Here is a 57,671-nt window from a genome sequence, read left to right on the forward strand (position 1 = left end):
GCGACGACGTCCTCGCCGAGCGCCATGGTCAGCACCGGGTGCGGTGACGCTTCGATGAACGTCCCGAAACCTTCGCTCTTCAGGCGCTCGATTGCCGTGTCGAGGCGGACGGTGCTGCGGAGGTTGGTGTACCAGTACTCGGCATCGACGTGTTCGTTCCACTCGCCGGTCACCGTCGAGATGAAGGCGGTTTCGCCCGGGCGGGGTGTGATCGGGGCCAGGACGTCGAGGAGTTCGTCGCGCAGCTGTTCGACCTGGGCGGAGTGGGAGGCGTAGTCCACCGGCACCCGCTTCGCGCGGATCCCGTCGGCTTCGCAGAACTTGATCAGCTCGTCGAGCGCAGCCGGCGCCCCGGAGACGACGACGGCAGTGGGGCCGTTCACCGCCGCGATCGACAGTCCGTCGCCCAGCCTCGCCGCCACGTCGTCGAGCGGTGCGGCCACCGAGACCATTCCGCCGCGGCCGGCCAGGGCGAGGATCGCCCTGCTGCGCAGGGTCACCACGCGTGCCCCGTCCTCAAGAGACAGTGCACCTGAGACGACCGCAGCGGCGATCTCCCCTTGGGAGTGGCCGACGACGGCGTCCGGGACCACGCCGAACGACCGCCACAGCTCCGCCAGCGACACCATGACCGCGAACAAGGCAGGCTGTACCACGTCGACCCGGCTCAACGCCTCCGCATCGGCCAGCACGTCACGAAGTCGCCAGTCCACAAAGGATTCCAACGCGGTCGCGCACTCGTCCAGCCGGGCGGCGAACACCGGTGCGGACTCCGCGAGTTCGAGCGCCATCCCGGTCCACTGGGAGCCCTGGCCGGGGAACACCAGCGCGACCTTGCCCGGCGCCTCGGCCACGCCGGTGACGACGTTGGCCGCCGGGGTGCCCTCGGCCAGCGCGGACAGGCCCGCAGCGACGTCGCCGATCACGACCGCGCGGTGCGGGAGCGAAGCCCGGGTGGTCGCCAAGGAAAAGCCGATGTCGGCCGGAGACGCGCCGACCTGCGCGAGCAGAGCCTGCGCTTGCCCGCGCAACGCGTCGGCCGACCGCGCCGACAGCACCCACGGCACTGGCCCCGCCTCAGGACTGGGCGCGGTTTCGGCCTGCGGGAAGGCTTCCAGGACCGTGTGCGCGTTGGTGCCGCTCATGCCGAACGACGACACCGCGGCCCGCAGCGGACGGTCGGCCGTCCACTCGCGCGACTCGGTCAGCAGTTCGACCGCACCCGACGTCCAGTCCACATGGGACGAAGGCGTGTCCACGTGCAACGTCCGCGGCAGCACGCCGTGCCGCATCGCCATCACCATCTTGATCACACCCGCGACACCCGCCGCCGCCTGGGTGTGGCCGATGTTCGACTTCACCGAGCCCAGCCACAGCGGCGCCTCACGCGACTGGCCGTAGGTGGCCAGCAACGCCTGGGCTTCGATCGGGTCGCCGAGGGTCGTTCCGGTGCCGTGTGCTTCGACAGCGTCTACGTCCGAAGTGGACAGTCCGGCGTCGGCCAGTGCCGCGCGGATGACGCGCTGCTGGGCCGGGCCGTTCGGCGCGGTCAGGCCGTTCGACGCGCCGTCGGAGTTGACCGCCGAGCCGCGGACCACGGCCAGGATCCGGTGGCCGTGGCGCTGCGCGTCCGACAGCCGCTCCAGCAGCAGCAGGCCGGCGCCTTCACCCCAGGCCGTGCCGTCCGCGGCGTCGGCGAAGGCCTTGCAACGGCCGTCGGCGGCGAGGCCGCGCTGGCGGCTGAACTCGACGAACGTGCCCGGCGTGGCCATCACCGTCACCCCGCCGGCCAGGGCCATCGTGCACTCGCCGAGCCGCAGCGACTGGACCGCCAGGTGCAGCGCGACCAGCGACGACGAACACGCCGTGTCCACCGAGACGGCCGGGCCTTCCAGCCCGAAGGTGTAGGCCAGCCGGCCCGAGGCGACGCTCGCCGCGTTGCCGGTGGCCAAGTGGCCTTCGAGGACGTCGGCCGAGCCGAGGAGCAGGGTCATGTAGTCGTGGCTGTTCGTGCCCGCGAAGACGCCGGTCCGGCTGCCCCGCAGGGTCGCCGGGTCGAGGCCCGCGCGCTCGAAGGCCTCCCACGCGAGCTCCAGCAGGAGCCGTTGCTGCGGGTCCATCGCAAGGGCTTCACGCGGCGAGATGCCGAAGAACCCGGCGTCGAACGCGCCCGCAGCGTCGAGGAACGCGCCTTCGGTGACCGTCACCGAGCCGAGCCGCGCGGGGTCGGCGTCGTAGAGGTTCTCCAGGTCCCAGCCGCGGTCGGCGGGGAAGCCCGACACCGCGTCCGCACCCTCGGACACCAGGCGCCACAGGTCTTCCGGCGAGGCGACGCCGCCCGCGTACCGGCAGCTCATCGCGACGATCGCGATCGGCTCGTCGGCGGCCGCGGACACCGTCGTGGGGGCTACGGCGACCGCGTCCCCCAGGACGCCGGCCCGCAGGTGCCCGGCGAGCGCCGCCGGTGTCGGCCAGTCGTAGACGAGCGTCGCGGGCAGCGCGAGGCCGGTTTCCGTGCGCAGGGCGTCCCGCAGTTCGATCGCGGTCAGGGAGTCGAAGCCGAGGTCCTGGAACGCCCGGTCCGGGGCGACGGCGGCCGCGCTGGGGTGGCCGAGCACCGCGGCGGCCTGGTCGCGGACCAGCTGCAGCAGCACGTCGCCGGCGGCGGCCGGGGACAGGCCGCGCAGCCGAGTGACGAGACCGCCGGGTTCGGCCACCGGTTCTTCGAGGACGGCTTCGGGGATCGTGCTCAGCAGCGTGCTCGGCCGCCGGGAGGTGAAGGCGGCGGTGAACCGGGGCCAGTCGACGTCGGCAACGGTCACGTTCGTGTCGCCGCCCGCGGCGTGCAGCAGAGCCGAGACGGCCGCGTCCGGGTTCAGCGCGCGCAGGCCGCGGCGGAGCAGGTAGTCCTCGGCGTCGTTGTCGGCGGCCATCCCGCCGTCCGCCCACGGGCCCCAGGCCACCGCGGTGGCGGCCAGGCCGCGGGCGCGGCGGGCTTCGGCGAGCGCGTCGAGATAGGCGTTGGCGGCGCCGTAGCCGCCCTGCTGCCCGCTGCCCCAGACGCCGGCGATCGAGGAGAAGAGGACGAACGCGTCGAGGTCGGTGTCGGCGAGGAGTTCGTCGAGGTGGCGGGCGCCGGCTGCCTTGGCCGCCCAGTGGTCCGCGAAGTCGTCCACTTCGGACAGGGGGGCGGATCGGACGACGCCGGCCGTGTGCACGACGGCGGTGAGCCCGGGGCTGACCCGCTCCAGGAGGTCGGCCACGAAGTCCCGGTCCGCGACGTCGCCGGCGGCGAACGTCACCCGGGTGCCCAGCTCGGCGAGTTCCGCGCCCAGTTCGGTGGCACCCGGCGCGTCGGCGCCCCGGCGCGAGACGAGCACGAGGTGATCGGCGCCTTCGCGGGCGAGACGGCGGGCGACGTGCGAGCCGAGCGCTCCGGTGCCGCCGGTGACGAGCACAGTGCCGCGCGGAGTCCACTTCGGACCCGTCGGATGCGCGTGCTCGAGCCGACGACCGAAGATCCCTTCCGCGCGGAGGGCGATCTGGTCCTCGCCACCGCCGAGCAACGCCTGGAAATTCTTCGGGTCCACAGTGGACGAAACGTCGATCAGGCCGCCCCAGCGGTCCGGGTGTTCGAGCGCGGCGACGCGGCCGAGGCCCCAGACGGCGGCCTGGTCCGGATCCGGTGCGGGGTCCGCGTCGGTGACCCGGACGGCGCCCGACGTGACGCACCACAGCGGCGCGTCGATCCCGGCGTCGCCGAGGGCCCGGAGGAGGCCGATGGCCGGTTCCGGTCCGGCGCCGCTGAGCACGACGACCGGGTCGATGCCCCGCAGGTCCTCGGCGGTGACCGGGCCGTCGAGGCGCACCACGCGGCCGTCCCACCCGGCCAGGGCGGCTTCGAGCTGCGGGGACGGGTCGACGACGAGGCAGTCGCCGGCGAGGGCACGCGTCCCGGTGGGCGCCAAAGGAGTCCAGGCGATCCGGTACCGGTCGAGCTCGACGTGGTGCCGTGCGGGGCGCGGCCAGAACCGTTCGCGCTGGAACGGGTACGGGGGCAGGTCGGCCCGCGGTCCGGCGGGCAGGTGGGCCGCCCAGTCGACGGTGCCGCCGCGGACCCACATCCCGGCCAGGGCGGTCAGCAGGGTGCGTTCCTCGTCGCGGTCCCGCCGCAGCGCGGGGAAGGCCGCCCCCGGCACCATCGCGCTGAGGACGCCGTCGGGGCCGAGTTCGAGGAAGGTGCCGACACCTTCGGCTTCGAGTGCCGCGACACCGTCGGCGAACCGGACCGGTTCCCGGACGTGCCGGACCCAGTAGTCCGCCGTGAACGACGAAGCGAGAGCACCGCTCACATTCGAGAGCACCGGTATCTCGGCCGGGTGGTACTGGAGTTGTTCGACGACCGCGCGGAACTCGTCGAGCATCGGGTCCATCAACGGCGAGTGGAACGCGTGGCTCACCGACAGGCGCTTGGTCTTGGGGAACTGCGCCGCGACTTCGAGGACCGCGGACTCCTCGCCGGAGATGACCACCGACTCGGGGCCGTTCACCGCCGCGATCGAGACGCCCTCGATCAAGGTGACGGCCGGCTCCGGCGCGGCGATCGAGACCATCGCCCCGCCCGGCGGCAGCGCCTGCATCAAGGAGGCTCGGGCCGAGACCAGCGTGCACGCATCGGACAGGGACAGCACCCCGGCCACGTGCGCGGCCGCGATCTCCCCGATCGAATGCCCGGCGACGAAGTCCGGGCGTACGCCGAACGACTCGACCAGGCGGAACAAAGCGACTTCGAGAGCGAACAACGCCGGCTGGGTGAACTCCGTGCGCTCCAGGCGCTCGGCGTCGTCGAAGGCCTCGCGCAGCTCCGGCCGGAAGTGCGCGCACACTTCGTCGAACGCCGACGCGTAGACCGGGAACCGCTGGTACAGCTCACGGCCCATCCCGATCCGCTGGGCGCCCTGGCCGGTGAACAACACCGCCAGCCGGGTGTCCTCCCGGGCTTCCCCGGTGACCACCTTGCCGTCGAGGACGACCGCGCGGTGGCCGAGGGCGGTCCGGGTGGTCAGCGTCCGGGCGATGGCCGCGGGGTCGGCCGGCACCTCGGCGAGGCGGGAAAGCTGCTCCTGCACCGCTTCCGGCGTCTTCGCCGACAGCGGCCACGGCGTCAGCGTGCCCACCGGCGCCTCCGCGGGCACGGGCTCGGCGGGCGGGACGGACTCGAGGATGGTGTGCGCGTTGGTGCCGCTGACGCCGAACGACGACACCGCGGCCCGCAGCGGCCGGTCGGCCGTCCACTCGCGCGGCTCGGTCAGCAGCTCCACCGCACCGGCCGACCAGTCCACATGGGACGAAGGACGGTCGACGTGCAACGTCTTCGGGAGGACGCCATGGCGCATGGCCATGACCATCTTGATCACCCCGGCGACACCGGCCGCCGCCTGGGTGTGGCCGATGTTCGACTTCACCGAACCCAGCCACAACGGCGTTTCCCGGTCCTGGCCGTAGGTCGCCAGGAGCGCCTGGGCTTCGATCGGGTCACCCAGAGTGGTGCCGGTGCCGTGGGCTTCGACGACGTCGACGTCCGAAGTGGACAGCCGAGCGCTGTCCAGAGCCGCCCGGATCACCCGTTGCTGGGCCGGTCCGTTGGGCGCGGTGAGACCGTTGGACGCGCCGTCCTGGTTGACCGCCGAGCCGCGCACCACGGCGAGGACGTCGTGGCCGTGGCGCCGGGCGTCCGACAGCCGCTCGACCAGCAGCACGCCGGCGCCTTCGCCCCAGCCGGTGCCGTCGGCCGCCTCGGCGAACGCCTTGACCCGGCCGTCCGGGGCGAGCCCGCGCTGGCGGCTGAACTCGACGAACGTCCCCGGCGTCGCCATCACGGTGACGCCGCCGGCCAGCGCCAGGTCGCATTCGCCCTGGCGCAGCGCTTGCGCGGCGAGGTGCAGCGCGACCAGCGACGACGAGCACGCCGTGTCGACGGTCAGCGCCGAACCCTCGAACCCGAACAGGTACGCCAGCCGGCCGGAGACGACGCTCGCCGCGTTGCCGGTGCCGAGGTAGCCCTCGACGTCCTCGGCCGAGGAGCGCAGCAGGGTCAGGTAGTCCTGGCCGTTGGAGCCGACGAACACGCCGGTCCGGCTGCCGCGCAGGGCCGCCGGGTCGATCCCGGCGCGTTCGAAGACCTCCCACGAGGTCTCCAGCAGCAGCCGCTGCTGGGGGTCCATGGCCAGGGCCTCCCGCGGCGAGATCCCGAAGAACCCGGCGTCGAAGAGGTCGGCGTCGTGCAGGAAGGCGCCTTCGCGGGCGTAGGTCGTGCCCGGGCGATCGGCGTCGTCGAACAGCGTCGCGGTGTCCCAGCCGCGGTTGGCGGGGAACGCCGAGACGGCGTCCCCGCCACGGACCACCAGGTCCCACAGCCCTTCCGGCGAGCGCACGCCGCCGGGGAACCGGCAGGCCATCGCGACGATGGCGATCGGCTCGGTCGCGGCCTCGACGAGCTGCCGGTTCTGCCGCCGCAGCCGCTCCGCCTCCTTGACGGAGGCGCGCAGCGCGTCGAGCACCTTCTCGGGCGTGGCCATGGTTCAGCTCCAGGAGTGGGTCATCGGGAATCGGTACCGTCGAGGGCCAGCCGCACCAGCGCTTCGGCGTCGAGGTCGTCGACGGTGCCGGTGCCGGTCTCGCCGTCGTCGAGGCCGGCCAGCTCCAGCAGGGCGGACATCAGCCCGGCGTCGCGGAAGCGGGCCAGCGGCACGGTGGCGAGGGCCTCCCGGATGCGGGCTTCCTCGGGATCGGCCGCGCGGTCGGGCCGCAGGACGCCGAGGAGGTGCCGGGCGAGCGCCGCCGGGGTCGGGTGGTCGAAGACGACCGTCGCGGGCAGGGGCACGCCGGCCGCTGCGGCGAGGCGGTTGCGGAACTCGACCGACGTCAGGGAGTCGAAGCCCAGCTCGGTGAACGGGCGCGCGGCGGGGACGGCGTCGGCCCCGCGGTGCCCCAGCGCGGCCGCGGCCTCGGTGCGGACCAGGGTGAGCAGCGTCCGTTCGGCGTCCGGTCCGGTGAGCTGCTCGCGCAGGTCGGTGGCGGGGATCTCGGCTTCCCGGACCGTGCGCGCTGCCGGTACGCCGAGCAGCAGGGCGCTCGGGCGGGCGGAGGTGAAGGCGGGCACGAACCGCGTCCAGTCGACGTCGGCGAGGGTCAGCGTGGTCTCCCCGCGGCCGACCGCACCGGCCATGGCCCGCACGGCGAGGGCGGGCTGCAGGGGTGCCAGGCCGCGGCGGCGGAGGTAGTCCTCGGCGTCGTGGTCGGCGGCCATGCCGCCGTCGGCCCACGGGCCCCAGGCGAGCGCGGTCGCGGCCAGCCCGCGGCGACGGCGGTGTTCGGCGAGCGCGTCGAGGTGGGCGTTGGCCGCGGCGTAGGCGGCTTGCCGGCCGCTGCCCCAGACGCCGGCGATCGACGAGAACAGGACGAAGGCATCGAGTTCGGTGTCGCCGAGCAGTGTGTCGAGGTTGTCGGCGCCGGCGACCTTGGCTTCCAGGATTTCCGCGAAGGCTGCGAGGTCCGGGTCGTCGAGGGGCGTCGCTCCCCCGGCGCCGGCGGCGTGGACGACGGCGGTCAGGTCATCGCGCAGGTCGTCGAGCAGGGTGGCGAGCGCGGCGCGGTCGGCGACGTCGCAAGCGGCGATGGTGACTTCGGCGCCCAGGCCGGTGAGCTCGGTCGCGAGGTCTTCCGCGCCGGGCGCTTGGGCGCCGCGGCGGCTGGTGAGGACGATCCGGTCGGCGCCCGCGGTGGCGAGCCAGCGGGCGACGTGCGCGCCGAGGGCACCGGTGCCGCCGGTGACGAGCACCGTGCCGCGGGGTCGCCACGGCTGTCCGGTGAGTGCGCCGGTGACGGGGACGAGACGGCGGGCGAACCGGCCGTCCGCACGGAGGGCGACCTGGTCTTCGGCGGGGTCGGCGAGGGCCTGGATCAGGAGTTCGCCGAGACCGTCGGTGACGGCTTCGGGCAGGTCGATCAAGCCGCCCCACGTGTGGGGGCGGTCGAGGGCTGCGGTCCGGCCGAGCCCCCAGACCTGGGCCTGCACGGCGTCCGGCGCCTGATCGCCGATGGACACCGCGCCGCGGGTGACCGTCCACACCGGAACGTCCGGCACCGCGCGGAGCAGCTCGAGCGTGGCCGCCACTCCGGGCGGGATGACCGCGTCCGGGCCGGAAGTCAGCGCCAGCAGGGACAAGACCGCGTCCGCGGTCCGGGCCGCCTCGGCGAGTTCACCGGGAGTCGGGTTGTCGAGCCGCGTGCATGCGACGTCGTGCGCGGTGAGGGCTGCGGCGACCGCGTCACCCAGGAGGGCTTCGCCCGCCGGGACGACCAGGAGCCAGTGGCCCGGAAGCGTCGCGGCCGTGGAGCGGGCCGGTTCCCAGGACACCCGGTAGCGCCATCCGTCCACAACGGACCGCTCGCCGCTCTGCCGCCGCCAGGAGGACAACGCCGGGAGCAGCGCCGTCAGGGACGCACGCTGGTCCTCGTCGATCGCCAGCGCTCCCGCCAGCTCGCCGACGTCCTCGCGCTCGACCGCCGACCAGAACGCCGTGTCCGCCGCGGGCGCCGCCGGCTCCAGCCAGTAGTGCTCGTGCTGGAAGGCGTACGTCGGCAGGTCCACGCGTCCGGCGGGACCGAAGACCGCGCCCAGGTCGGCCGGCGCACCGTTGGCGAACAGCGTCGACAACGCCGTCAGCGCCGCCTCGCCGTCCGGCCGGTCGCGCCGCAGGGACGGGACCACCACGGCGTCCGGCACGCTGTCACGCACCATCGAGCTGAGGACGCCGTCCGGGCCCAGCTCCAGGAAGACGTCCACCCCGTAACTGTCCAAAGTGGAGACTCCATCGGCGAAGCGGACCGCTTCGCGGACGTGGCGGACCCAGTAGTCCGCCGTGAACGGCTCGGCGAGAGCACCGCTCACATTCGAGAGCACCGGTATCTCCGCCGGGTGGTACGTGATCTTGTCGGCGGCCGCGCGGAACTCGTCGAGCATCGGGTCCAGGTGCGGCGAGTGGAACGCGTGGCTGACGCTGAGCCGCTTGGTCCGGACCCCCCGGTCCGCGAACACCGCGGCGACGGCCAGGACGTCCGGTTCGTCGCCCGAGACGACCACCGAGGCCGGGCCGTTGACGGCGGCGATCGCCACCCGGCCGGTCAGCAGCGGACGGACGTCGGACTCCGGCGCCGCGATCGACACCATCGCGCCACCCTTCGGCAGCGCCTGCATCAGCGCCGCGCGGGCCGACACGAGCAGGCACGCGTCTTCCAGCGAGAACACCCCGGCGACGTGCGCCGCGGCCAGCTCGCCGATCGAGTGCCCGGCGACGAACGACGGCCGGACGCCCCACGATTCGAACAGCCGGTACAGCGCGACCTCGACGGCGAACAGCGCGGGCTGGGTGAACCCGGTTTCGTCCAGGCCCGGCGCGTCCCCGAACACGACGTCCCGCACCGGCACGGCGAACTCGGCGCAGATCTCGTCGAACGCCTCCGCGTACACCGGGTACCGGTCGTACAGCTCGCGGCCCATGCCGACCCGCTGCGCACCTTGGCCGGTGAACAGCACCGCCAGCTTGCCCGGCGACGCCGTACCGCGGACGACCCCGGGCGCCGCTTCCCCGGCGGCCAGCGCGTCCAGCCCGGCGAGCAACTCGGCTCGATTGCGGCCGAGCACGACCGCGCGCTCGTCGAGCCGAGCGCGGGTGAGCAGTGCTCCGGCGACCGCCGCCGGAGCGGCGTCCACCGCGGCCAGCTTGCGGGCCTGGGCTCGCAGCGCCGGTTCGCCCTTCGCCGACAACGCCCAGGCGACCACGGGCGGCTCCGGCGGCGCCACCGCGGCCGGAGCCGGTTCGGCGGGCAGTTCGAGGATGGCGTGCGCGTTGGTGCCGGAGATGCCGAACGCCGAGACGCCGGCCCGGCGCGGGCGATCCACCGACGGCCACGGACGCTGCTCGGTGAGCAGCTCGACCGCTCCCGACGCCCAGTCCACCCGGGTCGACGGCGCGTCGACGTGCAGCGTCTTCGGCAGCACGCCGTAGCGCATGGCCAGCACCATCTTGATCACCCCGGCCACGCCCGCGGCCGACTGCGTGTGCCCGAGGTTCGACTTCAGCGAGCCGAGCCACAGCGGCGTCGACCGGTCCTGGCCGTAGGTCGCCAGCACCGCCTGCGCCTCGATCGGATCACCCAGGGTGGTGCCGGTGCCGTGGGCCTCGACGACGTCCACATCGGACGGTGTGAGGCCCGCGTTCGCCAGCGCCGCGCGGATCACGCGCTGCTGCGACGGCCCATTCGGCGCGGTCAGGCCGTTCGACGCGCCGTCGGAGTTGACCGCCGAGCCGCGCAGGAGCGCCAGGACTTCGTGGCCGTTGCGCCGCGCGTCCGACAGCCGTTCGAGGACGACCATGCCGGCGCCTTCGCTCCAGCCGGTGCCGTCGGCGGCGTCGGCGAAGGCCTTGCAGCGGCCGTCCGCGGACAGGCCGCGCTGACGGCTGAACTCGACGAAGATGTCGGGCGTGCCGAGGATCGCGACGCCGCCGGCCAGCGCCAGGTCGCATTCGCCCGCCCGCAGCGCCTGCCCGGCCAGGTGCAGCGCGACCAGCGACGACGAGCACGCCGTGTCCACGGTGACCGCGGACCCCTCCAGCCCCAGGTGGTAGGCGACCCGGCCGGACAGCACGCTGCCCGCGTTGCCGGTGAGCAGGTGCCCCTCGACGCCGTCCGCGGCCGGCGCTCCGGCCGCGTACCCGGAGTGGGCGGCGCCGATGAACACGCCGGTGTTGCTGCCGCGCAGCGTGCCCGGGTCGACGCCCGCTCGTTCGATGGCCTCCCACGAGACTTCCAGGAGCAGCCGCTGCTGCGGGTCCATGGCCAGGGCTTCGCGCGGCGAGATGCCGAAGAACGCGGCGTCGAACTGGGCGGCGCCGGGCAGGAAGCCGCCGCCGGTGGCGTAGAACGTGCCCGGGTGCGCCGGGTCCGGGTGGTAGAGCTCGTCGACGGGCCAGCCGCGGTCGGCCGGGAAGCCGCCGATGGCGTCGCGGCCCTCGGCGACCAGCCGCCACAGGGCGTCGGCCGAATCGACGTCACCGGGGAAGCGGCAGCTCATCGCGACGATGGCGATCGGGTCGTCGTCCGGGACGCGGGCCGCGGGCAGCACCGGAGTCGCCGCGGGTTCGGTGCCCGCCAGCAGGAATTCGGCCAGCGCCGCGGGGTTCGGGTAGTCGAAGACGAGGGTCGCAGGCAGCGTGCGGCCGGTCGCGGTGGCGAGCCGGTTGCGCAGCTCGACCGCGGTCAGCGAGTCGAAGCCGGCGTCCTTGAACGCCCTCGCCGGGTCGACTGTGTCGGGGCTCGCGTGCCCGAGCACGGCCGCGACGTGCTTGCGGACCAGGTCCAGGAGCTTCCCGCGGGCTTCTTCGGGGTTGTCCCAGCTGTCGCCGGCGACGGCCGCGCGGCGGACCGGCGCGCGCACGAGGCCGCGCCACAGCGGGGCGAGGTCGTCGGCCGCGCGGAGGGCCGCGAAGTCGAGGCGCATCGGCACGGCGACCGGCCGGCCGAGCCCGATGGCGGCGTCCAGTGCGGCGAGTGCGTCCTCGGTGGACAGTGGCCGGATGCCGGCGCGCCCGATGCGGTCGCGGTCGCGCTCGCCGAGCCGGCCGGTCATCGCGCTGCCGAGCGCCCACTGGCCCCAGGCGAGGGAAACCGCGGGCAGGCCTTGGGACCGCCGCTGCACGGCGAAGGCGTCCAGGGCGCTGTTCGCGGCGGCGTACCCGCTTTGGCCGGCCGCGCCGACGAGGCCGGCGACCGAGGAGAACAGGACGAACCAGGCCAGGTCGTGGTCCCGGGTCAGCCTGCCGAGCGCCGACGCGCCGTCCACTTTGGCGCGAAGCACCGAGGCCACCCGGGCCGGTGTCTGCGCTTCGAGCACGCCGTCGTCGAGGATCCCGGCGGCGTGCACCACCCCGATCAGCGGCGTCTCGGCGGGGATCCCCCGCAGCACGTCCGCCGCGAAGCCGGGCTCGGCCACGTCGCCGGCGACCACGATCGCCTCGGCGCCGAGCGCGGTCAGTTCTTCGCACAGCCCGGCGGCGCCGGGCGCGTCCGGTCCCCGCCGGCTCACCAGCACCAGCCGCCGGACACCCGGGCGGCGGGCGAGGTGCCGGGCCACGGCGGCGCCGAGCGTGCCGGTGCCGCCGGTGACGAGCACGGTGCCGGCCGGTTCCGGACGCGGCAGCGTGAGCACGTTCTTGCCGACGTGCTTGGCCTGGCTGACGAACCGGAAGGCGTCGGCCGCCCGGTCGAGCTCCCAGGCCCGCAGCGGCAACGGCGTCAGCTCGCCGCGGCCGAAGGCGGCCAGAAGGTCGGCGAGGATGGCCGCGATCCGGTCCGGGCCGGGATCGCCGAGGTCGAAGGTGTGGTGCCCCTCGCGGATGTCCGTCTTGCCCAGTTCGACGAACTGGCCGCCGGGGGCGAGCAGTTCGCGGGAGGCGTCGATGAACGGACCGGTCAGGGAGTTCAGGACGACGTCGACGCTCGGGAACCGGTCGCGGAAGTCCAGGGTGCGGGAGCTGGCCAGGTGGGTGTCGTCGAGGCCGAGTCCGCGCAGCACGGCGTGCTTGCCTTCGCTCGCCGTCGCGAAGACTTCGGCGCCCTTCCAGCGGGCGAGCTGCACGGCGGCCATGCCGACGCCGCCCGCGGCCGCGTGGATGAGCACCGACTGGCCCGATTGCAGTTCGCCGAGGTCGAAGAGGCCGTAGTAGGCGGTGACGAAGGCGACCGGGACGGTGGCCGCTTCGGGGAACGTCCACCCGGCAGGGATCGGCGCCAGCCGGCGGGCGTCGGCGACGGCGCGCGGGGCGAAGGCGTCGTCGACCAGGCCGAACACGCGATCGCCCGGGGTGAGGTGGGTGACTCCGGCGCCCACCTCGACGACCACGCCCGCCGCTTCGGAGCCGAGGCGGGCTTCGAGGTCGGGGTACATGCCGAGGGAGATGAGGACGTCGCGGAAGTTCAGGCCGGCCGCGCGGACCTCGATGCGGACGTCGTTTTCACCCAGGGGGGCTTCGGGAGCTTGGGTGAGGACAAGGCCGTCGGTGGTGCCGGTGCCGGTGGTGGTCAGCCGCCAGTGGTCGCCCGCGGGGGTCAGCGGCAGGCCGGTCGCGCGGACCAGCCGGGGCGCCTTCGCGGTGCCTTCCCTCAGCGCCAGCTGAGGCTCACCGTAGGCGTCCACTGTGGACAGCAGGGTTTGGGAGCGCGGGTCGTCGTCGACGTCGACGAGCAGGAACCGGCCGGGGTGTTCGGACTGCGCGGACCGGACCAGGCCCCCGGCTGCCGCGGCCGCGAGGTCGCCGTCGGCCGCGCCCCGGGTGACGACGACGAGCCGGCCCGGCCGGTTTTCGGCGAGCCAGGCCTGGAGGGTTTCCAGGACGTGGGCGGTGGTCTCGTGGACGTCACCGCCGGTGACCGGAGCGAAGACGAGGTCCTCGCGCGGCGCGGCGGGATCGGCGGCGACCTCGGTCCAGGTCGGTTCGAAGAGCGTGTCGGGGACGCTCGCGGCCGCGGGGGCGACCGGCCGCAGGAGCAGCTCGCCGACCGTGACGACGGGCGCACCGGTGGCGTCCCAGGCGGTGAGGGTGACGGCGTTCTCCCCTGCCGGGGCCAGCCGGACGCGCAGTTCGGTGGCGCCGGTGGCGTGGACGGCGGCCCGGGTGAAGGAGAAGGGGACGCGGGGGGTGCCGTCGTCGGGGGTGACGACGCCGAGGCCGAGCGGATGCAGGGCGGCGTCGAGCAGGGCGGGGTGGAGAGCGAAGCCGGCGGGCTCGAAGGGTTCGGGGAGAGCGACTTCGGCGAAGAGTGCGGTGCCGTCGCGCCAGACGCGGGTCAGGCCGCCGAAGGCTTCGCCGTAGTCGAAGCCCATCGCGGCGAGCCGCGGGTAGAGCGGGTCGAGGTCGACCGCCTCGGCACCGGCGGGCGGCCACTGCGGGAGGCACACGCCGGCCTCGCCCGGCTCGGCGACTCCTGCCCGGGGCAGCGCCGCGCGGCTGACACTGCCGGTCGCGTGGCGGGTCCACTCCGCGTCCGCACCGGCCGGGCGGGAGGACACCGTGATCGGGCGGCGGCCGGCCGGGTCTTCGTGACCGGCCGTGACCTGGACCGTCACCGCGCCCTGGGCGGGCAGCACCAAGGGTGCCGCGAACGTCAGTTCGTCCACCACGTCGCAACCCACCTGGTCGCCCGCCTGGATCGCCAGTTCGAGGAGCGCCGTGCCGGGGAGCAGGACCGTTCCGGACAGCGCGTGCCCGGCCAGCCACGGGTGCGTCTCCAAGGACAGCCGTCCACTGAGGACCGTCCCCTCGTCACCCGCCAGCTCGACCGCCGCGGCCAGGAGCGGGTGCTCGAGCGATCCCACACCCGCCGCGCCGAGGTCGCCTCGGGCGGCGCCCGGGCGGGGCCAGTAGCGTTCGCGCTGGAACGGGTACGTCGGGAGGTCGATGCGGCGGCCGCCCGGGAAGAACGCGGCCCACTCAACGTCGACACCGTGGACGTGAGCAGTGCTCACCGCCGAGAGCAGCGCTCTCTCTTCGGAGCGGTTGCGTCGGAGGGCCGGGACGGCGGTGCCGTCGATCAGGGCGCTGAGGACGCCGTCGGGACCCAGTTCGAGGAAGACGCCGACACCGGCGGCCTGCAGGGTCGCGACACCGTCGGCGAAGCGGACCGCCTCCCGGGCGTGGCGCACCCAGTACTCCGCCGAGAACGCCGAAGCGAGAGCACCGCTCACATTCGAGAGCACCGGTATTTCCGCGGGGTGGTACGTCAGGGTTTCGGCGACCGCGCGGAACGCGGACAGCATCGGGTCCATCAGCGGTGAGTGGAACGCGTGGCTCACGGCGAGCCGGCGCGTCTTGACGCCGTCCGCGGCGAACCCCGCGGCGATGTCGAGCACCACGGCGGCCACCCCGGAGATCACCACCGACGAGGGGCCGTTCACCGCCGCGATGGCGACGCCGTCGCAACCGTCCACTGCGGACAGGACGTCGGCTTCGGACGCCGCGATCGCCACCATCGCGCCGCCGCCGGGCAGGGCCTGCATCAGCGAGGCCCGGGCGGCGACCAGGCGGCAGGCGTCCTCGAGCGAGAGCACCCCGGCGACGTGGGCGGCCGAAATTTCGCCGATCGAGTGGCCGGCCACGAAATCCGGCCGCACCCCCCACGATGAGACCAGCCGGAACAACGCGACCTCGATCGCGAACAACGCGGGCTGGGTGTGTTCCGTCCGGTCGAGCAGGTTCTGGTCCTCGAAGGCCTCACGCAGCTCCGGACCGAAGTGCGCGAGCACCGCGTCGAACGCCGCCGCGAAGACCGGGAACCGCTCGTACAGCTCGCGGCCCATGCCGGCCCGCTGGGCACCCTGGCCGGTGAACAGCACGGCCAGCAAAGCGTCCGGATCGGCCTTGCCGGTGACGACGTCGTCGCCGAGCAGCACCGCACGGTGGTCGAGCCGCCCCCGGGTGGTGGCCAGCGAATACCCGACGTCCACCGGGTTCGCGTCCAGCGAGCGGACCTGCGCGGTCAACGCGGCGAGGGCCGCCGGATCGTGGGCGGACAGCGCCCACGGCAGCAACGCCTCGGTCGGCGCAGGAGAAGGCTCCGGTGCAACGGCCGGAGCCTGTTCCAGGATCGCGTGCACGTTGGTGCCACTGACGCCGAACGCCGAGACGCCGGCCCGGCGCGGGCGATCGACCGCAGGCCAGTCGCGCGCCTCGGTGAGCAGCGAGACCGCGCCCGTCGTCCAGTCCACTTGGGACGATGGCGTGTCGACGTGCAACGTGCGCGGCAGGAGGCCGTGCCGCAGGGCGAGAACCGTCTTGATCACGCCGGCCATTCCGGCCGCGGCCTGCGTGTGGCCCAGGTTCGACTTCACCGAGCCGAGCCACAGCGGCGTGGCACGATCCTGCCCGTAGGTGGCCAGCAGCGCCTGGGCCTCGATCGGGTCGCCCAGCCGCGTTCCGGTGCCGTGTGCCTCGACGGCGTCGACGTCCGAAGTGGACAGACCGGCGTTGGCCAGCGCGGCCCGGATCACCCGCTGCTGCGAGGGGCCGTTCGGTGCGCTCAGGCCGTTCGACGCGCCGTCCTGGTTGACCGCCGAACCGCGGACCACGGCGAGCACCGGGTGGCCGTTGCGCTGGGCGTCCGACAGCCGTTCCAGCAGGATGAGGCCGGCGCCTTCGCCCCAGCCGGTGCCGTCGGCGGCGTCGGCGAACGCCTTGACCCGGCCGTCCGCGGCCAGGCCGCGCTGGCGCGCGAACTCCAGGAACGCCATCGGCTTGGCCATGATCGCCACGCCGCCGGCCAGCGCCAGCGTGCATTCGCCCTGCCGCAGCGACTGCGCGGCCAGGTGCATGGCGACCAGCGCCGACGAGCACGCCGTGTCGACCGTGACCGCCGGGCCTTCCAGCCCGAAGGTGTAGGACAGCCGCCCGGACATCACGCTGGGTGCCTCGCCGGTGAGCAGATAGCCCTCCGAGCCGGACTCGAGGTCGGCGCCGTAGCCCGAGGTGCTGGCCCCGACGAAGACGCCGGTGCGGCTGCCGCGCAGGCCGGCCGGGTCGAGCCCGGCGCGTTCGAAAACCTCCCACGACGTCTCCAGCAGCACCCGTTGCTGCGGGTCCATCGCCAGGGCTTCGCGCGGCGAGATGCCGAAGAAGCCCGCGTCGAAGTCCGCCGCGCCGGCCACGAACCCGCCGACACCGGCGAGGTCCGCGTCGCCGAACGACGCCAGGTCCCAGCCGCGGTCGAGGGGGAACTCCGTCAGCGCGTCGACGCCGTCGGCGACCAGCCGCCACAGGTCTTCCGGCGAGCGCACGCCGCCGGGGAACCGGCAGCCCATCGCGACGATCGCGATCGGCTCGTCGACGGCCGCCGCCGAGGTCACCTCCGTGGTTTCGGTGCGGCCCAGCAGCAGCCGGTGCAGCTCGCCGGCGAGCGCGGCCGGGTTCGGGTGGTCGAACACCAGCGTCGCGGGCAGGGTCAGGCCGGTGGCCGCGTTGATCCGGTTGCGGACCTCGACCGCGGTCAGCGAGTCGAAGCCCAGTTCGCGGAACGCGCGTCCGGCCGGGACCGCCGCCGGCGAGTCGTGACCGAGGACCGAGGCGGCCTGGCCGCGCACGAGGTCCAGCAGCAGCCGCCGGGCTTCGGGTTCCCCCAGGCCGGCGATCCGCTGGGCCAGGGCCGGCCGCGCCACCTCCGGCTCTTCGGCCGGCAGCGCCTGGACCTCGGGGATGTCCTCGATCAGCGGACGCCGCCGCGAAAGCGTGAAGCCGGGCGCGAACCGGGCCCAGTCGACGTCGGCGACGGCCAGGAAGACCTCCCGCGCGTCGAGGGCCTGGCAGAGCGCCTCGACCGCGGCTTCCGGCGCCATCTCGCGGAGGCCGCGGCGGCGCAGCTGGTCCTCCAGCTCGACGTCGCCCGCCATGCCGCCGCCGCCCCAGAAGCCCCAGGCGACCGAGGTCGCGGCGGCTCCACGGGCGCGACGCTGCTCGGCGAGGGCGTCGAGGTAGGCGTTGCCCGCGCCGTAGGCACCCTGGCCACCGCTGCCCCACACCCCGGCGTTCGAGGAGAAGAGGACGAAGGCGTCGAGGTCGTCGCCGAGGAGTTCGTCGAGGTGGCGGGCGCCGGCGACCTTGCCTTCGGTCACGGCGGCGAACTCGGCCGCGGTGGTGTCGAGCACCGGGGTGGCCTGCGGGAGCCCGGCGGCGTGGAAGACCGCGCGGACCGGCTCGTCCAGACCGGCCAGCAGTGCGGCGAGGGCGGCGCGGTCGGCGACGTCGCAGGCGGCGATCGTCACCCGCGTGCCCAGCGCGGCGAGCTCGGCTTCGAGGTCGGCCGCGCCGGGGGCGTCCGGGCCGCGGCGGCTGGTCAGCACGAGGTGCTCGGCACCGTCGGCGGCGAGGCGGCGGGCGACGTGGCCGCCCAGCGCGCCGGTGCCGCCGGTGATCAGGACCGTGCCGCGCGGCTTCCACCGCTGCGCCGGCGGGGTGAGGGGCGCGCGGACCAGGCGGCGGGCCAGCAGCCCGGACGGCCGGATCGCGAGCTGGTCCTCGGCGTCCACTCCGGACAGAGCGGCGGCGAGCAGCGACGCGGTCGCCGCGTCCGGCTCGGCGGGCAGATCGAGCAGCCCACCCCAGATGCCGGGCAGTTCCAGGCCGATCACCCGGCCCAGGCCCCACGTCATCGCCTGGGCGGGCGAGATCCCGTCGCTTGTCACGCCGCCGCGGGTCAGCAGCCACAACGGCGTATCGCTCCCGGCCATCGCCTGGGCCAAGGCGAGGTTCGCGGTGGCGCCGCCGGTTTCGTCGAGGGCCAGCAGCGAAACGACCCCGGCGTACCCTTCGGCGCCGGCGAATGCGGAGGTCACGACCGGCTCGGCGCCGTGCGCGGCCAGGGCGGCCGGGACACCGGCGTCGTCGCCGTCCGGGACGACGACCAGCCAGCGCCCGGACAGCTCGGGCGCGGCCGGCGTGGCGACGGGCTTCCACTCGATGCGGTAGCGCCAGGAGTCCACTTCGGACGCGGTGCGGGCCCGGTCGCGCCACCGGGTCAGCGCGGGCAGGACTTCGGCGAGGGTGCTGCCGGGTGCGATGTCGAGGGTGCCCGCGACGGCGTCGAGGTCGAGACCGTCGACGGCGGCCCAGAACGCGGCGTCCACCGGGTCGGCGGCCGCGGTACCCGCGTCGAGCCAGTAACGACGGCGCTGGAACGCGTAGGTCGGCAGCTCGACGCGGTGCGCGCCGGGGAACGCGGGCGTCCAGTCCACCGCGACCCCGCGCACGTGCGCCTCGCCGAGCGACCGGAGGAACCGCTCGTAACCGCCGTCGTCGCGGCGCAGCGACCCGAACGCTTCGACACCGTCGGTCTCGCCGATCGCCGTGGTCAGCACGGGGTGCGGGGAGGCTTCGACGAACGTGGCGAAGCCCTCCGCGGCGAGCGTGCGCACCGCGACATCGAGCCGGACGGTCTCCCGGAGGTTCGTGTACCAGTATCCGGCGTCCAGCTCGGCGCCGTCGAGCCAGGTTCCGGTGACGGTCGAGAAGAACGGGATGCCGCCGGTCCGCGGCCGGATCGGGGCGAGGACGTCCAGGAGTTCGGCGCGGAGCTGCTCGACCTGCGCCGAGTGTGATGCGTAGTCGACGGGGATCCGCTTCGCGCGCAGGCCGTCCGCCTCGCACGCGGCGATCAGCGCGGCCAACGCGCCGGGTTCGCCGGAGACGACGACGGCGGCCGGGCCGTTCACCGCGGCGATCGACAGCCCGTCGGTCAGCCGCGCCTCGACCGCTTCCCGTGATGCCGCGACGGAGACCATGCCGCCACCCCCGGCCAACGCCAGGATGGCTTTACTGCGCAAGGCGACCACCCGAGCACCGTCCTCAAGGGACAGTGCGCCCGAGACCACGGCGGCGGCGATCTCACCCTGCGAATGACCCACCACCGCTTCCGGCGCAACGCCGAACGAGCGCCACAGCTCCGCCAGCGACACCATCACGGCCCACAACGCGGGCTGGACGACGTCGACACGGGCCAGCGCCTCGGCGTCGGCCAGGACGACGCGCAACGACCAGTCCACAAAGGATGACAAAGCGACAGCGCACTCGTCGAGCCGCGCCGCGAACGCCGGCGACGACTCCGCCAGCTCCAGAGCCATGCCCGCCCACTGCGATCCCTGGCCGGGGAACACCAGCGCGGTCCGGCCCGGAACGGCCGTCCCGGTGACCACATTCGGCGCCGGAAGCCCCTCGGCCAGCGCGGAAAGCCCGCTGAGCAACGTCGTCCGGTCACCGGTGACGACCGCGCGGTGCGGGAAGCCGGTGCGCGAAGCGACCAGGGAGAATGCGACGTCGGCGATGCTGCCCCCGACCTCCCGGAGGGCGACGGCCTGCGCCTGCAAGGCCTCGGGCGTCTTCGCGGACAGCACCCACGGCACCACCGCGGGCTCGGGCGTGGGCGCGGGGCCGGCGTCTCCCTGCTCCAGGATGACGTGGGCGTTCGTGCCGGAGATGCCGAACGACGAGACCGCCGCCCGGCGTGGCTGCGATCGTTCCCACGGACGCGGCGAATCGAGCAGCCGTACCGCGCCGCTTTCCCAGTCCACATGGGACGTCGGCGTCTCCGCGTGCAGCGTTCGTGGCAGCACGCCGTGCCGGAGCGCCTGCACGGTCTTGATCACCCCGGCGACGCCCGCCGCCGCCTGGGTGTGGCCGATGTTCGACTTGAGGGAGCCCAGCCACAGCGGTGCCGGCCGGTCCTGGCCGTAGGTGGCCAGGAGGGCCTGCGCCTCGATCGGGTCGCCCAGTGCCGTGCCGGTGCCGTGCGCTTCGACCAGGTCGACGTCCGTTGTGGACAGTCCGGCGTCGGCGAGGGCCGCCCGGATGACGCGCTGCTGGGCCGGTCCGCTGGGGGCGCTGAGGCCGTTGGAGGCGCCGTCCTGGTTCAGGGCGCTGCCGCGCAGCACGGCGAGCACCGGGTGGCCGAGGCGCCGCGCGTCGGACAGCCGCTCGACCAGCACCAGACCGGCGCCCTCGGCCATGCCCATGCCGTCGGCTCCGGCGCCGAACGCCTTGCAGCGCCCGTCGGCGGCCAGCCCGCGCTGGCGGCTGAAGGCGGTGAGCGACGACGGCGTCAGCATCACCGCGACCCCGCCGGCGAGGGCCAAGGAACACTCGCCGCGGCGCAGGGCCTGCGCGGCCAGGTGCAACGCCACCAGCGACGACGAGCAAGCCGCGTCGATGGTCAGCGCCGGTCCCTCCAGCCCGAGCGTGTAGGCGACCCGGCCGGACAGCACGCTGGACACGCTGCCGGTGAGCAGGTGCCCTTCGAGGCCGTCGGGGATCTCCCGCATCCGGGCGTGGTAGTCCTGGTAGTTGGCGCCGACGAAGACGCCCGCGGGCTCGCCGCGCAGCGTGGCCGGGTCGATGCCGGCGTGCTCGATGGTCTCCCACGCGATCTCCAGCAGCAGCCGCTGCTGCGGGTCCATGGCGAGGGCCTCGCGCGGGGAAATCCCGAAGAAGCCGGCGTCGAAGTCGGCGACGTCGTGCAGGAAGCCGCCCTCGCGGACGGTCGACGTGCCCTGCTCGTCGGCGCCGCCGAACAGTTTCGCCAGGTCCCAGCCGCGGTCGGCAGGGAATCCGGAGATGGCGTCACGGCCTTCGGCGACGAGGGTCCACAGGTCGTCCGCCGACCGGACGCCGCCGGGATAGCGGCAGCCCATGCCGATGATGGCGATCGGGTCGTCGGCGGCCGCGGCCCGGGTCACGGCGACCGGCTCGGTGCGGGTGCCGAGCGCCAGGTCACGCAGGTGGACCGCCAGCCGGAGCGGGGTCGGGTGGTCGAAGACGAGCGTCGCGGGCAACCGCAGGCCGGTCGCGGCAGCGATCCGGTTGCGGACGTCGAGCGCGGTCAGGGAGTCGAAGCCGAGGTCGGTGAACGGCCGGTCCGGTTCGACGGCGTCGCCGCTCGCGTGCCCGAGCACCGCGGCGGCCTGCGCGCGGACCACGTCCAGGAGCACCCGGTCGACGTCGCCGCCGGACAGCCCGGCGAGCTGCTGCGCCAACGGCGTGGCCTCCGGAGCCGGAGCTTCCGGCACCTGGCGCACCTGGGGCAGGTCGTCGAACAGTGGCCGGGCGCGGCCGGCCGTGAAGACCGGCAGGAACCGAACCCAGTCGACGTCGGCGAGCACGGTGAACGTCTCGTCGTGGCCGAGGGTTTCGTGCAGTGCGGTGATCGCCGTGGCCGGGTCCATCAGCGGCAGCCCGCGGCGGGCGAGCTGGCCGGAGTCGACGCCCTCGGACATCCCGCCCTGGCCTTCGATGTCCGTCGGGGCCCAGACGCCCCACGCGATCGACGTCGCGGTCGCGCCGCGGGCCCGGCGCTGCTCGGCCAAGGTGTCGAGGAAGGTGTTGGCGGCGGAGTAGGCCGCGTGGTCGCCGCTGCCCCAGACGCCGGCGATCGAGGAGAACAGCACGAACCGGTCGAGGTCGTCGCCGAGCAGGGCGTCGAGGTGCCGGGCCCCGGCGACCTTCGCCCGGACGACCTCGGCGAACCCCGGCAGGGTCGTCTCGGTCACCGGCAGCAGCTCGACCGTGCCCGCGGCGTGGAAGACCGAACGGACCGGCTCGTCGAGGCCGGTCAGCAGCGCGGCGAGGGCCTCGCGGTCGGCGACGTCGCAGCGCACCAGGGTGACGCGGGTGCCGAGCGCCTCCAGTTCGGCGGCGAGCTCGCGGGCGCCGGGCGCGTCCGGGCCGCGGCGGCCGGTCAGGACCAGGTGCGGGGCACCTTCCGCGGCGAGCCAGCGGGCGACGTGCGTGCCGAGCGCGCCGGTGCCGCCGGTGACCAGCACCGTGCCTTCGGGCCGCCACGGACGCGGCCGGTCGCTTCGGCCGGCAGGGCGCAGGCGCCGGACGCGGAGGCCGCCCGGACGCACGGCGAGCTGGTCTTCGGCACCGCGGGCGGCGAGGATCCGGCCCAGCCGGTCGAGTTCGGCCGCGCCGGGTTCCGGGGTGAGGTCGATCAGACCACCCCAGCGGTCGGCGTGTTCCAGCGCGAGGACGCGGCCGAGGCCCCAGAGCAGCGACTGTTCGAGGCCGGGCAGCTCATCGGCGGGCCCGGTCCGGACCGCGCCGCGGGTCAGCACCCACAGCGGCGCGGTGACCCCGGCGTCGCCCAGCGCCTGGGCCAGGACGAGGGTCAGGATCAGCCCGGCCGGGCTTTCCGGGAACCCCGGGTGCGGGCGTTCGTCGGCGGCGAGCAGTGACAGCACGCCGTCGTACGGCCCGGAGAGCCGCTCGGCCAGCGCGGCGCGGTCGTCGGCCGAGCTCAGGACGAGGGTCTCGACGTCGGCGGTGCGGGCGAGGGTGTCCACGACGTCCTGGCCGCCGGTGCCGTCGGCGCGGACGACCAGCCAGCGTCCGGACGGCGACGCGGCGGGCAGGTCCGCGGCCGGCCAGGTGATCCCGTACCGCCAGGAGTCCACAGTGGATTCGGTGGCCCGGCGGCGGCGCCACGCGGCCAGCGCCGGGAGCACCTCGTCCAGGGGCGCGTCGGCGGCGACGCCGAGGGTGCCCGCGAGGTCGTCGCGGTCCACCAGGTCCCAGAATCCCCCGTCGGCGGGCGCTTCGCGTTCGGTGCGCAGCCAGAAGCTTTCCCGCTGGAAGGGGTAGGTGGGCAGGTCCACGCGGTGCGCGCCGGGGAACGCCGGGGTCCAGTCGACCGGGACGCCCGCGCAGTGCGCCTCGCCCAGAGCCCGCTGGAACCGGGCGAGGCCGCCGTCGCCGCGGCGCAGGGTGCCGAGCGCGGTCGCCGTCTCGCCGATGGCCATCGTCAGCACCGGGTGCGGCGAGGCTTCGATGAACGTGCCGAAGCCGCGTTCGGCCAGCGTCCGGACGGCGTCGTCGAGCAGCACGGTGCTGCGGAGGTTGGTGTACCAGTACTCGGCGTCCAGCTCGGCGCCGTCGGCCCAGTCGCCGGTGACGGTGGAGAAGAACCCCGTCTCGGCGGTTCGCGGGGTGATCGGGGCGAGCACGCTCAGGAGTTCGTCACGGATCTCCTCGACCTGCGCGGAGTGCGACGCGTAGTCCACCGGGATCCGCTTGGCACGGATGCCGTCGGCCTCGCACGCCTTGATCAGCTCGGCGAGAGCGTCCGGCGGGCCCGAGACCACCACCGCAGCCGGGCCGTTCACCGCCGCGACCGAGAGGCCTTCGGTCAGCCGCGCCTCGACGGCGTCGAGAGAGGCAGCCACCGAGACCATGCCACCGCGTCCGGCCAAGGCGAGGATCGCCTTGCTGCGCAGGGCGACCACACGTGCACCATCCTCAAGGGACAGTGCGCCCGCGACGGCGGCCGCCGCGATCTCGCCCTGCGAGTGCCCGACCACCGCGTCGGGCACGACACCGTAGGAGCGCCACAGTTCGGCCAGCGACACCATCACGGCAAACAGCGCGGGCTGCACGACGTCGACCCGGGTCAGCGCGTCGGCGTCGGCCAGGACGTCCCGGAGCGACCAGTCCACCAAGGAATCCAACGCCGCCGCGCACTCGTCCAGACGGGCCGCGAACACCGGTGAGGACGAAGCCAGCTCCAGGGCCATCCCCGCCCACTGCGAACCCTGGCCGGGGAACACCAGCGCGACCTTGGAGGGCTTCCCGGCCACACCGGACACGACCGCGTCGTCCGGCGTGCCCGCGGCGACGGCGGCGAGCCCGCGCAGCAGCTCGGCCCGGTCCTGGCCGACCACGACGGCCCGGTGTTCGAACCGGGCCCGCGTCACGGCGAGCGAGTACCCCACCTCGGACAGCCCCGAGTCTACATCGGACAGAAGCGCCGCCTGCGCACGCAAGGCTTCCGCCGTGCGACCCGACAGGACCCACGGGACGACCGCAGGCACCGGAGCAGCCGGGACGGGTTCGACGGGCGGGGCGGCTTCGAGGATGGCGTGCGCGTTGGTGCCGCTGATGCCGAACGACGACACGGCCGCCCGCCGCGGGTGCTCGCGTTCGGGCCACTCGACGCCGGTGTCCAGCAGCCGCAGCGTGCCTGCCGACCAGTCCACTTCGGACGTCGGACGCCCGGCGTGCTTCGACGCCGGCAGCGTCGCGTGCTGCAGCGCCAGCACCGCCTTCAGCACCCCGGCGACCCCGGCCGCGGCCTGGGTGTGCCCGATGTTGGACTTCACCGACCCCAGCCAGAGCGGCTGTTCCGGCGACCGGCCGCGGCCGTAGGTCTCCAGCAGCGCCTGGGCTTCGATCGGGTCGCCGAGCGGGGTGCCGGTGCCGTGCGCCTCCATCAGGTCGACCTGGCTCGCCGCGACCCGGGCGTTGGCGAGCGCGTCGAGGATGACCCGCTCCTGCGACGGCCCGTTCGGGGCGCTGAGGCCGTTCGACGCGCCGTCGGAGTTGACCGCCGAGCCGCGGACCACCGCGAGCACCGGGTGCCCGTGGCGCTGGGCGTCCGACAGCCGTTCCAGCACCAGCATCCCGGCGCCTTCGGCGGCCCCGAAGCCGTCGGCGTCGGCGGAGAACGGCTTGCACCGGCCGTCCGGCGACAGCGCCCGCTGCCGGCTGAGCTCGATCAGGATGCCCGGCGTCGCCATCACCGTCACCCCGCCGGCCAGCGCCAGCGAGCACTCGTCGCGGCGCAGCGCCTGCACCGCCCAGTGCAGCGCGACCAGCGACGACGAGCACGCGGTGTCGACGGTGACCGCGGGCCCTTCCAGACCGAGGACGTAGGCGATCCGGCCGGAGGCGACGCTGGTGATCGTGCCGGTGAGCAGGTGCCCCTCGACCGATTCGGGCACCTTGTGCGAGCTCGGCGCGTAGTTCTGCTGCATCGCCCCGACGAAGACGCCGGTGCGGCTGGACTTCAGCGTCCGCGGGTCGATGCCGCCGCGTTCGAGGGCCTCCCACGACGTCTCCAGCAGGAGCCGCTGCTGCGGGTCCATGGCGAGGGCTTCGCGCGGCGAGATGCCGAAGAAGCCGGCGTCGAACCGGTCGGCGTCGTGCAGGAACGCGCCGCCGCGCATGGAGAACGTGCCGGGCCGCGCCGGGTCCGGGTCGTAGAGCGACGCCCAGTCCCGGTTGGCGGGCAGGTCCCCGATGACGTCCTCACCCGCGGACACCAGGCGCCACAACGCTTCCGGCGTCTCGATGCCGCCCGGGAAGCGGCAGCCCATGCCGACGATCGCGATCGGCTCGGTCTCCCGCGCCTCGAAGTCCCGCAACCGCTGCTTGGCCTGGCGCAGGTCCGCCGTGGCCAGCTTCAGGTAGTCGCGGAGCTTGTCCTCGTTCGCCATGTGCCGTCAACTCTCTGCGTTGTCCGCCTGACCCGCCTCAGGACAGGTCGAGCTCCCGATCGAGCAGTGCGAAGATTTCGTCGTCCGACGCCGTGTCGAGCGGCGGGGCACCGGAGCCGTCCGGTTCGCCCGCGCCGTCGAGCCGGAACAGCAGGTCGCGCAGCCGGACCTTGACCCGGCCGTGCAGCGGACCGCCCGGCTCGCCCAGCAGCGCCTCCTCCAGCCGGTCGAGGTCGGCCAGCACGTCGGAGCCCGCGGGGCTCAGCGCGTCCAAGAGGTGCCCGGCCAGCGCGGCTGGGGTCGGGTAGTCGAAGGCCAGGGTGGTGCGCAGCTTCAGCCCGGTCGCCTCGGCGAGCCGGTTGCGCAGCGCCACCGCGGTCAGCGACTCGAAGCCGAGCTCGGTGAAGGTGTCGTCGCCGGCGGCGGTGTCCCGGCCGAGCACCGCGGCGGTGTGCTCGAGGACGAGGTCCAGCAGTAGTTCGGCGCGGGCGGGCCCGGGCAGCGCGGCGACTTTCGCGGCGAACCCGCCGTCGTGCGCGCCACGGCCGGCTGGTTCGGCGTGCGGGGCCCGGACGTACGCCTGCGGCAGCGCACCCAGCACGACGTTCTCGGCGGAGAACACCGGCCGTCCCACCAGGTCGGTGGCCGAAACCGAGACCGAGTCGGGGCCGGTGGCGCGCACCCGGACCCGCAACGCCGGGGCGCCGGCCGTGTGCAGGGCCAGCCCGCTCCAGGAGGACGCGAGCCAGCCGTCGGACTCCGCCGCGGCGGGGAACAGCGCGACCGCCTGCAGCGCCGAGTCCAGCAGGGCGGGGTGGATGCCGTAACCCGCACCGCTGCCGGCCGGCGCCGGCAGCACGACGTCGGCGAACAGCTCGCCGTCGAGCGACCAGGCGCCGGTCAGGCCGCCGAACTCGGGGCCTAGCTCGATGCCGTGCGCGCGCAGGCGGTCCCGGGCGGTGCCGGCGTCCTCGGCGACCGCCCCGGACGGCGGCCAGTCCCGGGGTTCCGGGCCGGCCGCCGAGCCCGCGGTCTCGGCCATGATCCCGGTGGCGTGCCGCGTCCACGGCCCGCCCTGGGCGGCGCCGACCGAGTCCGGCCGGGCGAACACGCCGATCCGGCGCGCCCCGGCGTCGTCGACCGGGCCGATCCGCACCTGCAGGCACAGGGCCTCTTCGGCGAAGACGACCGGCAGGTGCTGGGTGAGCTCCTCGATCCGGGCGCAGCCCAGCTCGGATCCCGCGTGCAGGACGAGTTCGACGAGCACCGACGACGGCAGCACGGTCCGGCCCAGCACGGTGTGCCCGGCCAGCCACGGGTGCTGCGCGGCCGAGAGGCGGCCGGTGAACAGCCAGCCGCCGTCTTCGGCGAGTTCGACGGCCGCGCCGAGCAGCGGGTGCCCGGCGGCCAGCAGGCCGGCGGCCGCGACCGTCGCGTCCGAGCCGGACTCCGGCAGGGCGACCGGTTCGGCCCCGCCGGGGAAGGCCGCGGTCCAGTCGACACTGGCGCCGGAGACGTAGGCCGCGGCGAGCGAGCCGAGGAACGAGCGCGGGCCGTCTTCGCGGCGGCTGATCGTGCCGAGCACGACGGCCCGGCCGTCGAGCGCGTCGACCGTGTCCTGCACCGCGACCGTGAGCACCGGGTGCGGGCTGATTTCCGCGAACACCCCGTGCCCTTCTTCGACGAGCCCGCGGGTGGCTTCGTCGAAGCGGACCGGGTTGCGCAGGTTGCGGAACCAGTAGCGGGCGTCGAGCGCGGCGGTGTCGAGGGGGCCTTCGGTCACCGTCGAGTGGAACGGGATCACGGTGGACACCGGGGTCAGCGGGGCGAGGTCGGCCAGCAGCCGGTCGCGGAGGTCGTCGATGTGCCGCGAGTGGGCCGCGAGCCCGACCGGGATGCGCCGGGCTCGGACGCCCTCGGCGGTCAGGTCGGCCAGCAGGTCCGCCACCGCGGCGGAGTCGCCCGAGACGATCACCCACGAGGGCGCGTTCACCGCGCCGATGTCCAGGCCGTCGCGGCCGGTCAGCCGGGAGCGCACCTCGGCCACCGGCAGCGGCACCGAGATCATGTCGCCGCGGCCGGACAGGGTCGCCTGCGCGCTGCTCCACCGGGCGGCCACGCGCATGCCGTCCTCACGGGACAGAGCGCCGGTCGCGCAGGCGGCGGCGACCTCGCCGAGGCTGTGCCCGACGACGGCGGCCGGTTCGACGCCGTGCGCGCGCCACAGCGCGGCCAGCGCGACCATCACCGCGAACAGCACCGGCTGCACGATGTCGGCGCCGTCGTCGAGGGTCGGCGCGCCGGGACGGCCCCGAAGGACGTCCACAATGGACCAGTCGGCGAAGGGGGCCAGGGCGGCGTCGCAGCGGGCGAGCTCCGCGGCGAACACCGGCGACCAGTCCAGCAGGTCGAGCGCCATGCCCGGCCACTGCGACCCCTGGCCGGGGAAGACGAACACGACCCGCTCGGCGCGCCGGGCGCTGCCGCGCACGACGTCGGGCGGGTTCTGGCCGGCGGCCAGCGTGTCCAGCCCGCGCCGGCCGTCGTCGCGGTCGCCGGCCAGCAGCACGGCCCGGTGCGCCCGGCCGGTGTCCTCGGCGGCGACCGAGCGCGCGAACGCCTCGAACGGCGTGTCCGGGTGGTCGGCGAGGTACCGCGCGAGGCGGTGGGCCTTCGACCGCAGTCCCGCCTTGCTGTCCGCGGAGACGATCAGCGGCACGACGTCGTGGCCACGGCCGGTGTGCTCGTGCTCGGTGGTCAGGGTCGGGGTGGCCACTCGTTACCTCCCGGGGTCGGGCTCAGGGGAGCCGCACGGAGAACGGGTTCCGGAACACGTCGCCCGGGTCCCACCGCGCCTTGACCGCTTGCAGCCGCGGGTAGTTGTGCTGGTGGTAGAGCTCGTGCCAGGCCAGCCCGGAGGCGTTCCACCGCTCGTCCTGGACGTCGAAGTCCGGGTTGTTCACGTAGGACCCGTTGGTGTGCTCGTCCGGCACCGGCACCCCGCCGGTCCCGGCGTAGACGTCGGCGTAGAACTCGCGCAGCCACGCCAGGTGCGGTTCGGCCTGCTCGGAGGCGTCCCAGTGGGTGGAGTAGACGAGCTTGAGGATGCTGTCCCGCTGGGCGATGGCCGTGTCGGTGGGCGACAACGCGTTCATCCGCCCGCCGCAGCCGACGAACATCACGCCGGCGCGGTGGTTGCCGTAGTCCTCGCGCAGCAGGTGCGCATACAGCTTCGCGGCTTGCTCGTCGGTACAGCGTTTCCGCAGGTCCGCGGCCTTGATCTTGAAGCTCAGCGTGTGGTCGCCGCTGTCGGCGATGCCGCCCCACGACGTCGCGTGCAGCCACGGCAGCTCCTGGCGGCTGCTCAGCGCCGGCGCGACGCCGAGGTCGCGGTGGACCGCGGCGACGTAGTCGTCGAGCAGGCCGGCCGCGTTCGGGGCGGCACTGTCGATCTGTGTCGACATGGCGACGAACTGGGACGCGCGTGTCCCGCACCACAGGCCGCTGTAGAGGTCTTCGTACGGGGAGCCGGGGTCGCTGTGGCGCTCGTACCACTCGCCGTGGTTGCGCAGCAGCCGCGTGAACGCGGGTTCGTCGAGCATGTCCCAGACCCAGACGTCCTGCTGCACCAGCAGCCGCGCGGGCGGGGTGGGCAGGAGTGCCGCGGGGGCGCCGGTCGCGCCGGGGATCCGCAGCCAGTAGCGCGTCACGACTCCGAAGTTGCCGCCGCCCCCGCCGGTGTGCGCCCACCAGAGGTCGTGGTTCTCGTCGCCCGGGTCGCTGGTCGCAACCACCGCGCGGGCGGTGCCGTCGGCGTCGACGACCACCACCTCGACCGCATGTAGGTGGTCGGAGACGTACCCGAACTTCCGCGACAGCGGGCCGTACCCGCCCCCCGCGATGTGCCCGCCGAGGCCGACGCTCGGGCAGGATCCGGCGGGGATCGTGACGCCCCAGCGCTTGTAGAGCGTCCGGTAGGCCTGGCCGACGGTGACACCGGGCTCGACGAAGAAGGCGTCCCGTTCCGCGTCGAAACCGATCCGGTTCAGTTCGGACAGGTCGAGGACCACCTGGACGTCCGGCGCGCCGACCATCGCCTCGACGCAGTGACCGCCGCTGCGGACCGCGATCCGCCGTCCCTCGCGCACCGCCGTGCCCACCGCGTCCACCACCTCTTCGGTGGAAGTGGGCACGCGGACGTAGTCGGGCTTGCCGACCCAGCGCTGGTTGACCCCGCGCACGAGATCGGCGTACCGGGCGTCGTCCGGCAGAACGGTCACCGCACCCATCGATCGCCCTCATTCTTCACTTCGGCCATTTCGGCGACGCCGGAAATGGGCATCCCACCCGTCGTCATCGTGGCCGAACACTACGGCGGCGCCGACGGCCACTCCAACCCCTAACCGCCCGGAACCACGGCTTGACCTGGCGTTGCTTAGGGGCGCGTTAGGGGTTACCGGCCCGATCGGCCGCTGCTAGCTTCAGACTGCGGAAATCTTTATTCTGCTCGCACCCAAAAGGCGGACAATCGTGGCCGAACTCCATTCATGGCACCCGATCGACGAGAATGCGGACGACAAGGAAGTAATCATCACGGTTGATTTCACGGTCACCGGGCGTCCGGAGGCGGGGTTCGCCGAGCTCGCGAAGCACCTCGAGACCCCGTACGGGATCTGGGAGAGCCTGCCGCCCGCCATCGGCGACGAGACCGGCATGACCGGCGACGACTACCTCGACCGGTGGACCGCCGAGCTGCGGGCGAGCGGCGCCGAGGTCAAGGCGGTGTTCGGCTACTGCGCGTCCAGCGTGTTCGCGCTCGCCATCGCCGAGCGCATCGCGACCTGGCAGGCGAAGCCGCGGGTGGTCCTGTTCGACCCGACCGCCGCGACCGGGTTCACCGTGCTGCACTACGGCTTCTTCCGCGTGGTGGACGCGCTCGCCGCGGTCCTCACCGAAGACGAGGTGCGGGACGCGCACGCCGCCGGCGAGGCCGCCCAGCGCACCCACGACGACCTCGAGACGCTCACGAAGGAGTTCGTGCGGCTCTACCGCGAGGTCGGCACCACCGCGTTCGAACGGGTCGAGCTGGACGCCGACCGCGCCGACGAGCTCGTCTCCTGGTTCAGCAGCTACCTGACCTACCTGGTGGCCGCCTCCCAGGTCACCGTCCCCGGCGACCTCGACGGCGTCGCCGTGATCCGCTCCGCCGAACTGCCCGGCGCGCTGGAGATCGGCGCCCGCGAGCTCCGGTTCGACATCGACCACTCCGGGCTGCTCAGCCAGCCGGAGGTCGCGCAGGCCGTCCGCGGCCTGCTCCCCTGACCGCCCCTTTCGGAGAGACCAAGCAGGAGAGCTGATGCCGACGTCACCGACCGGTCTGGGCACCGGCACGGAAAGCCAAGCCGAAGCCGCGCTCGCCGGGCACCCCGGTGTCGCGCGGGCCCGGGTCACCCGCGAACCCGGGACCGGGCGGCTCGTCGCCCACGTCGTGCCGCGGGACCCGGTCGCCGAAGCCGGCGACGACCGCGCGCGCGTCGAGGAGTGGCAGCTCATCTACGAGTGGGTGTACGGCGAACTCCCCGAGTCCGGTGGGCTCGGGGAGAACTTCGTGGGCTGGCACAGCACCTACACCGGGCTGCCGATCGAGCTCGCGCAGATGCGGGAGTGGCGGGACGCGACCGTCGAGCGGATCAGGTCGCTGCGGCCCCGCCGGGTGCTGGAGATCGGCGTCGGCACCGGCCTGCTGATGGCCAAGCTCGCACCGTCGTGCGAAGAGTACGTGGCCACGGACTTCTCCCCGACCGTGATCGAGACGCTCACCGGCCAGGTCGCCGCCGACCCCGCGCTGGCCCACGTGACGCTGCACAGCCGTGAGGCCGACGACTTCTCCGGGCTCCCCGCGAACCACTTCGACACGGTGGTGATCAACTCCGTCGTCCAGTACTTCCCCGGCATCGGCTACCTCGCCGACGTCCTGCGCCAGGCCGCCGCGCTGATCGCGCCCGGCGGCGCGGTGTTCGTCGGCGACGTGCGGAACCTGCGGCTGCTGCGCGCCTTCCGCGCCGCGGTGCTGGCCGAGGAGGTGGCCGCGGCCCCGGACACCGCCCGGGAGCTGGTCGAGAACAGCGTTCTCGAAGAGAAGGAACTGCTGGTCGACCCGGACTTCTTCCCGGCGCTGGCCGCCACGCTGCCCGGGATCGCCGCGGCCGACGTCCGGCTGAAGCGGGCCCGCCACCACAACGAGCTGAGCCGGCACCGCTACGACGCCGTGCTGCGCAAGGAACCCGCGGAGACCGTCGAACCCGCGCACACGCAGGCCTGGGACCCGGCCGCGCTGGAGACCCTGCTGAGCGACGTCCGGCCGCCGTCCGCGCGGATCACCGGCGTGCCGAACGGCCGGGTCGCGCGGGAGCTGGCCGCGCTGGCGAAGCTCGACACCGGCAGCACGCCGGTCGCGGTGACCGCGCCGGACCCGGAAGACCTCCACGAGATCGGGCGGCGGCGGGGCTACCAGGCCGCGGTGACCTGGTCGGCCGGCGGCTCCGGCCTGGTCGACGTCGTCTACACCCGCGACGGCGAGCCGGTGACCGTGCCCGCTTCGGCCGCCATGCCCGGGCTGCCGTTCACCGCCTACGCGAACGCCCCCTCGCGCGCGGCGAAGACGAGCACGTTCGTCGCCGAACTGCGCGCGTACCTGGCCGCGCGGCTGCCCGCCGAGGCCGTTCCGCACGCCTTCGTCACCGTCGAAGACCTCCCCGTAGGGACCGGACATGCCGACCGCTGAGATTCCGGCCACCCGCAAGGAAGAAGGGCTCTGGCTGCTCGAACGGCTGGTGCCCGGCGAAGGCGTCAACAATGTGCCGGGCGTGGCGCTGCGGGTGGCGGGCCGGCTGGACCGGGCCGTCCTCCAGGAGGCCGTCGCGCAGCTGGTGCGCCGGTACGACGCGCTGCGGACGGTGTTCCACGCCGGCGACACGCGGCTCACCAAGTCGGTGCTCGCGTCCTTCCCGCTCCGCCTCGAAGGTGCGGAGGGCACGGACGTCGAGGCCGGGCTGCGGGAACTGATCACCCGGCCGTTCACTTTGGACGGATCGCCCTTGCTGCGCGTCGGCCTGTACCACGGCGCCGAGCACGACTCGGTCGGCGTGGCCGTGCACCACCTCATCTTCGACGGCACGTCGATGTCCATCTTCCTGGAGGAGCTCGCCGCCGCCTACGACGCGGTGCTCGCCGGGGACCTCCCGGACGCCGGCCCGCCCGTCCCGCTCTGGCCCGAATCCGAGCCGAAGCCGGAAAGCCTCGCCTTCTGGCGCGAGCACCTACGCGACTTCGACGCGGGCGGGCCCGGGCTGTGGTGCGGCGGCCAGGAAAGCGCCCAGCCGACCCTGCGCGGCGAGCAGCTCGTCCGCCCGTTCTCCGCCGCGGCCAAGGACGTCGTCACCGCGCTGCAGAAGGACCTCAAGGCGCCCGACGTCGTCGTCCTGCTGGCCGCCTACTACCTGCTGCTGCACGCTCACGGCGCCGGGCCCGACCTCGCCGTCGGCTTCCCGGTGAACGTCCGCAGCCAGCAGGCCCAGCGCGCGATCGGCTACCACGTCAACATCGTCCCGCTGCGCGTGCGGATCGATCCGGCCGAGACGTTCCGGCTGTTCAGCCGCCGGGTGCGGGACCTGTTCTTCGAGGCCATCGCGCACGCGGACGTGCCGATGGACGTCCTGCTGCCGGAGGTCGAGCGCGCCGGTTCGTCCTGGCGCACCACCATGTTCCGGCACGTGTTCAACTACCTGCCCTTCGGCGGACGAGCGGCCACGAGCCTCGGCGGCGCCCCCGCCGAGGTCGTCGAAATCGATCCTGGGCACAGCAAGTTCGACCTCGAGTTCGTCATCCTGCCTTCGGCGGAGGAGAGCCGCGTCAAGGCGGTCTACGGCGCCGAGGTGCTCGACCGCGGCGAGGTCGAGCTCCTGCTGGAGCGCTACGACGCCCTGCTCGTCGCGGCGGCGAGCGCGCCGGACCGGCCGCTGCGCGAACTGGACGGCTGGGGTGCCACCGACCACGCGGTCCTCGACACCCCCGGCGAGCCTGCCGGGGCGGAGACCGTCCTCACCGCGATCGCCCGCCACGTCTCGGAAAACCCCGGCGCGCCCGCGATCGTGACCGGCGAAGGCACGACGTCCTACCGGGATCTCTGGCGCGCCGCTTCGGCGGTCACGACCTTGCTGGCCGACGCCGGGACGGGGCCGGGTGACGTCGTCGCCGTGACCGCCCCGCGCGGCCCGGACCTCGCGGCCGCGATCCTCGGCAGCTGGCTGGCCGGCGCCACCGTCACCACGGATGTCTCCGCGGCGAAATCGGTGCTGGGCGCCGAAGAAATCTCCTACGCCGTCACGGTGGCCGTCGACCCCGACGCTGCGGCCGTGTCCCCGGACAGCGTGGCGCTCCCCGGCGTGACCCACCGGGAACTCGCCGACTCCGTCCGCGCGGTCTCGGTGGGTTCCCGGCCGGTGCTGTGGCTTTCGGCCGCCTTCGAGGAACCGCTCCTGGCCCTGGCCAACGGCGTGCCGCTGGTCGTGGCGCCGGACGCGGCCCGCACGGACGGCCACCTGCTGGCCGGCCTGCTCACCCGGCACGACGTCGGCGTCGTGCACGCCACCCCGGCCGTCTGGTCCCGGGTCGTCGAGCAGCTCGGTTCCGCGGTCGGCGGCCGCACCGCGCTGATCGGCGCCGAACCCGCGCCCGGCCCGCTCGTCCGCACCCTGCGCGCCCTCGAGGCCGACGTCCACACGGTGTTTTCCTTCGGCGGCCGCTGGGTGCTCGCCGACGGCGAGCCGGTCGCGGGCCTCGATGCCGACGTCGTCGCCCCGGACGGGCGGCGGCTGCCCCTGGGCGTGCGGGGCGAACTGAAGCTGGGCACCGCCACCGGCGTCCTCGCGCACTGGCGCACCGACGGGTCCCTGCACGTCCACGGCCCCCTGGACCGGCAGGTGACGTTCGGTGGCACCCGCGTCGACCTGGCCACGGTCGAGGACGCGCTGACCGCGCACACCGACGTCGTCGCGGCCGCGGTCACCCTGCGGCCCGGCGCGGAAGACCTGGTCGCCGTCGTGCAGGCGCCCGACAAACCGCAGTTCGCCGCCGACCTGGCCCGGCACGCCGAGGCGGTGCTGCCACCCGCGGCACGGCCGGCCTGGTACCTGCGGGTCGACGCGCTGCCCGAGACGGCCGCGCTCGAGGTGGACCGGGCGGCGGTCGCCGAGCTGGCCGCCGCGGCCGGGCCACCGGCGGAGGCCCCGGCGAAGTCCGTGCCGGACGCCACGACCGAGGCCGTCATGGCGATGTTCCGGCACCTGCTCAAGCGCGACGACGTCACCGAGGACTCGAACTTCTTCGCCGGCGGCGGGCATTCGCTGCTGGCCGCCCAGCTCGTCCAGCGGATCCAGAAGCAGACCGGGGTCCGGCTGAAGCTGTCCGCCGCCTTCGCCCACCCGACGCCGGCCGCGCTGGCCGAGCTGATCACCGGGAGCACCCGATGACCCCGTCCGTCAACCCGGCCCCGACCCCGTTCGGGCGGGCCGAAACCATGCACGGCCTGTTCGAGTGGTGTGCCTCGCGGTGGCCCGGCCGCACCGCGCTGCACCACCTCGGCCGGGACGTCACCTACCGGGAGCTGGCGGAACTCGCCGACGCTTACGCGGCCGAACTGCACGCCCGCGGCGTCGAGCGCGGCTCGATCGTGCCGGTGCTGCTGCCCCGCTCCCCCGAGCTGTTCGCGACGCTGCTGGCGGTGCTCAAGTGCGGTGCCGCCTACGCCGCACTCGACCTGCGGTGGCCGTCGAGCCGGCTGTCCGAGCTGATCGAGCACCTCGGCGGGCCGGTGGTCGCCGCCGAGCGCGGGACCTCGTGGCCGTCGGTGTGGTCACCGCCGGCGCAGCCGATCCTCGGCGCCCGGCCGGCCGCGGTCGACGTCGGCGCCGACGACCCCTGCGCGGTCTTCTTCACCTCCGGGACCACCGGGACGCCGAAGGGCGTGGTCACCGCGCACCGCGGCAACGTCCGGCTGTTCGACGACTGGCTGTTCACCCCGCTGGATTCCGGCGCGGTGATGCCGCAGGCCCTGGCCGCGACGTGGGACGCCTTCGGGCTCGACTCCTGGGGCGTGCTGTTCAACGGCGGCACCCTGGTGCTGCTCGAAGACACCCTCGAGCTGGCGACGAAGCTGCGCGACCTGATCGCGATCCACGGCGTCACCACGATCTTCCCGCCCACCGCGGTGTTCCACAGCATGGTCGACAACGACCTCGACGCCTTCGCCGGCCTCCGCGCCGTGGGCACCGGCGGCGAGAAGCTCTCGGCACGGCACGCCGCCCGGTTCCTCGAGGCGTACCCGGACATCCCGCTGTACAACATGTACGGCCCGGTCGAGTCCAGCGTCGCGGCCACCTGCCACCGCGTGCGGCCCGAGGACGGCCCCGAGGTGCCGCTCGGCGTCCCCTTCCCCAACACGCAGGCGTACATCCTCGACGGCGACCGCGTGTGCGACGTCGGCGAGAGCGGCGAAATCGCGTTGGGCGGCCGCGGCCTGGCGCTGGGGTACTTCAAGGACGACGAGCTGACCGCGCGGAAGTTCGTCACGATTCCCGGACCGGGGCGCGTCTACCGCACCGGCGACCTCGGACGCTGGACCGCCGACGGCCTGCTCCATTTCGAAGGCCGCGCGGACCGCCAGGTCAAAATCCGCGGCCACCGCATCGAACTCGACGACGTCGAGCAGAACGCCGGGCGCGTGCCGGGCGTCGGCGCGTGCGCGGTGGTGCCGCTGACCGGCGCGGACGGCGCGTACGAAGACCTCTGCCTGTTCTACACCGGCACGCCGGGCGAGGACGAACTGCGGACCCGGCTGGCCGATCGGCTGCCCGGCTACCTCGTGCCCGCGCTGGTGCAGCGGCTGGAACGGTTGCCCGTGCTGGAGGACCGGAAGGTCGACCGCCGCGCGCTGGCCGAACTGGCCGCGCGCCTGCGGATGGCGGCCGCGCCGGAGGTGGACTCGCCGCTGTCGGAAACCGAGGCTGCCGTGGCGCGAATCCTGCGCGAGATCATCGGCGTGCCGTCCATCGCCACCGACGTCTCGTTCTTCCGGCAGGGCGGCAACTCGCTCTCCGCCGCCCAGCTGTGCTCGCGGATCAACCGCGATCTCGGCGTCAAGCTGCGGATCTCGCAGGTGTTCGAGGCGCCGACCGTGCGTGGCGTGGCCGGGCTGATCACCGCCGGGCAGCCGTCATGACGGTCCAGGACATGACCACCCAGATGCGGGTGCTGTGGACCCTCGGCGAGCTCGGCGACCCCCTGGCGCTGCTGCTGCGCGGCCCGGAGGATCCCTATCCGCTGTACGAACGGATTCGCGCGAAGGGGCCGTTGCACCGCAGCGAGCTCGGCGCGTGGACGACGGTCGACCACGCGACGGCCACGAAGGTGCTGCGGGACCGCCGGTTCGGCGTCCTCAAGTCCGACGGGACGCCGATCAGCCCGGTGATCACGACGTTCGACAACTCGATGCTCGGGGCCGACGGCGCCGACCACGCGCGGCTGCGGAAGCTGGCCACGCCGTTCCTGAGCCCCAAGGCGATCGCCGGGTTCCGCGACCGGCTGACCGCGATCTGCCACGAGCTGCTCGACCGTGCCGGCCCGAGCCGGGAGTTCGACCTGATGACGTCGTTCGCCGACCTCATCCCGGTCACCGTCGTGGCGGCCATCTTCGACATCCCCGAGCCGTTCTTGAGCCGGTACCTCGAGCACGGGCCGAAGTTCGGCACGATCTTCGACGAGATCACGTCCGTCGAGCACATCGCGGACGTCCAGCGGTCCCTGGACGAGCTCGACGCGCTGTTCACCGAGCTGATGGAGCTGCGCCTGGCCCACCCGGGCGACGACGCGATCAGCAAGCTGCTCACCGCCCGCGCCGAGGACCGGCTGTCGACGCACGAGCTCGTGTCGCTGTGCCAGCTGCTCACGCTGGCCGGCGCGGAGTCGACGGTGAACCTCATCGGCGTCGGCGTGAAGACCATGCTGGAGCAGCGTGAGCAGTGGGACAAGCTGGTCGCGGACCCGGACCTGGCGCCGCAGGCGGTGCAGGAGTCACTGCGGTTCGAGGCGCCGGTCCAGCAGTCCAGCCGGGTGTCCACAGTGGACGTCGAGGTCGACGGCACGGTCATCCCCGCGGACACCGCGGTGGTGGTGCTGACGGCGGGCTGCAACCGCGACCCGCGGGTGTGGTCCCTGCCGGACCACTTCGACCTCACCCGCCCGACCACCCCGGACAACCTCTCCTTCTCGGGCGGCTCGCACTACTGCCTGGGCGCGCCCCTGGCCCGCCTGGAGGCGGACGTCGCGTTCCGCGTCCTGGCCACCCGGCTGCCCGACCTCCACCAGACGGGCCCGGCCGACCGCCGCCGCTCGGCGATCATCCGAGGTCTCCGCCACCTACCGGTGACGAACGGCTGACGAGCACGGCGAAACGGCCGGCGCCCCACCCGGGCGCCGGCCGTTCGTCCGTGCTCTCAGCGCACCGCGACGCGGGTGCTCAGCGGCAGGGACGTCGAGGACGAACCCACCTGCACCGCCCGGGTGCCCGCGCCGCGCTTCCACGCCTTCGCCGTCACGTCCCAGTAGGACAGCTGGCGGGGGTCGACGTGGATCGTCACCGTCCGGGACGCCCCCGCCGTCAGTGTCACCTTCGCGTAGCCGCCCAGGGCCGTCGGCGGCTGGGGCGCCGTCACCTGCGGGCTCGGGCCGACGAACACCTGGGCCACCTCCGTGCCCGTGCGGGTGCCCGTGTTGCGGACGGTCACCTTCACGTCGAGACCGCCGTCGGAGGCGTTCGCCGCCGACAGGCCGCTGTAGGCGAACGTCGTGTACGAAAGACCGAAGCCGAACGGGAACAGCGGGGTCATCTTCTTGTCCGCGTACCAGCGGTAGCCGATGTCGACGCCCTCGGTGTACTTCACCTGGCCGTCCTGGCCCGGGTAGAGCCCGGCGCTGCCGCTGACGAGCGTGTGGGCCTCATCCACCGGGAAGGTCTGGGTCAGCTTGCCCTGCGGGCTGGCGTCGCCGTACAGCAACGCCGTCGTCGCCTCGGCGCCCTTCTGGCCCGGGTACCACATCTCCAGCACCGCCGCCGTCTTCGCCAGCCACGGCATCTTCACGGCGGAGCCGGTGTTCAGCACCACGACCGTGCGCGGGTTGGCCGCCGCGACGGCGTCGATCAGCTCGTCCTGGTAGCCGGGCAGCGCAAGGTCCGGCCGGTCGAGGCCTTCGGAGCTGTCGTCGTAGGCGAACACGACCGGGGTGGTGGCCGCCTTGGCCGCCGTCACCGCCTGGTCGATCTTCGCCTGGGCCGCGGCCGGGGTGATCCAGTGCAGATTGACCTTCAGCGGGTTGACGAAGTCCGCGAACCCGTACAGCAGCAGCGAATGCGGCCCCGCGGTCAGGTGCACGGTGATCCCGGTGTAGCCGCCCGCGATCGAGTCGCCGAACAGGCCGCTCGCCGTCCCGTCCACCTGGAGAAATCCGCCGCCCCCGGTCGACTGCAGCTGGATGCTGTAGTCGCCTTCGCTCGGCGCGGTGATCGTGCCGTTGTAGAACACGCCCTCCGCGCCGGCGGGCAGGCCGCCGCCCTGGGTGAACGCCGGGGCCAGCGCGCCGGCCGGCACGGCTTCGCCCGCCGGGTCGTAGCCCGGGGTGTAGGTCGTGGTGCTGCCCGCGCGCTGCTTGATCAGGTCCAGCGGGGCGGCCGGCGTCGCGGACGGGAGCACGTGGGAGCTGCCGCCGCCGTTGAGCTTCGGCGTCTTCGCGTTGTAGCCGATCACCGCGATCTTGCCGGACCGCGCGGTGGTCAGCGGCAGCGCCGACTTTTCGTTGCGCAGCAGGACCGCACCCGCCTGGGCGACGTCCTGCGCGGTGGCCGTCAGCCCGGCGAGGTCGCGCGCCGGCCGGGCCGGGCCGTTCAGCAGGTGGAAGCGGTCGAGCTGGCTGAGGATGCGCCCGACGGCGGTGTCCAAAGCGGACTGCGGGATGGTGCCCGCGGTGAGCGCGGCCTTGAGCAGGTCACCGAAGTACGTCCCGCCCGGCATCTCCTGGTCGAGGCCGAGCGGCAGGCTGCCGGGCGCCAGCGACATCCGCCAGTCCGACATCACCCAGCCCTGGAACGCCAGCTGCTCGCGCAGGATCCCGGTCAGCAGGTCGGAGTTCGCGCAGGCGGACGGCCCGTTGAGGTTGTTGTACGAGCACATCACCGCACCGGCGCCGGCCTTGATCGCCGCTTCGAAGCCGGGCAGCTCCACCTCGTGCAGCGTCTGGTCGTCCATCACGACGTCGATCGTTTGCCGGTCGTTCTCCTGGTTGTTCCCGGCGAGGTGCTTGACGACCGGGATGGTGCCCTGGCCGGCGATGCCGCGGACTTCGGCGCCGGCCATCCGGGACGTCAGCAGCGGGTCTTCGCTGAACGTTTCGAAGTTGCGGCCGCCGTAGGGAATCCGGATGGTGTTGACCATCGGCGACAGCAGGACGTCGGTGCCCAGCGCGCGGGCTTCGCGGCCGACGCCGGCGCCGTAGCGGGTGGCGAGCGACTCGTCGAAAGTGGACGCGAGCGCCACCGGCGCGGGCATCACGACCGACGGCTTGTCCACCCGGACGCCGGCCGAGCCGTCCGCCAGCCGCAGCGACGGGATCCCGAGACGGGGCACGCCGGGCACGTACCCGGCTTCGCCGACACTGTTCGGGTCGTCGCCGCCGTGCACCAGGGAAAGCTTCTCGTCGAGGGTCAGCTCACCGACGAGGCTTTTCACCCTGGGCGAGAACTTCGCGGCCGGGTCGGCTGTCGCGGCGGAGGCCGTCAGACCGGACGTCAGCAGCACGCCGGCGAGGACGACCGCGACCGCGCGAGGGCGCGCCCGGAGAAGATCATTACGCATAGTCACCCCAGAAACCCGCGAACGGGTCGCCCCCGCCGCTAGTTGGTCCAATCGTCGACCAACCTAGGTGACTACTGCACGGACCGTAACCCCTGAAGTTTCCGCGCTAATTCCGCGTGACGTCCAGGCTGGCTTCGCCGCCGCGGATCTCCCCGAGGTGCAGGTGGTAGCCCAGGAAGTCGAGATCGACACCCTGGAAGAGCGAAACGCTGATGCCGTTGGACAGGAAGGTCACGGAATTGTTGTCCACCTTCTCGACCGCCAGTTCCTGCCCGCCGAGGTCCACCTTTCCCCCGCTGACGAGGTTGAAGTGGCAGGACCGTTCCGCACACCCCAGATCGATCAGATGATCGCACCCGGCCACCGAAAGGGAAGTGACCACGGCGAACAGGCACATCACAATCGCTCGACGCATTATGATCCCCCTGAAATTATTCGGTATTGCCGTCCGACGGAAGCATGTACGGAATCATGATGGTGATTTCGGTGGGGCCGCCCGGCGGGCTGGAACATTCCAGGGCGCCGTCGAAGGCCGCGATCCGGCGCTGGACGCCGGCGAGGCCGGTGCCGCGGCTCGAGTCGGCGCCGCCCTTGCCGTCGTCGGCGACGACGACCCGCAGCGTGCCCGGCCGGTGGGTGACGCTCACCCGTACGCGCTTGGCGGCCGCGTGCTTGGCCGCGTTGGCCAGCAGTTCGGCCACCGAGAAGTAGACGGCCGACTCCAGGGCCGCGTCCGGGCGGCCGACCAGCCCGACCTCGACGTCGGTGGGCACCGGCGCGTCCATCGCCAGGTCCTCGAGCGCGGCGCCGAGGCCGCGGTCGGCGAGCATCGGCGGCTGGATGCCGTGCACCAGCCCGCGCAGCTCCTGCAGCGCCGCCGCGGACAGCTCCCGCGCGCCGGCCAGCTGCCGCCGGACCTCGTCGAGGTCGGTGTCGAGCAGCATCTCCGCGGTGCCGAGCGAGATGCCGATCGCGATCAGCCGCGCCTGGGCGCCGTCGTGCAGGTCGCGCTCGATCCGCCGCAGCTCGGCGGCCTGGGCGTCGATCGCCGCGGCCCGGGTGGCGAACAACCGCTCCACCCGCCGCGACAGCAGCGCCCGCTCGTCCGGCGCCAGCAGCCACCTCGTCCAGGCTTCGTGCAGGGCGACCGCGCCGGGCGCGGCCACCAGCCCCAGCACGAGCAGCGCCAGCCCGGCGACGACCGTCGCGGCGACGCCTGCCGGTGTGTCGACGGGCAGCGGGAAGTACCACGCCCCGGCCGGGAGGTGCGGCGCGGTGAGCGGCGCGACCAGCAGGAACGCGCCGAAACCGGCGAGCGCGACGGGCACGGCCGCCAGGAGGCCGCCGGTCAACGGGTTGACCACCAGCCAGGCCAGGTCGCGCCAGGTCGCCGGGTCGGTGAAGAACCAGCGGCCGCGCCGCTGGGCCAGCGAAACCCAGCGGAACTTGTGGAAGTCGTAGCCGTTCCAGTACCAGCCGTTCTCGGTGCGTTCCAGCGCCGGCAACGGCAGGTACGGCGATTCGACGGCCCGGCCGTAGAGGGCCGGCGCGCATTTGCGGGAAAGCACCGGCAGCAGGCGGCAGGCGGGAATGGCCACCAGCACGGTGAGTCCCGCGGCGGCGACGTATTCCGGCAGCCAGAACAGTGCGGGCAACGTGAGAACGCACACCTGCACCGCGGCGAACAGCACGAAAACGACCAGCCGCGCCATTCCGGCGACACCCCGCCGGACGGCCGAGGCGCTGCGCCGCGGAATCGTCGACATCGGCAGATCATACTCGCCACGGGACAGTGTTCCCGGTCGGCTCATCGCGTCCCCCATCGTCTCCAGGGGGCCGGACCGGCCCTCTCGCACTCGAGGTCGGTCCAGTCTGGACGCGCCCCGGAGGGCCGCACAATCGGCCAAGCCCACTCATAGGGGTAGAGGAAGCCATACCCCTATGTTCGGTCTAACAGGCTCACGCCGACCGGGATCGCGACACTACCGTTGTCCCCGGAGCAGCGCCACGACGCAAGCGAATGGCGTTCCGCAAGAGAACGAACTCGCGAACCACCAGGAGCAGCAATGAACGAAGCCGGCATCCAACGCACGCAGGCCGACGCGCCGTCGCACGGGGAACCGCGCAATCCGCGGCTGGCGCTGTTCGCTTCCGCGGCCTTCGACCTGATCGTCCCGCTCGCCGTCTACTACATCCTGCGCCAGAACGGCGTCCCGCTGTTGACCGCCGCGATCATCGGTGGCATCGTCCCGGTGGTCCGCACCGTGTACGTCTTCGCCCGCTACCGCAAGATCGACGGGCTCGGCCTCTTCATGGTGACGATGATGGTCATCGGCACCGCGGTTTCGCTGATTTCGGGCGACGCGCGGTTCTTCTTCGCCAAGGACGGCTGGCTCACCGCCATGTTCGGCATCTGGATGCTGATCACGCTGTTCTTCGAGAAGCCGTTCTTCCTGCACGCCGGAGTCAGCATCGCGCGCACCAAGCGCGGCGGCGCCGGCGCCGAGGTGTGGGAACGCCGCTGGGACACCGAGCCGCGGATGCGCCACGGGCTGCGCCTGCTCACCGTCGTCTTCGGCATCGGCATGATCGTGGACGCGGTCGTGCGCGTGGTGCTCGCCTACACGCTGCCGCTCGACGACATCAACCTGGTGACGACCGTGCAGTGGATCGTGGTCCTCGGCGGGCTCATCGGCTTCATGGCCTACTACACCCGCAAGCACGACCTGCGTGCCTGAGGGCCTCCGGCCGTCCACCGCAATCCGAGGAGCTTTCCCATGGCACACATCGCGCTGCTGACCATCCCCGCGTACGGGCACGTCATGCCGACGCTGGACGTGGCCGCCGAGCTGGTCCGCCGCGGGCACCGCGTCACCTTCGCCACGACGGACCAGTTCGCCGAGCTGGTGGCGCCGACCGGCGCGCGGGTGCTGCGGTACGAGTCGTCCCTGACGCCGAAGCCGCGCACCGAGGACCCGCCCGCCGACTTCGCCGCGTGGCTGCCGCTGGTGCTGGTCATGGAAAGCACGGCGACCATCCCGGTGTTCGAGGCGGCCTTCGCCGAAGACGTCCCGGACCTGATCCTCTACGACCGGACCGTCTACGCGACCGGACGGGTGCTCGCCGCGAAGTGGGGCGTGCCCGCGGTGGAGCTGTTCCCGTCCTTCGCCTACAACGACCACTGGTCGCTGGCGAAGTTCCTCGGCGAGGAGAACGGGTTCAGCGAGGAACACCCCGCCCGCGTCGCGTTCCGGGAGAAGATCGCCGAGCTGACGCAGGCCCACGGCGTCCCGGCGATCTCGCCCGCGGACTTCGCCATCGGCCGCGAGGAGTTCGCGCTCGCCTTCGTGGCCAAGGAGTTCCAGTACGAGGGCGAGACTTTCGACGACCACTTCGCGTTCATCGGCCCGTGCCTGGGCGACCGGACGTTCCAGGGCGGGTGGCAGCCGCCGTCGGACGGCAAGCCGGTGCTGCTGGTTTCGCTCGGCACGGCGTTCAACGACCGGCCGGACTTCTTCCGGGCCGTCGTGGCGGCGTTCACCGGTGAGGACTGGCACGTCGTGCTGTCGATCGGCGCGCTGGACCCGGCTTCGCTCGGCGAGCTCCCGCCGAACATCGAGGCCCACGCGCAGGTGCCGCAGCTGGCGGTGCTGAACCACGCTTCGGCCTTCATCACCCACTCGGGCATGGGCGGGACGATGGAGGCGCTGTACTTCGACACGCCGATGGTGGCCCTGCCGCAGAGCGTCGAGCAGGCCGCCGTCGCCAACCGGGTCGCGGAACTCGGCCTGGGCACGAACCTGGCCGGCCGGGAACCGACGCCGGAGCTGCTGCGCGACGCCGTCAAGACGACGGCGGCCGACGAGCGCGTGCGGTCCGCCGTCGCCGCGATGGGCGCGAAGGTGCGCGCCGCCGGTGGCGCGGCCCGCGCGGCCGACGAGCTCGAGCGGCACCTCAAGCACACTTCCTGACCCGCTGGTTCGGCAGAACCAGCCGCCTGTGGGGAAGGGCCGAGGTTGTCCCCCAGCACCACGGCCCTTCCTCACCTCTTCCTGCCCTTTTTCCTGCCCTTTTTGTCCGCACTGATCCCTGGAGGCCCGGCGTGCCGGACGCGGTGGTGGTACGGGACCTCGTCAAGAGGTACCCGAAAGCAGAACGGCCGGCGGTCGACGGCCTCGGGTTCACCATCGCCACCGGCGAGGTGTTCGGCCTGCTGGGTCCCAACGGCGCGGGCAAGACGACGACGGTCAGCATGCTGACCACCCGCGCGCTGCCGACGTCCGGCCACGCCGAGGTGGCGGGCATCGACGTCGTCAAGCACGCGACGGCGGCCCGCCAGGCGCTGGCCGTCGTGCCGCAGCGCAACAACCTCGACCAGTCGCTGACCGTGCGGCAGAACCTGCTGTTCCACGCCGCCTACCACGGCATGGGCCGGGCGCAGCGGCATCGCCGGGCCGAGGAGCTCATCGAGTGGATGGGGCTCGGCCCACGGGCGAAAGCCCGGGTCGACGAGATGTCCGGCGGCCAGGCCCAGCGTGTGATGATCGCCCGCGCGCTGATGCACCAGCCGAAGGTGATGTTCCTCGACGAGCCGGCGACCGGGCTCGACCCGCAGTCGCGCCTGTTCGTGCACGAGCGCGTCGCCGAACTGACGGCCGAGGGCGTCACGGTGGTGGTCACCACGCACGACATGGAGGAAGCGGCCAAGCTGTGCGACCGCGTCGGCATCGTCGACCGCGGCAAGCTGCTGGCGCTGGACACGACGGACGCGCTGACCCGGTCGCTGCCCGGCAACACGACGCTGACCGTGGGCGTGAGGCTGGCGGAGTCGCCCGCCGACGCCGACGCCGTCGGCAAGGAGCTGGAGCAGGTGCCGTCGGTGGAGCGGGTCGAGCGGCTCGCCGCCGCCGGCCGGGCGGCCGCGGACGAGAACGCCGTCCAGTTCCGCCTGTACACCGAAGCCGAGCCGGCGTCGCTCCTGCCGGGCGTGCTGGCGGTGCTGGGCCGCGAGCGGTGCGAGGTCACCGGCATCTCGTTCGGCAAGCCCACCCTCGAAGACGTGTTCATCTCCATCACCGGACGGGACCTCCGATGACCGCCGCCACTGTCGCCCCGCCAATGCCGCAACCACAGCCTGGCCAGGCCCGCGCGTTCTTCGCCGTGCTCGGCCGCGACTTCTTCGTCACCGGGCGCGAGCTGCTCCCGTTCCTGGCCCAGATGCTGATCCAGCCGCTGTTCCTGTTGTTCATCTTCGGCAAGGTGCTGTCGCAGATCGGCTACGCGGGCGCCGGGTACGCCCAGGTCCTGCTGCCGGGCATGGTGGCGATGAACGCGTTCACCGGGGCGTTGCAGAACACGGCGTTGCCCCTGGTGCTGGACTTTTCGGTGACCAGGGAGATCGAGGACCGGCTGCTGGCGCCGCTGTCGATCCGCCTGGTCGCGGTGGAGAAGATGCTGTTCGGCGCGATCCGCGGCATCATCGCCGGCCTGGTGATGATCCCGATCGGCCTGCTCATCCTCGACGGCGTCCACTGGAGCCCGGCGGCCCTGCCGGGGGTGGCGGGAGTCGTCGCCCTGGGTTCCCTGGCCGGCGCGGCGGTGGGGATGGTGCTGGGGACGATCGTGCCGCCCCGCCACATCAACCTGGTGTTCACGATCCTGCTGGTGCCCCTGATCTTCACCGGATCCGGGCAGTTCCCCTGGCTGAGCCTGTCCGGTTTGCGCTGGTTCCAGGTGATTTGCGCGGCCAACCCGCTGACGTACGTCTCGGAGGCCTTGAGGCGGCTGGTGATGCCGGACCAGGTCCAGTCCATCCCGCTGTGGATCTCCCTGCTGGTCATGGTGGTGGCAACGCTGATCTTCGGCGCGTTCGGCATCAGGGGCTTCCTCAAGCGCGCACTGGACTGAAGGGCTCCGGTACGGTTGGGCCACCCAGCCCGGCCCCGCCCGGCCCGGAATCCCAGGAGCGGTTCGTGCGCGTTGTCCTCGCGGAGGATCTCTACCTGCTTCGAGACGGCATGACGAGGCTCCTGGAAGCACACGGCTTCGCAGTGGTGGCGGCGGTGGGCAATGCCCCGGAGCTGCTGAAGGCGATCGAGGACCACGCACCGGACATCGCGGTGGTGGACGTCCGCCTGCCCCCCAAGTTCAGCGACGAAGGAATCCGCGCGGCATTGGAGGCCCGCCGCCGGCGCCCAGGGCTGCCGGTGCTGGTGCTGTCCCAGCACGTGGAGCAGACGTACGCCCGAGAGCTCCTGGCGGACGGAGCGGGCGCGATCGGGTACCTGTTGAAGGACCGGGTGCTGAACGCGGACCAGTTCGTGGACGCCCTCCGCATGGTGGCGGCCGGAGGGACGGCCATGGACCCGGAGGTCATCACCAAGCTCCTGGCGAGCAGATCGCGCCGCGACCCCCTGGACGCGCTGACGCCCCGCGAGCGCCAGGTCCTGGAACTGATGGCCGAGGGCAGATCCAATGCGGCGATCGCCCAGCGGATGACGATCAGCGAGGCCGCAGTGGGCAAGCACACGGCGAGCATCTTCACAAAGCTGGATCTGGCCCAGCACGAGGACGACAACCGCCGAGTGCTGGCGGTGTTGACCTACTTGAGCAGCAAGGTGCGGCAGGGGTAGGTGCTCGCGTCGGCGGGTTGCGGAAGTGTCGCTTTGGGAAGCCTGGACATCGGACGGTCGGCTCGCGTTCCTGAACAGCCGAGTCGTGTGACGGAGAATCGGCCGGCCTGCCTAGGCGGTTGGTCGGCGTGACGGAGAAGGCATCACACGTGACCAGAGGGGCATCTCACGTGGCTGGAGAAGCATTGCGCATGACTGGAGAGGCATCTCGCGTGGTCTCTGGCCTTTGAGGACAGCCTGCGCGCGCGGGTGTGGGCCCGCGGCCGTGTGGCCGCGGGGCCTTTCCCGTGTTCAGGCTGCGAATGGCAGCGGTTCGTGGAGGTTGTTGCGCCGGGGTTTTCGGCGCCGGTCGAGGAAGGTGGGTGGAAGGAATTCCGGGAGGCCATCGGCGGCGATGCGGACCTCCCAGCCGGAGCGGTGCAGCAGCCGGTGGTGGTGAGCGCACATCAACACCAGGTTGTTCAGGTCAGTAGGGCCACCGTCGGCCCAATGCCGGATGTGATGGCCCTGGCAGTGCCGGGGTGGGCGATGGCAGCCGGGGAACGCACAGCCGCGGTCGCGCAGGAACAACGCCCGGCGCAGCCCGGCGGAGATGAGGCGGCGGAGACGCCCGAGGTTGAGCGGTTCACTCTTCGCACCCAGCACGGCGGGGATGATCATGGCGTCGCAGGCGTGGACGCGGGCTTCGGCCGCGGTCATGGTCCCGGTGTCACCGAGCGTGGCCTGACCGGTGCCGGACTTCAGGTCGGTGAGGGAGACCGCGACCATGACGTGGGCCCGTTCCCCGGCCTGCATCGGCAAGTCCGGGGAATTAAGGGCTAGGTCGATGGCGTCGGAGAACGCATCACCGTAACGCTGCGGCATCGCGCGGTGGTCGGGCCCGTCGTCGCCGGTACGACGCTCGGCCAGCGCATCGAGCAGGGCGCTGGCGCGGGTGCCGGTCTCATCGTCGAACTTGCCGTTCAACTCCCAGACCCCGGATCTTCGACGACGCAAGAACAACTCCCGGGCCGGGACAGCGGGTTCGGTGTCGTCGGGTTCGGCACCATCGGGATTGAGGTGAGCAAGGATCCGGGCACCGAGGACCGCCACCTGCTTATGCCCGGCCTCGGCAGCGAACGCCAACAGATCAGCCTCGACGTGGTCACGATGCTCGGGCGGAACCTCGGCCAGCACCCCGGTGATCGTGTCGATCATCGGGGCACTCAGCGACCCGGACAAAGCAGCAACACCCGTCGCCGGCGCCAGGGCAGGGATCGGGGTGCCATCGAGAGCGCGACCCGGATTCACCAAACGAGCCCGCTTCACCAGACGCTCCGCCGCCGACCTCGGAAGGTCACCCAGGTGCTCCAGCAACCGCGCAACAGACCGGTACCCGAACACCTCCATCACCCCACGCTGCTCGATCTCCACCAGCAGCGCGCCGACTTCAGCTTCAGCAGAGCGGATGGCCGCGAGCAACTCACCCAGGCGGTCGGCAAAAGCCACCGCCTCGGCGGACGAACGAGCGCTGTCGGACATAGATCAAGATTACCGACCATCGAACAGAAGTTCATCACTCGATCGGGCGGATCAGCTGTAGAACTTCCGCACCCGCGAAACGATGTACTCCTGATCATCCTCGCCCAGCGACGTGTACGTCGGCAGGTACAAGCCCTCCTCCGCAAACCGGTTGGCCCGCAACGAAGGCCACACCGGATCCAGGTACATCGGCTGCCGGCTCATCGGTTTGAAGAACACCCGCGTCTCGATCCCCTCCCCGGCAAGGAAAGCACGCAGCTCGTCCCGGCGCGAACACAACAGGTCGTACATCCACAGCACATCCCGCCGAGGCATCAACCGCACCCCCGGAATGTCCCGCAGCCCAGCGTCGTAACGCGCCTCGATCGCCGACCGGAGAGCGAGGATCGAATCGAGCTGGGCCACCTGGGCCGTCGCCACCGCGGCCTGCAGGTTCGTCATGCGGAAGTTGTACCCGAGCTTCTTGTGCAGGAACGTGTGGTCCCGGTTGAACGCCATCCCCCGCAGGTGCTTCATCTGCGCCGCGAGCCGGGCGTCCGACGTCAGGCAGATCCCGCCCTCACCCGAAGCGATGATCTTGTTGGCGAACAACGAAAAGCACGCGATGTCCCCGACCGGACGCACCCCGTGCGCCTCCGCCGAGTCCTCCACGACACGCAGGTTGTACTCGTACGCCAGTTCCATGATCGCGTCCATGGCACACCGGCGCCCGTAGATGTGCACCGGCATGATCGCGCGGGTGCGCGGGGTGATCTTCGCCTCGATCAGCGACACGTCGATGTTCAGATCGTCGCCGCAGTCGACGAACACCGGGGTCGCTCCCGTGTACGTCACCGCCCACGCCGAGGCGATCATCGTGAACTCCGGGACGATCACCTCGTCCCCCGGGCCGATCCCCAGCGCCCGCAACGCCAGCGTCAGCGCCGTCGTCCCGGACGAGCACGCCACCCCGAACGACACCCCGTTGTACGCGGCGAAATCCGACTCGAACCGCTCCACGTACGGGCCCTGCGAAGAGATCCAGCCGCTCGTGACGGCGTCGGTGACGTTGGCCAGCTCGTCGCCGTTCAGGTACGGCTGGGACACCGGATACTCGACGGACATGCCTATCCCTTCCCGAGAGCGGCCAGCACGGTGTCGGCGGCGGCCCCGAGGCCGCCCGCCGCGCGGAAGCGGTCCGCCCACTCCTCGGCCCGGGCCGTGAACTCCTTCTCCTCCAGCACCCGGCGCAGCTTGGCCACGATCGCGTCCGCCGAAATCGTCTCTTCGTACGAGAGGACCAGCCCGCAGCCGCTGTCGAGGACCCGCGCCGCGTGGTCGTGGCAGTCCATCCAGAACGGCTGCACCAGGCCCGGCTTCCCGAAGTAGATCCCTTCGTACGCGCTGTTGCCGCCGCCGTGGTGGTAGTAGACGCGCACGTGCGGGTGGGCCAGGACGTCGAACTGGGACGGCACCCAGTTCTCCAGCCGGACGTTCGGCGGCAGGTCCGCCGGCAGCAACGCGCGCTGGGCCTTCGGCAGCTTCCACAGCACGTGGTGCTCGGGCCCGATCCGCCGCGCCGCCTCCGCGATCGCCGACACCTGGGGCGCGGTGAGCCGCATGTGGGTGCCGAACGCCAGGTACACCACCGATTCGTGCTCGTCCAGCCAGGCCGATAACGCCGGATCCGGCGTCACCGCCTCCGGCAGCGGGGGCACCACGGGCCCCACCATCCGCAGGTGCGACGGCGCCGCGTCGAACGGGTACTCCATGCCGAACACCGAATACCCGAGGATCGCCCGCGCGCGGTCGGCGTAGCCGGACTGGCCCGCCGTCGCGTTCACGATCCCGGCTTCCTTGCGGGCCTTGGTGAACTGCATCGCCGGGACCTTCGTCAGCATGCCGTGCAGCAGCCGCAGCCGGAACCACAGGTTCGCGAGCTTCTGCCGTCCCGAAAGCGCGCGCGGCAGCCCGGTGTTCGGGCTCGGGTAGCTCAACGGCAGGCGCTCGGCGAAGATCTCGCTCACCGAGATCGGCACGCTGTAGACGTACGGCACCTCCCGGGCGATCGCCGCGTCGGTCGGGTAGACGCTGGAGGAGTCGATGACCATCAGCGCCGGCTTCACCTCGTCGACGACGGCCAGCGCGCGCTCGTACATCGTCACCATGATGCTCGCGTCGGTGACCCCGCTGAGGTAGGCGACGACGTTCTGCGGCCGCGCGGTCAGGCTGCCCGGCTTCGCGGGCTGGGTCGCCGCCGCGTAGAGGTCCGGGTGCCATTCGCCCGGCGGGCGTTCGAGCCGCTCCCCGAACGAAACGAACCGGACCGGGTTGGTCGCGGAGATCGCCTCGACGTCGGCGCGACGGTCCTCTGTGGACGCGAAGTACAGGTCCGGCACGCCACGGCGGGCGAGTTCGCCGGCGATGACGAGCAGCGGGTTGATCATGCCAGCGTCCGCGATCGACGCGAACAGGATGGGCGTCACGGCCGTCACCAGCTCCCGGCGAGCATCAGCTCGCTGTACTTGTGCTCGTTCGACGCCTTCCGCAGGTCGGCCTCGACCATCATCCGCATCAGCTCCTCGAAGTCGACCGACTGCTTCCAGCCGAGCTCGGCGCGCGCCTTTTCCGGGTTGGCGCAGAGGGTTTCGACCTCCGCGGGCCGGACCAGGGCCGGGTCGATGACGACGTAGTCGCGCCAGTTCAGGTCCACCGCGTCGAAGGCGATCTGGACGGCGTCGCGAACCGAGTGCATCTGCCCGGTGCCCACCACGTAGTCGGTCGCCGTCTCCTGCTGCAGCATCAGGTGCATCGCGCGGACGTAGTCGCCGGCGAATCCCCAGTCACGGACCGCGTCCAGGTTGCCCAGGTACAGCTTGTCGCGCAGGCCCAGCTTGATCTCCGCCACCGCCATGGTGATCTTGCGGGTGACGAACTCGGCGCCGCGGCGCGGGGACTCGTGGTTGAACAGGATCCCGGACACCCCGAACATGCCGAAGGATTCGCGGTAGTTCTTGGTGATGAAGTGCCCGTAGGTCTTCGCGACGCCGTAGGGGCTGCGCGGGTGGAAGATGGTCTGCTCGTTCTGCGGGGTCTCGGCCACCTTGCCGTACATCTCCGACGACGACGCCTGGTAGAACCGGATCCCGCCGCCGGTCGGGCGGGACTTGTCCAGCCCGCACACCATCCGGACCGCTTCGAGCACCCGCAGCACGCCCATGCCGTTCACCTCGGTGGTGAGTTCGGGTTGCTGCCACGACATCGGCACGAACGAGATGGCCGCGAGGTTGTACACCTCGTCGGGCTGCACGAAGTCCACTGCGGACACGAGACTGACCTGGTCCATCAGATCCCCCTCCACGAAGTGGAGATCGGAGACCAGCCTGCTGATCCGCGACTTGCGCGGATTGGCCTGGCCGCGCACCAGGCCCCACACCTGATAGCCCTCGGCCAGCAGGTGCTCGGCCAGGTAGGACCCGTCCTGCCCGGTGATTCCGGTGATCAACGCACGCTTCGCCATGGATGTGCCTTCCTTGCCACGTCACGAGTACAGCTCCCGCCGTGGCGTCGTCCGGCCGCCGTGCGAGCAGCTCCGGGGTACCTCGCCGCCGCGAAAATCGCGCCGGATCCGGTGCCCGGCAACGATGTCCACGCTCGCGGGACACCGGTTCTTTGTCAACGAATCGGGCGCCAAGTCAGTGGCCGCGGAGGGAAACCTAGGGGCGCACCTATAGGGGTCCGCGGAAACGGAAGAGCCGGGACCCCGAACGGGATCCCGGCTCCGGTGACGTCCGTCAGCGGACCGGCGGCACCGGCCTCAGTGGACGGCGCACCGGCGGGGCCGGCGCCCGGTGGTTGACCGCCACCGGCGGCCGGGGCACGCCCGGCAGGCGCTCCTGCTGCTCCGGCACCCGCAGCTGCGGCTCCGACGCCAGGTCGCGGCGCCGGCTGACGCTCAGCTTGCGGTACACGCGCGTCAGGTGCTGTTCCACCGTGCTGACCGTGATGTAGAGCTGGCTGGCGATCTCGCGGTTGGTGTGGCCCCGCGCGGCGAGCCAGCCGACCCGCTGCTCGGCGTCGGTCAGCAGCTTGACGTCGGCCGGGGCGACCCGGCCGCGGAGGGACACCACCACGTCGTCGTCCCCGCCGTCGAGGAACGTCTTCCGCAGCAGCTCCGCGCCGCATTCCTTGGCCAGCACCCGGGCGTCCCGGGCGGCCGTGCGCGCTGCGGGCGTGTCGCCGCCCGCCCGGCTCAGCTCGGCGAGCGTGCGGGCCAATTCCAGCTTGGCGCCGGACTTCTCGAGCACGTCCACCGCTTCCTGCATCAGCTTCGGCCGCCGCGCGGGGTCGGCCACCAGCGCCAGCGTCCGCAGCGTGATGCCGCGGGTGCGGTCGCCGCAGTCCGGGCCGAGCTTCGCCGCCTGCTCCTCGGCGAGCTGACGGGCCTTCTCGCGGTCACCCAGCTTCAGGTGGACCTCCGCGGCGCTGGAGCGCCACGGCACGAGCGACGGCTGGTCCAGATCCCACCGGGCCATCTGCTCCCCGCAGGCGAGGAAGTCGTTCAGCGCCGTCGGCAGCCGGCCGGTCGCGAGGTAGTAGTGGCCGCGCGCGTGCAGGTAGTGCAGGCCGAACCGGGTCTCGCCGAGCGCGTCCGGCACCGGCTGGTTGAGCAGCTCGGCCGCTTCGTCGAACCGCCCCATCTCGGTCAGCGCGGCCAGCAGGGTCGCCAGCGGCGCGCCCACCCCGATGCCCCACGCCTCCGGGGTCATCTTCGTCAGCGCGATCTTGGCGTCGCGGGCGGCGAGCGGCAGGTCGCCCTGCCGCAGAGCGACCTCCGCGCGCAGCTCCGCCAGCGACGCCTGCCAGGTCGGCGCCGGACGGCCGGCGGCCTGCGCCATCAGGTGATCCGCCCAGGTGGCGGCCTTGCCGAGGCGTTCGGCGTAGACCAGCACCGTCGCCGCGAAGACCAGGTGCCGCAGGGTGATGTCGGTCATCCGGGTGCCTTCGAGCACCTGCTCGGCGTCGAGCACCGCGGCCTCGGACGGGCCTTCGCGGACCGCGCTGGTCAGCGCGTCGATCGCCTTCTGCTGCGAGTTCACCGCGAGCCCGAGCTGCGGGGACGGCGTTTCGTCGGTGATCGAGGCGAGCATCGGCTCGATCAGGCGCCGCATCCCCGGCACCGAGCTGGCCAGCCACGAATCGAGCGTCAGCAGCTCGCCGCGGGTCCGGCGGTCCCGGCAGTCGACCAGGTCACCGAACGCCTTCGAGATCTCCACGGCTTCGTCGACCCGGCCGAACCAGAGCAGGAACTCGAAGATGCCGACGACCCGGATGCCCGGCAGGTACCCGGCGCGGGTCGCGTGCACCAGCTCCGGCAGCCGGCGCATCGCCTTCGCCGGGGTGGTCCGCCATTCGATGTCGGCCAGCGACGCCTTGGCGATCGCCCGGTCGCGGTCGTCGGTGCAGCAGCGGCTGGCCATCGCGATGCACGCGCGGGCCAGCTCGACGTCGTCCTCCAGCAGCGCCGCCTCCGACGCCTCGGACAGCAGGTGCTCGGTCCACGGCTCGTCCAGGTTCGCCGCCACCACGTGCGCGGCGATCGCGGTCGGGCGGGCACCCTGGTCGAACAGCAGGCGGGCGGCCTGGCCGTGCAGGGCGGCCCGGACCCCGGGGTCGAGCTCCTCGAGCACCGCGACGCGGGCTTCGGGGTGCCGGAACCGGTGCCCGTCGAGCACGCCGGCCGACTCCAGCGCCCGGCGCACCGGCTCGGTGGTGGCCGGCGCGAAGGAGACCATGCCGCCGGCCAGCGCGATCTGCGACTGCTCGTCGTCGCCGAGGACGGCCAGCGCCCGGGCGAGTTCGAGGGCCCGCGGCTCGCTGGAGTGCAGGCAGCTCAGCACGGCGTGCCGGTAGGCGGCGCCCGCGACGACCTCGCCCGTGCCGGCCGCGCGGGTGTCGTGCACCAGCGCCGTGGCCAGCAGCGGGTTGCCGCCGCTGACCGCGAAGCACTGCGCGGCCAGCGCGTGGGCCTTGCCTTCGTCGAGCTTGCCGGCCAGCAGGACGCCGACGCCGTTGCGGGACAGCGGGGCCAGCCGCAGCTGGCGGCAGTGCGGCCGCCGCATCAGGTCGACGTGGCGGACCGGGCGCCGCTCGCCCGGGTCGGCCCGTTCGGCGAGCAGCACGAGCACCCGGGCCGGGCGGATCCGCCGGGCCATGTGCTGCAGGAACTGCAGGGACGCGGGATCGGCGTGGTGGGCGTCGTCGACGCAGACGACCAGCGGGCTCTCGGCCGACCAGCCGATCACCGCGCTGGAGAGGCGGTGCAGGAACCGGCTGTCCAGCAGCGTCGCGTCGGCCTCGGCGTCCTCCACGTACGCCGACACCTGGTCCGCGATGTCCGCGCGGACGCCCGGCGTGTGGACCAGCTGCGAAACGACGCCGAGGCCAACGGCGGTTTCGGACCGGGCGCCGGAGGCGGACAGCACGACCGCGCCGGTGCCGGCGGCCTGCCGGCCAAAGGTCTCCAGCAGCGCGGTCTTGCCGCTGGCGACCGGGCCGAGGACCAGGCCGACACCGCCGGCGCCGGAGTGGGCGTCGGCGAGCATCTGGCTCAGCGTCGCCGTTTCGAAATCACGTTCGATGAGCATGACAGGTAAATCCCCCAGGAATTCGTCGCCTGTTGGGTTCGGCTGATCCACGACCCGCGTTGCGGCCACCCCAGACGGGCCGAACACGGCTTTTTTTCGCGAATCACCAGCGCAGCCGCGCACGCGACGGGCAAATGCCGCCGCACACGCAATGCTTGACGGTCGATCGACCGGGCCCACCGCTCCCCAACGAGTGCCTGGTGATGACAAAGTCCCGTCGACTCGCGCACGAGCCGCCGGCGAAGTGTTATTCGGCGTCCCTTATGAAGGACCGCGGTAAACGTTCATCGGACAACCTTTCCCCAGACCCCAGATCCCCGCGGTTCCCGTTGGACGATTACTGCCCTGATCGCCCGGTACACCGCGAGGAGATAACGATCAGAAGCTACCACCTGCCCCTACGTGCCGCAACGAGGCACAACGGGGTTTCCCCACCCGAGGATGTCCGATTGGTCCCGATCCACCAAAGCGGGTACCGGCACCCCGGACACCGGGCGGAAGCTGCACGAACCCGCGCTCCACTCAGGGTCGGAGCCGCCGCTCCGGCGTTCGGGCATTCGGGTGATCGAGGCGACCGGGTAACGTTTACTTCCGCGAAACCTGAATCTTTTCCGGAGTCGTTGAACAATGTCCGGGAAACACAATGTGAACGGAAATCCGGTTCGGGTTCACACCTTCTGCGGAACCCGGCCCTGCTTCGAGAAGTACCCCCGGACGCTCTTCGTGCACAGCAGCAGGAACAGCACGAGCAGGACCACCGCCTGCCCCACCTGCCCGGCCCGCATCCAGTTCGGGAACTCGGCCGCGACGACGAGGTAGACCAGCCCGGCCAGCCCCAGCACGGTGATCACCATCAGCCGGACGTAGGTGCTGCGGCGGCCGAGCTTGAGCCGGCCCGCCAGCCGGACGTAGACGATCGCGATGACCAGCACCGACACCGGGCGGATCCACAGCACGCTCTCCAGCGACGCGCGCGTGCCGGCGCGATCGGCCGGGTCGGCCTGGCCGGTCGACTCCCAGTGCAGCACCTGGTAGTCGAGGATGCCGTCCTTGTGCAGGAAGGTGAGCACCGCGAACGCGACACTGATCAGCAGGTTCAGGTAGAGCAGGGCGATGACCGGCCGCAGCACGCGCCCGGAGGTGTTCGAGGTGACCATGGTTTCCCCAGTTCAGTCGGGCGCGGTGGCCCGTTCGACGATGGCGACGAGCTCGGCGGCGTAGGCGTCGGCGTCGGTGGCGGGACGCCGGATCAGTTCGGTGTGGATGCCGTCGATGGCCTGGCGGACGGTGATCGCCATGACGCGCGGGTCGAACCGGCCGAAGTCGCCGGAGCGCTGGCCCTCGCGCAGGCAGGATTCCAGGATGTCGACGGCGCCGTGGTACCAGTCGTCGTTGCCCGCGGTGACACCGCCGCCGTGCCGCAGGCTCTCGAGCAGCGCGGTGATTTCGACCGGGTGCTCGGCGATGAACGCCAGGTTCGACTCGATGTAGGCCCGCAGCTCCGCCGCCGGCCCCCGCACCGCGTCGATCCGCTCCCGCATGTAGGCGAGGCTCGTGGCCAGCACGTCCCGGACGACCTCGGCGATCAGGTCCGCCTTGCCGTCGAAGTGGTAGGAGATCATGCCGGTGCTGCTCAGCCCGGCGCGTTTCGCGATCTGCCCGAACGAAGCCTTCGCATACCCCAGTTCACCGATGGTCTCGATCGCCGCGCGGACGATCTGCGCCCGCCGGGCGTTCTCGGTGAACGTTTTTGCTTGCATGAGCAAAAAGTAGCACGGTTGAGCAAACAATCGCCAGAATGCGCTCTTTCCGCAACGTGGCGGTTGCGGTGTGTGTCGATCACGCACGACGAAGGCCACCCCGGATCCCGGGGTGGCCTTCGCAGGGGTAGGGGTCAGACCTGGCGGGCCGTCGCCATCGCGCGTTCGGTCTCCCAGAACGCCCGGACCGAGCGGATCAGGCCGTCGTCGCCGACTCGGTAGACGAAGACGCCGTCGGTGTCGACGCGGTAGCCGCCAGGCAGGAATGTCGTGATCGTGCCGACATTGGCGACCTCGTCGCC

Annotated in this window: 25 protein-coding genes (2 of these 25 cut by a window edge); 10 read left to right on the plus strand and 15 right to left on the minus strand. The window is 72.8% G+C overall.

The features are described 5' to 3' along the window. The 4 genes in view from ACWEF6_RS14745 to ACWEF6_RS14760 are tightly spaced (at most 37 nt apart) and all read right to left on the minus strand, a layout consistent with a single transcriptional unit that may run on beyond the window. On the minus strand, positions 1-6,578 hold the beginning of the coding sequence (locus ACWEF6_RS14745; protein WP_449683391.1) for an SDR family NAD(P)-dependent oxidoreductase. Its footprint begins 7,945 nt before the window's first position; only the first 6,578 of its 14,523 coding nucleotides appear in the window; it begins with the start codon at positions 6,576-6,578; its stop codon lies beyond the left edge, outside the window. A gap of 20 nt (positions 6,579-6,598) precedes the next feature. Continuing rightward, positions 6,599-25,867, minus strand: a complete 19,269-nt coding sequence (locus ACWEF6_RS14750; RefSeq protein ID WP_449683392.1) for a type I polyketide synthase — start codon at positions 25,865-25,867, stop codon at positions 6,599-6,601. Between the two features lie 37 nt (positions 25,868-25,904). Further along, positions 25,905-28,643 carry an acyltransferase domain-containing protein gene (locus tag ACWEF6_RS14755; RefSeq protein WP_449683393.1) on the minus strand — a complete coding sequence of 913 codons (2,739 nt, stop codon included), beginning with the start codon at positions 28,641-28,643 and terminating at the stop codon, positions 25,905-25,907. Positions 28,644-28,665: 22 nt separating this feature from the next. Then, positions 28,666-30,156 carry an FAD-binding oxidoreductase gene (locus tag ACWEF6_RS14760; RefSeq protein WP_449683394.1) on the minus strand — a complete coding sequence of 497 codons (1,491 nt, stop codon included), beginning with the start codon at positions 30,154-30,156 and terminating at the stop codon, positions 28,666-28,668. Between the two features lie 241 nt (positions 30,157-30,397). On the opposite strand from ACWEF6_RS14760, the gene ACWEF6_RS14765 reads away from it, so the two are divergent. Genes ACWEF6_RS14765 through ACWEF6_RS14785 form a run of 5 tightly spaced genes read left to right on the plus strand, consistent with a single transcriptional unit; the run spans position 30,398 to position 38,362 of the window. Beyond that, positions 30,398-31,189 carry a hypothetical protein gene (locus tag ACWEF6_RS14765; RefSeq protein WP_449683395.1) on the plus strand — a complete coding sequence of 264 codons (792 nt, stop codon included), beginning with the start codon at positions 30,398-30,400 and terminating at the stop codon, positions 31,187-31,189. Positions 31,190-31,223: 34 nt separating this feature from the next. Beyond that, positions 31,224-32,651 carry a methyltransferase gene (locus tag ACWEF6_RS14770; RefSeq protein WP_449683396.1) on the plus strand — a complete coding sequence of 476 codons (1,428 nt, stop codon included), beginning with the start codon at positions 31,224-31,226 and terminating at the stop codon, positions 32,649-32,651. Continuing rightward, a complete protein-coding gene (locus ACWEF6_RS14775; protein ID WP_449683397.1) occupies positions 32,638-35,397 on the plus strand; it encodes a condensation domain-containing protein in 2,760 nt (919 codons plus the stop codon). Before ACWEF6_RS14770 ends, ACWEF6_RS14775 begins: the two co-directional genes overlap by 14 nt. Next, on the plus strand, positions 35,394-37,145 hold the full coding sequence (locus ACWEF6_RS14780) for a non-ribosomal peptide synthetase (protein WP_449683398.1): 1,752 nt from the start codon (positions 35,394-35,396) through the stop codon (positions 37,143-37,145). The genes ACWEF6_RS14775 and ACWEF6_RS14780 overlap by 4 nt, the downstream gene beginning before the upstream one ends. Then, complete coding sequence (locus ACWEF6_RS14785) at positions 37,142-38,362, plus strand: cytochrome P450 (protein WP_449683399.1); 1,221 nt, start codon at positions 37,142-37,144, stop codon at positions 38,360-38,362. Before ACWEF6_RS14780 ends, ACWEF6_RS14785 begins: the two co-directional genes overlap by 4 nt. Before the next feature lie 56 nt (positions 38,363-38,418). On the opposite strand, the gene ACWEF6_RS14790 is transcribed toward ACWEF6_RS14785, so the two are convergent. From ACWEF6_RS14790 to ACWEF6_RS14800, 3 genes are all read right to left on the minus strand, one after another. After that, positions 38,419-40,830, minus strand: a complete 2,412-nt coding sequence (locus tag ACWEF6_RS14790) for a beta-glucosidase (protein ID WP_449683400.1) — start codon at positions 40,828-40,830, stop codon at positions 38,419-38,421. Between the two features lie 106 nt (positions 40,831-40,936). Further along, entirely contained in the window at positions 40,937-41,245 is a 309-nt protein-coding gene (locus ACWEF6_RS14795) for a hypothetical protein (RefSeq protein WP_449683401.1), read from the minus strand. A 16-nt stretch (positions 41,246-41,261) separates the two neighbouring features. Next, positions 41,262-42,596 (minus strand): histidine kinase, encoded by a 1,335-nt coding sequence (locus tag ACWEF6_RS14800; RefSeq protein ID WP_449683402.1) that lies wholly within the window; start codon positions 42,594-42,596, stop codon positions 41,262-41,264. 300 nt (positions 42,597-42,896) lie between these two features. Between ACWEF6_RS14800 and ACWEF6_RS14805 the strand changes: the two genes are divergently transcribed. The 5 genes from ACWEF6_RS14805 to ACWEF6_RS14825 all read left to right on the plus strand — a co-directional run bounded on the left by ACWEF6_RS14805 (position 42,897) and on the right by ACWEF6_RS14825 (position 47,462). Beyond that, on the plus strand, positions 42,897-43,568 hold the full coding sequence (locus ACWEF6_RS14805) for a VC0807 family protein (protein ID WP_449683403.1): 672 nt from the start codon (positions 42,897-42,899) through the stop codon (positions 43,566-43,568). Between the two features lie 39 nt (positions 43,569-43,607). Beyond that, positions 43,608-44,801 (plus strand): macrolide family glycosyltransferase, encoded by a 1,194-nt coding sequence (locus ACWEF6_RS14810; protein WP_449683404.1) that lies wholly within the window; start codon positions 43,608-43,610, stop codon positions 44,799-44,801. A 131-nt stretch (positions 44,802-44,932) separates the two neighbouring features. Continuing rightward, on the plus strand, positions 44,933-45,925 hold the full coding sequence (locus ACWEF6_RS14815; RefSeq protein WP_449683405.1) for an ABC transporter ATP-binding protein: 993 nt from the start codon (positions 44,933-44,935) through the stop codon (positions 45,923-45,925). Beyond that, positions 45,922-46,737, plus strand: a complete 816-nt coding sequence (locus ACWEF6_RS14820; protein ID WP_449683406.1) for an ABC transporter permease — start codon at positions 45,922-45,924, stop codon at positions 46,735-46,737. The genes ACWEF6_RS14815 and ACWEF6_RS14820 overlap by 4 nt, the downstream gene beginning before the upstream one ends. Before the next feature lie 65 nt (positions 46,738-46,802). Beyond that, entirely contained in the window at positions 46,803-47,462 is a 660-nt protein-coding gene (locus ACWEF6_RS14825) for a response regulator (RefSeq protein ID WP_449683407.1), read from the plus strand. Between the two features lie 291 nt (positions 47,463-47,753). Here the strand turns inward: ACWEF6_RS14825 and ACWEF6_RS14830 are convergent, their stop codons facing one another. The 8 genes from ACWEF6_RS14830 to ACWEF6_RS14865 form a co-directional block, all read right to left on the minus strand. Further along, the gene (locus tag ACWEF6_RS14830) at positions 47,754-48,983 is read right to left on the minus strand and encodes a DUF222 domain-containing protein (RefSeq protein WP_449683408.1); all 1,230 of its coding nucleotides are present in this window, start codon (positions 48,981-48,983) and stop codon (positions 47,754-47,756) included. 51 nt (positions 48,984-49,034) lie between these two features. Further along, complete coding sequence (locus ACWEF6_RS14835; RefSeq protein WP_449683409.1) at positions 49,035-50,087, minus strand: DegT/DnrJ/EryC1/StrS family aminotransferase; 1,053 nt, start codon at positions 50,085-50,087, stop codon at positions 49,035-49,037. Positions 50,088-50,089: 2 nt separating this feature from the next. Then, positions 50,090-51,448 carry a glycosyltransferase gene (locus tag ACWEF6_RS14840; protein WP_449683410.1) on the minus strand — a complete coding sequence of 453 codons (1,359 nt, stop codon included), beginning with the start codon at positions 51,446-51,448 and terminating at the stop codon, positions 50,090-50,092. 5 nt (positions 51,449-51,453) lie between these two features. Further along, positions 51,454-52,482, minus strand: a complete 1,029-nt coding sequence (locus tag ACWEF6_RS14845; protein ID WP_449683411.1) for a GDP-mannose 4,6-dehydratase — start codon at positions 52,480-52,482, stop codon at positions 51,454-51,456. 274 nt (positions 52,483-52,756) lie between these two features. Beyond that, complete coding sequence (locus ACWEF6_RS14850) at positions 52,757-55,609, minus strand: AAA family ATPase (protein ID WP_449683412.1); 2,853 nt, start codon at positions 55,607-55,609, stop codon at positions 52,757-52,759. 668 nt (positions 55,610-56,277) lie between these two features. Further along, positions 56,278-56,766 carry a hypothetical protein gene (locus tag ACWEF6_RS14855; RefSeq protein WP_449683413.1) on the minus strand — a complete coding sequence of 163 codons (489 nt, stop codon included), beginning with the start codon at positions 56,764-56,766 and terminating at the stop codon, positions 56,278-56,280. 12 nt (positions 56,767-56,778) lie between these two features. After that, on the minus strand, positions 56,779-57,369 hold the full coding sequence (locus ACWEF6_RS14860; protein WP_449683414.1) for a TetR/AcrR family transcriptional regulator: 591 nt from the start codon (positions 57,367-57,369) through the stop codon (positions 56,779-56,781). Positions 57,370-57,503: 134 nt separating this feature from the next. Continuing rightward, a protein-coding gene (locus tag ACWEF6_RS14865; RefSeq protein WP_449683415.1) for a nuclear transport factor 2 family protein crosses the window boundary here: on the minus strand, positions 57,504-57,671 show its final stretch. The gene runs 273 nt beyond the window's last position; the window shows 168 of its 441 coding nt (coding positions 274-441); the start codon falls outside the window, past its right edge; the stop codon is at positions 57,504-57,506.

The organism is Amycolatopsis sp. NPDC004772 (assembly GCF_053601215.1).

Excerpts from the sequence above, each read along its gene's own strand:
- ACWEF6_RS14810 (WP_449683404.1), top strand. The coding sequence starts at position 43,608 with ATGGCACACATCGCGCTGCTGACCATCCCCGCGTACGGGCACGTCATG.
- ACWEF6_RS14775 (WP_449683397.1), top strand. The coding sequence starts at position 32,638 with ATGCCGACCGCTGAGATTCCGGCCACCCGCAAGGAAGAAGGGCTCTGG.
- ACWEF6_RS14785 (WP_449683399.1), top strand. The coding sequence starts at position 37,142 with ATGACGGTCCAGGACATGACCACCCAGATGCGGGTGCTGTGGACCCTC.
- ACWEF6_RS14790 (WP_449683400.1), bottom strand. The coding sequence starts at position 40,830 with ATGCGTAATGATCTTCTCCGGGCGCGCCCTCGCGCGGTCGCGGTCGTC.
- ACWEF6_RS14860 (WP_449683414.1), bottom strand. The coding sequence starts at position 57,369 with ATGCAAGCAAAAACGTTCACCGAGAACGCCCGGCGGGCGCAGATCGTC.
- ACWEF6_RS14805 (WP_449683403.1), top strand. The coding sequence starts at position 42,897 with ATGAACGAAGCCGGCATCCAACGCACGCAGGCCGACGCGCCGTCGCAC.
- ACWEF6_RS14850 (WP_449683412.1), bottom strand. The coding sequence starts at position 55,609 with ATGCTCATCGAACGTGATTTCGAAACGGCGACGCTGAGCCAGATGCTC.
- ACWEF6_RS14835 (WP_449683409.1), bottom strand. The coding sequence starts at position 50,087 with ATGTCCGTCGAGTATCCGGTGTCCCAGCCGTACCTGAACGGCGACGAG.
- ACWEF6_RS14760 (WP_449683394.1), bottom strand. The coding sequence starts at position 30,156 with ATGGGTGCGGTGACCGTTCTGCCGGACGACGCCCGGTACGCCGATCTC.
- ACWEF6_RS14820 (WP_449683406.1), top strand. The coding sequence starts at position 45,922 with ATGACCGCCGCCACTGTCGCCCCGCCAATGCCGCAACCACAGCCTGGC.
- ACWEF6_RS14780 (WP_449683398.1), top strand. The coding sequence starts at position 35,394 with ATGACCCCGTCCGTCAACCCGGCCCCGACCCCGTTCGGGCGGGCCGAA.
- ACWEF6_RS14795 (WP_449683401.1), bottom strand. The coding sequence starts at position 41,245 with ATGCGTCGAGCGATTGTGATGTGCCTGTTCGCCGTGGTCACTTCCCTT.
- ACWEF6_RS14770 (WP_449683396.1), top strand. The coding sequence starts at position 31,224 with ATGCCGACGTCACCGACCGGTCTGGGCACCGGCACGGAAAGCCAAGCC.
- ACWEF6_RS14800 (WP_449683402.1), bottom strand. The coding sequence starts at position 42,596 with ATGTCGACGATTCCGCGGCGCAGCGCCTCGGCCGTCCGGCGGGGTGTC.
- ACWEF6_RS14750 (WP_449683392.1), bottom strand. The coding sequence starts at position 25,867 with ATGGCGAACGAGGACAAGCTCCGCGACTACCTGAAGCTGGCCACGGCG.
- ACWEF6_RS14855 (WP_449683413.1), bottom strand. The coding sequence starts at position 56,766 with ATGGTCACCTCGAACACCTCCGGGCGCGTGCTGCGGCCGGTCATCGCC.
- ACWEF6_RS14830 (WP_449683408.1), bottom strand. The coding sequence starts at position 48,983 with ATGTCCGACAGCGCTCGTTCGTCCGCCGAGGCGGTGGCTTTTGCCGAC.
- ACWEF6_RS14845 (WP_449683411.1), bottom strand. The coding sequence starts at position 52,482 with ATGGCGAAGCGTGCGTTGATCACCGGAATCACCGGGCAGGACGGGTCC.